Raw genomic sequence first — 57,671 nt, forward strand, 5'->3', positions numbered from 1 at the left:
TTCCCTTGTCAGAGTTTGACCCGCAACATTTTCTTGATCACTGCGCTCGCAAGCCGGGCGTCTATCGCATGCTCAATGATGAGGGTGACGTCCTCTATGTGGGTAAAGCCCGTAATCTTCAGGCCCGTCTGAGCAGTTACTTCCAGAAGAATATTACCAGCCCGAAAACCCGGGCCCTGGTGGGGCGTATCGCCAGTGTCCAGACCACAGTGACGGGCAGTGAGGCGGAGGCCTTGCTGCTAGAGCAGTCGCTGATCAAGGAACTACGGCCGCCCTACAACATTCTCCTGCGGGACGATAAATCCTACCCCTACATCCGTATCACCAGCTCTGACCGCTTCCCGCGCATCACCTTTCACCGCGGCAGTCGCCGCAGTGGCAGCCATTACTTTGGTCCCTATCCAAGTGGTGGCGCGGTTCGTGAAGCCCTGTCCCTGGTGGAAAAGGTCTTCCAGGTACGTAACTGTAGCGACAGTTATTTTCGCAACCGCACCCGACCCTGTCTACAGCACCAGATCAATCGCTGTACGGCACCCTGTGTGGGGCTGGTGAGTGAACAGGCCTATGCCCGACAGGTGAAGCTGGCCATGGATTTTCTGGATGGCCGCAGCCGGGAAGTGGTGGAACAGCTCAGCCGGGAAATGGACAGTGCGGCCCAGTCACTGGATTTTGAGCGGGCCGCCATTATTCGCGATCAGCTGGCAGCCATACAGGCTGTTCAGCAAAAGCAGTATGCGGAAACCGGCCAGGGGAATCTGGATGTGGTGGCCATCGATAGCCGCCATGGACTGGCTGTACTGGAAGTATTGATGATTCGCGGGGGCAGGATTCTCGGCCACCGGACGTTTCGCCCGGATACCCGCGGCGAGGAAGATCAGAACGATATTCTCGAGGCCTTCCTGGCGCAATACTATCTGGGGGACCGGGAGGACCCGGTGCAACCCCAGGAAATCCTGTTGGGCCTGGAGCCTGCCAGCGCTGAGGCATTACAGCAGGCATTAAGCCAGCACTGGGGCAAGAAGGTGCGTCTGGCCTGGCGGGTTCGCGGAGAGCGTGCTGCCTGGATTGCCATGGCCCAGACCAATGCCCAGCAATCCCTGGCGGCCGAGCTGGCCGCCCGCGAGCACATGGAGCAGCGCTTTCTGGCCCTCGAGGCCTTGCTCGGGGCGGATGAGCCGGTTCGCCGGATCGAGTGCTTTGATATCAGCCATACCCAGGGCGAAAAAGCCGTGGCGTCCTGCGTGGTGTTCGACCAACAGGGCGCCAGGAAAACCGATTATCGCCATTTCAATGTGTCCCCGGCCCATGCCGGTGATGATTATGAAGCGCTGGAAGAGGCGGTGCGCCGGCGCTATCAGCGGGTGCTCAAAGAGCAGGGCAGGTTGCCGGATCTGCTGCTGATTGATGGCGGCAAGGGCCAGATGCAGCGCGCCTGGAGTGTGATGCAGGCGCTTGCCTTGCACGATCGCGTTCGGGTCATGGCTATTGGCAAGGGGCCCAGCAGGCGTCCCGGCTTTGAAGTGCTGTACCTGCCCGATGGTCAGGAACTGGTGCCCGGGCCGTCCCACTCCGCGTTGCACTTGTTGCAGCAGGTTCGCGATGAGGCCCACCGCTTTGCGCTCACCGGCCATCGCGCCCGGCGTGGCAAGGCGCGCAAGCAATCCTCTCTGGACGAAATTCCCGGCATCGGTCCAAAGCGTCGCAAGGCGCTGTTGACGCACTTTGGTGGCCTGAAACAGCTACGCAATGCCTCGGCCGGGGAGTTGGCCCGTGTTCCGGGGATCAATGCCCAGATGGCACAAACCCTGTATGACTGGTTTCATGATTAGGGGCGCTAACAGGCAGAATCGCCACGTGCGCTGAGTCAGGGTGGCCTGGGCTGATGATAAATCGGCAATGAGTCACCGTGGCCTTTCCGTTATACTGACTCTTTCGGCCTGTTATTGCCTGCGTTGATCGACAGCGGCAGACATTATGGCTGGCCATGCCCTGCGTTCGTGTCTTTTTATGCTCTTTGCAACGATTTCGACGGAGCAGCGGGGTATCAACAGGCCCTTATTTTGGCGGTAGTACCTATGCAGAAAACGAGCCCGATCCTGAATTTGCCCAATATCCTCACCATGATTCGTGTATTGGCAATTCCCGTTCTGGTTCTGGTGTTCTACTTGCCCTTCAAGTGGAGCGATATGTGTGCGGCGGCCCTGTTTCTGGCTGCGGGCATTACCGACTGGCTGGACGGCTACCTGGCCCGTCGCCTTAACCAGACCAGCCCTCTGGGGGCCTTCCTCGATCCGGTGGCGGACAAGCTGATCGTCGGGGTGGCCCTGGTCATGCTGGTGCAGGTGCACGCCACGGCCTGGCTGGCGGTGCCCGCCATGGTGATTGTGTCCCGGGAGATCGCGGTATCCGCCCTGCGTGAATGGATGGCGGAGCTGGGTCAGCGGGGCAGGGTGGCGGTCAGTCAGCTGGGCAAGATCAAGACGGTGACACAGATGACAGCCATCACCCTGTTACTGGCCCAGAAGCCCGAGTTCGATGCCCTGGGCGATATCATGATGACTCCCTGGTTGTGGCTCAGCTACGGTCTCCTGTATCTGGCCACGGCATTGACCCTGTGGTCCATGGGCGCATATTTGCGCGCTGCCGCCCCGGAATTGCTGAAAAGTGGTGACTGAGCGGAGTTAAGCCGGCCCGCGCGAGTCTGGCCCTGGCAGAATCGAGGGTTTTTTAGTCAAAGTGCTGAAAAATCAGAAAAAACCAGCCGGGCCGGGTTGACAGTGAGGGGGCGATGGGTAGAATTCTCCCCGCAACGAAGCATGCTTCGCGGCGACTTTTCAAAGCAAGACAAGCGGGAATAGCTCAGCTGGTAGAGCACAACCTTGCCAAGGTTGGGGTCGCGAGTTCGAATCTCGTTTCCCGCTCCAAGTTTTCAAAAGCCTCGGTTCCGCCGAGGTTTTTTCTTGGTAAATCAGTTTAAAGGCGCGGTGGCAGAGTGGTTATGCAGCGGACTGCAACTCCGTGTACGCCGGTTCGATTCCGACCCGCGCCTCCAATTTTCGACCTGCACGGTCACCGCCCGGGTGGCGAAATTGGTAGACGCAACGGACTTAAAATCCGTTGACCTTTGGTCGTGCGGGTTCAAGTCCCGCCCCGGGCACCAGCTTCCTGTTATTGCTTTCCCCCTCCCGGTGATACCCATTCTGACTCGGCCCGAGTCTGCACCTGCCGCTAGTCAGAAAAAATCCCAGTCAAATCAACTATCTGGTTACGCAACTTCAGGCACTTTATTGCCGTATCAGCCCGCTTTCTGGTAGCCTCACACTTTAGTCTTAGCCTGGTCCGCCATCCCATCACGGATACAGGCATGGCCCTTTCGGGGGGCAATGAGAACAAAAAGCCGGAAAGGCGAGAGGGCTATCTGAATGAACTGGTTCCAGAACCTGTCAGTGCGGCTGAAGATCCTGTCTGTGGCCGGGCTGGGGATTGCGTTGTTCGTCGTTTATGCGGCCTACAGCTTTTATATCGCCGAAACCAATATTGATCACCTGAAACGTATTGAAAGCCAGGACTTTCCCGTTCTGGAGTTGGTTAATGCCAACAATGTGGATTTCATTGCCATCAGTGAATCCTTTATTGCTGCCATCACCCAGGCTGACCCGGATCTGTTGCAGGAAGCGCAAAGTCGTGCCGCCGAGTTCGAGCAGCGGCTGGCGGATATTCGTCGCACCGACCCGAGCCTGTCGGGCAGTGTGGAGGATTTGCGTCGCAGCTTCAGCGCCTATATCGGCGAAGCCACCACCCTGGCGCGCAGCTTGATTAACAGCGATGCGGCCGCCGATGATCTGTATCAACGCATCAGTCATGTTCGTGGCCTCCAGGACGCCTACGAGACGCACCAGAAAGCTTTCGAAAAGCAGCGCTACGAGGCGTTTCGAGACACACTGAACGCCAGCCGCTCGGACAATCTCAGCACCCAGAAAATCGGCCTCTTTCTCGGCCTGGTGGCCTTTACGCTGCTGGCTCTCATTGCCCTGCGGGTTACCCGTGCCATTACCTTGCCACTGGAAGGCGCGGTAAACGCTGCCGACAATATTGCCAACGGCAAGTGGGATACCAAGATCGAGAAGGGCGGTCGTGATGAGACCGGTCACTTGCTGCACGCCATTCGCAAGATGCGTGATTCGCTGATAAAGCGCCATACCGAGGATCGTCGACAGGAAACCATCAAGAACCATCTGGCCGAGCTTAACAACCGCATGCGCGGGGAGATGAGCTTCGAGCAGCTGGGCAACAATATGCTCAGTTTCCTGGTGCCGGTGCTGGAAGCCCAGGTGGGGGCCTTTTACAGCTTTGACCCGGCCACCGAGCAGCTCACGTTAAGTAGCTCCTATGCCATGCAGCGCCGCAAACATCTGGCGAATACGTTCCGTCTGGGCGAGTCCCTGGTTGGCCAGTGCGCCCTGGAGCGCAAGAGCATTCTGCTCGAGCAGGTGCCGGAGGATTACATCAGTATCGCGTCGGGAACCGGTACCGGGCAGGCCCGCAATGTGATGGTGATGCCGGTTGTCCATGATGACGAAATCAAGGGGGTTCTCGAGATCGGTGCTTTCCGGGAATTCAGTGATGAAGACCTGACATTCCTGGAACAGTGCGTTTCGGTGATTGCGGTATCCGTGCACAGCGTACAAAGCCGTATGCGGCTGGCACAGATGCTGGAACAAACCCAGGAGCAGGCTGAGGCCCTGGAGCGGCAGAAAGAGGAAATGGCACAGGTCAATGAGGATCTGGAAGAACAGGCCATGGAGTTGTCTGCCTCCGAATCCCGACTGCAGCAGCAACAGGAAGAGCTCAAGGCAATTAACGAGGAACTGGAATCCCAGACGCAGGCCTTGCGAGCCTCAGAGGAGAGTCTGCAGGCCCAGCAGGAAGAGCTCCGGGTCACCAACGAGGAGCTGGAAGCCCAGGCACGCCTGCTGACCGAACAGAAAACGGAAATGGCGCAGAAGAACGACGAACTTGAGTTGCTTCGCCATGAGCTGGAGGACAAGATCCGCGAACTGGAGATGTCGTCCAAGTACAAGTCCGAGTTCCTCTCAACCATGAGCCACGAACTGCGGACACCGCTCAACTCGATCCTGATTCTCTCCAATGCGCTGGGCCAGAACAAGAAGGGTAATCTGGATGACAAGCAGGTCGAGCATGCCCAGGTCATTCACTCCGCGGGCTCGGATCTTCTCAGTCTGATCAACGATATTCTCGATATTTCCAAGATTGAAGAAGGCAAGATGGATGTCATCATTGATGACTTGTCTGCCCAGGAAATTGGTGAACATTTCCGGCGTAACTTTGCCCACGTGGCGGAAAGCCGCAATCTGGATTTCCATGTCAATCTGGGCGACAACCTTCCTGATTATTTCTACACGGATCGTCAGCGCCTTGAGCAGATCATCAAGAACCTGCTTTCCAATGCCCTGAAATTTACCGAGCAGGGCTCAGTGACACTGACCATTGCCCGCCCGGAAGAGGGGGAGTCCCTGCCGTCCCGCCATCTTCTGCCCGAGAAAACCATCAAATTTGCGGTTACCGACACCGGTGCCGGCATACCGGCCGAAAAACAGAAACTGATCTTCGAGGCGTTCCAGCAAGCGGATGGCACCACCAGCCGCAAATACGGCGGTACGGGTCTGGGGCTGACGATTTCCCGCGAACTTGCCCGCCTGCTGGGCGGGGAGATCAGCCTTTACAGTGACGGGGAAGGCACCGGCTCCACGTTTATGCTGTATCTGCCTGAAGGTTCTGCGGAATCCATGGATGCCACCCCTGGTGATGTGTCCGGTGAGGCAGATATTGGCAGCAACGCGGAAGCCCACACCGCCGCATTGACCCCGAATGAGTCGGGTCGAGACGATTTTGTGGTGCGGGAAAAAACTGTATTGATCGTTGAGGATGACATTGAATTTGCCAATGTCCTCCTGGAGTTGGCCGCTGACTACGGGCTCGAAGGGCATATTTGTTCTGATGGTGAGGCCGGTCTGGAATACGCCAGTCACTACCGTCCCAGTGCCATCATTCTGGATATCGGTCTCCCCGGTATTGATGGATGGGAGGTCATGGAGAAGCTCAAGGCGGATCCCCGCACCAAGGATATCCCCGTTCATTTCCTGTCCGGTCGGGATGAGCGCAAGAAGGCGCTGGAGCTGGGAGCCATCGACTTTCTCACCAAACCTGCCAAGCAGGATGACATCCTTTCTGCTTTCGCCAAGATTGAAGGGGCCATTGAGACCAATGTTCGGCGCCTGCTGGTGGTGGAAGACAGTGAGATACAGCACGAGAGTATCCGCGAGCTGTTTGACCAGAAAGGGGTGGAAATTACCGCCGCCACCAGTGGTGAGGAAGCGTTGAAAGCGCTTCGCGAAACCGTTTTCGATTGCATGATCCTGGATCTGACCCTGCCGGACATGAGTGGTTTTGAATTACTGGAAACCCTGCACGCCAGCGAGAGTTATGACAGCGTTCCGGTGGTGATCTATACCGGCAAGGACATGACCCGTGAGGAAGAGGCGAAGCTGCGCAAATACGCGGATCGAATCATTCTCAAGACAGAACGCTCCCATGAACGCCTGCTGAATGAGGCCTCCCTGTTCCTGCACTGGCTGGAGTCCACATTGCCGGCCAACCGTCGTCCCGGCAATGATGCGATTGAGCATCGCGATGACATTTTCGAGGGTAAACAGCTGCTACTGGTAGATGATGACATGCGCAATATTTATGCGCTGTCGGCCCAGCTTGAAGAGCTGGGTTTCGACATCACCATTGCCAATAATGGCCGTGAAGCCCTGGATGTGCTGGAAGCGAATCCGCAAATGGATATCGTGCTGATGGATATCATGATGCCGGAAATGGATGGCTATGAGGCCATGAGTCTTATCCGTGAGCAAAGCCGTTTCCAGAAACTGCCGATCCTGGCGCTCACTGCCAAGGCCATGAAAGACGATCGGGCCAAATGTATCCAGGCCGGGGCGAATGACTACTGTTCGAAACCGATTGATATGGCAAAACTTACCTCGCTGTTGCGGGTCTGGCTCCACAAGTAGGTCTTGGAGGATCAATGAATGGCTGAGCCTTATCCCATCGATGATGACGAGGTCAATGTGGAGGATATTGAAATCCGCCTGCTGATGGAGGCCATCTATCAGATGTACGGCTACGATTTCCGTTCCTACAGCAAGGCCTCCATTCGTCGTCGTGTGATGCACAGAATGACCATGTCCGGCTTCGCTTCGATCATGGAGATGACGGATAAAGTGCTCAGGGACCGGCCGTTCTTCGTGACCTTGCTCAATGATCTGACGGTCAATGTGACAGAGATGTACCGTGACCCGGAGTTCTATCGCGCCTTCCGTGAAGAGGTGGTGCCGGTACTGAAAACCTTCCCCTTCATCAAGATCTGGCATGCTGGCTGTTCCACCGGCGAAGAAATCTATTCCATGGCCATATTGCTGGAGGAAGAGGGGCTCTACGATCGCGCCATGATTTATGCCACCGATATCGACAAGAATGTGCTGGCGTCCGCCAAAAAGGGCATTTATTCCATTGAGGCGGTGAAGCAGTATGGCGACAACTATCGCCGGGCTGGAGGCCGTCATTCCCTGTCCGACTATTTCACCGCACGCTACGACAGCGTGATCATGGAGCAGCGCCTCAAGCGCAATATCGTTTTTGCCGACCACGACCTGGCAACGGACCAGGTTTTTGGTGAAATGCATGTAATCCTGTGCCGCAATGTGCTGATCTATTTCGATCGTGCCCTGCAGGCCCGGGTGATACGGCTGTTCAGCGACAGCCTGGACATGGGGGGTTACCTTTGTCTGGGTACCAAGGAAAGCCTGCGTTTCAGTGGTCAGGAAGAGACCTTTGATGTGATCAATACACCGCTGCGGATATTTCGCAAACGGCAATTCCCTCACAACGCATGATTAGAGACAACCAATGATAGAGCAGAAGCTGCTACTCGTGGATGACCAACCCGCCAACCTGGTGTCGCTGGAGGCAGTGCTGGAAGGCGAGGGGCGAACCCTTATCAAGGCGTATTCCGGCCAGGAAGCATTGAAGATTCTGCTCAAGGAAGATATATCCCTGGTGCTGCTGGATGTGCAGATGCCCGGTATGGACGGCTTTGAAGTCGCCGAGCTGATGCGTCAGAGAAAAGATACCCAGACGATCCCTATTATCTTCGTGACGGCGATCAGTAAAGAGAAGAAGTATGTCTTCAAGGGATACCAGGCAGGCGCTGTGGACTATCTGTTCAAGCCCCTGGACCCGTTGATCCTGAAGAGCAAGGTGGATTTCTTTCTCAGCCTGGACAAGCAGAGGCGGGAACTTCAGCAAAAACTGCGTGAGGCCCAGGCACACCGCGCCGCCTATGAAGCGGGCAAGAGCCAGCGCGGGGAGGGCAGTGGTAACCCATCGTGATAAACAGGATCGGACCGGTAAAGGCGATCGTCATGGGGGCCTCCTGGGGAGGGTTGAATGCCTACACGACCATCTTGTCGGCATTGCCAGTGGGGTTTCCGGCCGCCATTTTGCTGGTTCAGCACCAGCACGCCAGTGCTGAAAACCGGCTGCCATGGCTATTGGCCCGTTATTGCCAGTTGCCCGTGATCGCGCCGGAAGACAAGGAAGACATTCAGCCGGGTTGTGTCTATGTGGCACCACCGGGTTACCACATGCTGGTGGAAGAGGACGAGACGCTGGCATTGTCTGCGGGAAGGCCCGTACACTTTTCCCGGCCGTCGGTAGACGAGCTGTTCCTTTCCGCCGGGGCGGTCTACGGAAAACAGCTTGCAGGGGTTATCCTTACCGGCGCCAATGAAGATGGAGCAAAAGGAATTGACTACATTCACCGTCGTGGCGGGTTCACCATTGCCCAGTCACCGGTAAGCGCAGAAGCACCGGCCATGCCCGAAGCGGCAATAAAAACAGGTGCAGTTTCCAGAGTGCTCGACCTTGAAGCAATCGGGCCCTTTCTGGCAGAAAAGGTTGCAGGGTAGTAGACCTATGAAGCAAAACATTTTGGTTGTGGATGATCACAGGGAAAATCTTATCGCCCTCGAGGCTATTCTTGACGGGGAAGGGCGAAATCTTGTCATGGCACAATCAGGCAATGAAGCCTTGTCATTGGCGCTGAAGTACGACTTCGCGCTGGTGTTGCTTGATGTGCAAATGCCGGAGATGGACGGTTTTGAAGTCGCGGAGTTGATGCGCAAGAACAAGAAAACCCGCCATATCCCCATTATCTTCGTGACGGCTATTTCCAAAGAGCAGAAGTATGTCTTCAAGGGCTATGAATGTGGCGCTGTGGACTATCTGTTCAAGCCCATCGACCAGAAAATTCTCGAAGCCAAGGTAAATGTGTTTCTGGAGCTGGATCGCCAGCGAAAGAAACTGCAGCAGGCAGTGGTGCAGATGAAACGCCTGAAGGACGAGAATGAGCGGCTGCTTCATGCCCTGGGTGAGGCACTGATCGGTGCCGATGCCGGCGGCAAGGTATCGTTCTGCAATGAAGCCGCCTGTGCACTGCTGCGTCGCCCCCGTGATGAGTTGATAGGCCGGGATATTGCCGCGCTGATTTTCAATGATGATACCGGCAAGCGCCGCTGGGAGTGGCAGGAATCCCCCCTGCGGCAGGCCTGCCAGCAGGGTGAAGGCTGGAAAAACGAACACAGCCTGTACACACAGGACGAGGATGGACTGGTAGCCTTGTCGGTACGGGGTAATGCCATCAATGACGATGCCGGCAATTTCACGGGTGTGGTTATTGTGCTGCGCAAGGCGGATGACGAGAATGATGTCCGCGACAGCCGCAAGGACCACCGACGCCACCCCCGCAAGAAACTGTTTAGGGAAATGGTGGTGTTTGATCGAAGCACCGGTGGTAACGTGGGCCGCCTGATGAATATCAGCCTGGACGGGTTCAAGCTGTTTACCCGCCGGGAAATCTCCCAGGGTGAGGTGTTGCAGATGGGAATGGTGCTGCCGGATCAAATTTCCGGGGTCAACACCATCAGCTTTGACGCCAGAGTAGTGTGGTCGGAAGTCCTGGACGCTCCCGGAGAGTATCAGGTGGGTTTCCAGTTTCTGGCACTGACAGAGATCACCGCCAATGTGATCGAGAATTTGATGGACAAATACTGAAATGAACGAGCACATCGAGACGCCGGAAAATCAGGACCTTCCCCCGTCATTGCTGCCCTATGGGTTCGCCCGGCGCTACGGTGTGTTGTTGCGTGAAAAGGATGGGCGCCGCGAATTATGCTATCGCAAGGACGTCCCCCTTTCCGCCCTGAGTGAAGTGCAGCGTCACATCGGCCGGTTGCCCACCCTGGTTCCCATGGATGACGCCGCATTTACCGCAGCCATGGCGATAGCCTATGAGCAGCAGCGGGGGGCTGCCGCGGAGGCCGCTGACGACCTGGAAGGTCTGGACCTTGCCAGCCTGGCGGATTCCCTGCCGGAAACCTCCGACCTGCTGGAACAGGAAGACGATGCGCCGATTATCCGGCTGATCAATGCCCTGCTGCAGGAGGCCATCCGTGAGGATGCTTCCGATATCCATATCGAAACCTTCGAGCGACGCCTGGTAGTGCGCCTGCGGGTAGATGGGGTACTGCGTGAAATCCTGACTCCCAAGCGCGAACTGGCGCCCCTGCTGGTTTCCCGGATCAAGGTAATGGCCAGGCTGGATATCGCCGAGAAGCGGATTCCGCAGGATGGCCGTATCTCCCTGCGTATTGGTGGGCGAGATGTGGATGTGCGGGTATCCACCATGCCTTCCAGCAATGGCGAGCGGGTGGTGCTGCGTCTTCTTGACAAGCAGGCAGGGCGTTTGCAGTTATCGCACCTGGGCATGGGAGATGTCTGTGACCAGCATATGCGCGAGCTGATTCACAAGCCCCACGGGATTATCCTGGTGACGGGGCCCACCGGTTCCGGTAAAACCACCACCCTGTATGCCTCTCTGGCGGACCTGAACGACAGCACCCGCAATATCCTGACGGTAGAAGATCCGATCGAATACCAGCTTGAAGGCATCGGCCAGACCCAGGTCAACAGTAAAGTGGACATGACCTTTGCCCGCGGATTGCGCGCCATCCTGCGCCAGGATCCGGATGTGGTCATGGTGGGGGAGATCCGCGATCTGGAAACCGCAGAAATCGCCGTCCAAGCATCCCTGACCGGTCACCTGGTGCTGTCTACCTTGCACACCAATACCGCCGTGGGCGCGGTAACCCGCCTTCAGGATATGGGGATTGAGCCCTTTCTGCTCTCCAGTTCCCTGCTGGGGGTTCTGGCGCAACGACTGGTGCGGGTTCTCTGCGATGACTGCAAGACCCCCTATCAGCCCAGTGCCAGCGAATTGAAAATGATGGGATTGCCGGAGGATGAATCCTGTACCCTCTATCACCCCAAGGGCTGCAATGCCTGTAATCAGCAGGGCTACCGTGGGCGAACCGGTATCTATGAGCTGGTAATGATTGATGAAACCATGCGCCAGCTGATCCATGACCGGGCCGGCGAGCTGGAACTGAACCGACATGCCCGTACCCTCACCAGTGGCATCCGTGAGGATGGCTGGCGTAAAGTACTGGCTGGACACACCAGCGTGGAAGAAGTGCTGCGTGTGACCCGCGAGGACTGACCGGACCCCTGATCCATGCCTGCATTCGAATATCGATCCCTGGATCACAGGGGCAAAATCAAGAAAGGCACTCTGGAAGCGGACAGTGCCCGTCAGGTGCGTCAGCAGCTCCGTGACAAGGGCTGGGTGCCCATTGAAGTGCATGAAGCCCATGACTCCGGCCGTTCCGGCGGTCTCGGGCAATTTTCCGCGTCTGGCAAGCTGAAAGGGGCTGAGCAGGCCCTGCTGACACGCCAGCTTGCGACTCTTCTCAAATCCGGCCTGCCTGTGGAGCAGGCATTGTCCGCGGTGGCCAAGCAGGCCGCCAATGACAGAATCGAACGCATTGTTCTGGCAGTTCGCGCCAAGGTGCGCGAGGGCTTCAGCCTGGCCAGCAGCTTTGAATCCTTTCCCCGTGCCTTCCCGGAGATGTACCGGGCCACCGTGGCTGCGGGTGAGCAGAGCGGACACCTGGAGCAGGTTCTCGAGCAACTGGCGGATTACCTGGAAACCCGTCACGACACCGGCCGCTCGGTGGCGCAGGCGATGATCTATCCGGCCTTTATCATGGTGTTCGCCACCATTGTCATCATGCTGATGATGACCTTTGTGGTCCCCAAGCTGGTGGCGGTGTTTGAAGGCCGTGACCAGACCCTGCCCCTGTTGACGCGTATCGTCATGGCGCTCAGTGATTTCGCCCGCGATTGGGGCTGGTTGCTGCTACTGGTTGTCGTTGTGGCTGTTGTGGCCTTCATGCGCGCCATGCGTGATCCCGGTTTCCGCCTGCGAGTGCACCGGAAAATGGTCACCATGCCCATGGTCGGCACCATGTTGCGGGCTGCCGACAGCGCCCGTCTCGCCAGCACACTGGGGATTCTCGGTCGTTCCGGGGTGCCGCTGGTGGATGCCCTTTTTATTGCCGCCCAGGTGGTGGGCAATCTTGAAGTCAGAAACGCGGTGAAGAATGCCGCGGCCAAGGTCCGCGAGGGCGGCAGCCTGAGCCGGGCCCTGGACGCCAGTGGCTATTTCCCGCCAATGCTGGTGCAGATGATCGCCAGTGGCGAGGCCAGCGGGGAGCTGGACCACATGCTGACCCGCGCAGCCGACTACCAGGAACGGGAATTGAGCAGCACGGTCAATACCATGGTGGGGCTGTTGGGGCCCATCATGCTTCTATTCATGGCGGGTGTGGTGGTATTGATCGTACTGTCTGTGATGCTGCCCATCATGCAGATGAACAACTTACTAGCTGGATAGGTGAAGGAATGAAAACGAAAGGCACCATGTCAGGGTTCACCCTGCTGGAAATTATGGTGGTTGTTGCCATTATCGGTCTGCTGGCCGCCGTGATTGTTCCCAATGTGATCGGGCAGGGTGAAGGCGCCAAGGTGGACCTGACCAAGGCCAACATGGGGAAAATCGTCCAGCAGCTGGACCTCTACAAATTCAACAATGGCAGCTACCCCACCAGCGAAGAAGGCCTCAATGCGCTGGTTGAGCGCCCCGCATCCGCCCGTAAATGGCCTGATGGCGGGTACCTCTCCAGTGTGCCCGAGGACGCCTGGAATAATGATTATGTCTATATCAGCCCCGGTGTAGACGGGCCCTTCGACCTGCTTTCCCTGGGCGCTGACGGTGCCGAAGGTGGCGAAGGGACCGATGCCGACATCAACTGGCGCGACATTCAGTAAGATGCGCTTGCGCCCCGTCATTCAGGCCGGATTCACCCTGCTGGAAATCATGGTTGTGGTGATGCTGATGGGGTTGCTCACCGTAGTGCTGGTGTCCCAGGGCAACTGGACCAGTGATGGTCGCCAACTGGAGCAGGAAACCGCCCGCTTGCAGGACACGCTGGCGCTCTTGAACGAGCGCAGTCTTTTCTCGGGCCAGTTGATGGCGCTGCGACTGGAAACCACCGGGTGGACACCGCTGGCCTACGACAGGGTTGAGGGGGAATTCCTGCCCGTGGATGACACCGCGCTCAAGGCACACACGTTACCGCCATCCCTGGAATTGGTCTGGCAACTGGATGAGCTCGGTGAAGATCAGGCCAGCCTCAGTGATGTGGCCGAGAGCCTGGTCAAAGACGACGTCATGGCCGGCGCAGGCAACGACCTGGTCGACCAGGAAGAGGGCGATGAAAACGGCCAGGAGGAAGCGGATTTCCCCCAGGTATTTTTCTTTCCCAGCGGTGAGGTATCCCCGATGACCCTGACCCTGCGCGCCTACGATGATGTGGATGCTGAACAACGTTTGCGCATGTCGGCACTGGGGCAATTCAGTGACCCGGATGCCGGCAATGACGAGGAGGCCGCACCGTGAGTGGTGAGCAGAAGGGGTTTACCCTGGTGGAGGTGCTGGTTGCCGTCTCCATCCTGGCGCTGGTCATGGTTACCCTGGGGCAGAGCATGGGAGCCACGGCCCGGGCCTACACCAACATCAACGAGACCCATCTGGGGTTCCTGGTTGCGTCCGACAAACTGGTGGAGATGCAGGTGTATCAGCAATGGCCTTCTACCGGCACCTCGGACAGTGAAGTGTCCCGCAATGGCCGTGACTGGTGGATCGAAACCACCGTTTCTGAAGGGCCTTATCCGGATACCCGCCGAGTGGACATTGAAGTCGGACCGCTGCGGGGCAAGGACAAAGGCGGCATGGCCTATCGCCTGGCCAGTCTGATTGGAAAGCCTGCGTCCTGATGTCACAGCGCGGCAGGACTCGCGGTTTCACGCTACTGGAGATGGTTGTCACCATCGCCATTTTTGCCTTTATCTACGTCTGGGTGGCCAGTTTTCTTGGCACGGCCCTGCAGGGCCGTGAGCAACTCAATGCCAACGCCAGCATCATGGAACGCAACCAGCGCGCCATCACCTACCTGACCCTGGATTTCGAGCAACTGATCAGCCGCCCGGTCCGCGATCCCTATGGCGACCCGCAACCCGCCATTATCGGCCGCGACAATTACGTGGAATTTACCCGGCTGGGCTGGTCCAACCCCTTCGGGTTGCGCCAGCGCAGTGAGATGCAGCGGGTTATCTATACGCTGGAAGACGGCAAACTCTATCGTCGTTACTGGCCAGTGCTGGATACCAATGTGGCCACCGAGTATCAACAAGATGTGCTGATCGACGATGTGGCCCGTTTTACGGTGCGTTATCTGGACAAGACTCCACAGGGGGAGTGGCAATGGCTGGAGCTGTGGCCGGATGTGGCCCTGGCTGCCGTTCCTGTCTGGCAGCAGCGATTACCGAAAAGCATCGAAGTGGAAATTGAGCTGGAAGATGGCGACACCATTCACCGATTCTACCGTACGGTGGTGAACCCATGGTCCTGACCCGCAACGCAAAACAGCGGGGTGTAGCCCTTATTATCGTGCTGATGCTGTTCGCGATCCTTGCCACCATCACGCTGGAAATTGTCTTCCGGCAGGATCGGTTCCTGACCCGGGCAGACAACCTGCTGCAATGGGATAAACGCTATCAATACGCCATGGCCGCGGAAGTGGTGGCCCAGCAGGGGCTGATCGACGATCTGGAGGATGACCGCAACAACAATGCCATTGTGGACGATTGCGTGGAAGAACAGTGGGCGGTCCAACTGCCGCCCACTCCCTACGAAGATGCCATGCTCAGCGCCAGCGTTCAGGATCTGCAGGGTCGCTTTAACCTGAACTGGCTGGTCACCGCTTCCGGCGACGAGTTTATCCGTAATCCCAGAGCTATCGCACAACTGACCCGCCTGATCGAGCAGACATTCCCCGGCGAAGCCAATGCCAGCCGGCTGGCCAATGAAATGGCTGATTGGCTGGACAGCAACAATATTGTCGACAGCGTGGAAGGGGCAGAAGACCCGGAATACCGTAATCGCCGCACCCCCAATTTGCCGGCCGCCCATGAATCCGAAATGCGGGCATTGCTCAGCTTTCGGGTTGCGGATCAACCTGCGGAGCCGCAAGTGTGGGGATTGTTGACGGCCCTGCCACTAGGGACCACCTTGAATGTGAATACCGCGCCTCCCCAGGTGCTTGATGCGGTGATAGGCGACATGGCAGGGACAGCCGCGGTGCAGGCGGTACTCGACGCGCGTCAGGAGAAGCCGGTCACTGAAATCAGTGAACTGATGAAACTGCCCCCACTTGATGACCTTTCCGCCGACGAAAAGAACGATCTTGCCAGTTTATTGGGTGTCAGCAGCGAGTATTTTCAGGTAATGGTAGATGTGGAAGTGGATGGTCAGCTCAGCCGGCTGGTCAGCCGGCTTCGCAGGGCCACGGGTCAAGGGGAAACAACCGCCGTGTTCAGCCGTCAGGTTAGTCCGCTGCTGACACCCCTCGAACCGGCGTGCAATCCCTTCTACAATGCCGACGGCAGCTAACAGAAAGCCAGATGCAACCCGGTGTGGCGGGTCGCATGCTCAAGAATAATGATGGAAGGACAGATAGCGTGGCAGATGCTCCCTTGATTTATCTCGCCGGTGCCGGGGAAACCCAATGGCAACCGGACAGCCCCGTGCTGTTCCAGCCCCACCGCGGTGAGGCGGTGCAATGGCTCGGCCTGGGCGAGGCGCTGGCGGCCTGCCAGGGGCGCAACGTGGCGGTGGTCATCAGTGTCTCCTGCGCCCGATTGACCCACGTTTCCCTGAGCCGCAAGCAGGCCCGTCATCTTCAGCGCGTCCTGCCATACCTGCTGGAAGAGCAGCTGCTCGACAACCCGGACGACCTTTGGTTCGTGTCCCGCAAGGGCAGTGGGGACGATTATCAGGTATCAGCGGTACGCAGGGAGCTGATTACCCGGCTCCAGCAATGGGCCAGGGAGGCAGGCGCGCAGATGGCATCCTTGCAGGTGGATGCCGACTGTCTGCAGGCGGTGCTGCCGCTGACGGCGGACCTGGGCAATCGTCAGCAGCTGCTGTTGATAGATCGCGAGCAGGGTCTGGTCATTGATGCGGACCAGCAGGAAGCGTTTGCCCCCCTGCTGGGAGACAGCCTGGATCAGGCTCGACAGGTTGATTTGCCAACCCTCTTTGACGAACTGCGTCAGTATCACGGCCAGGAGCTGTTGACCGGCCCCTATACCCCCAAACAGGACCGTCAGAAAAACGCATTGTTGGGACCCTGGCGTCCTGTTGCCTACCTGGCTGCCGCGGTGTTTCTGGTTGCGGTGGTTGCACTCTGGATACAGCAGTGGCGCTATCAGCAGGCAGCGGACCAGGCGTTGGTGCAAGCGAAACAGCGTTATGAACAGCTGTTCCCCGGCGACAAGGCGACCTCGGCCCTGAACCGTCAGTTCCAGGGCCGTCTGGCGCGCCTTGGTGGTGGCGTTGATGGCGGTGGTGCAGCGTTTTTCCCGTTGCTGGCGCCGGTTGCCCAGGTGCTCAAAGACATGAAGGTGGAGCCCAAACGGCTGCAGTATGACCAGCGTCAGAATGTGTTGCTGCTGGATGTGGGGGCCAAGGATTACGCCCAGCTTGAAGCCCTGCAGAACGCCATAAGAAAGCAGGGGGGCAATGCCTCCATCGCCAATTACCGCAACGGCGCCCAGGGCGTCAGTGCCCGCATCAAGGTGGAGCAACCGGGATGACATCTGCCGAATTGAAGAAACTGGCCGGCCAGCGCTGGTCGCAACTGCAACAGTGGTATGCCAGTCGTGAAGCCCGCGAACAGCAGGTGCTCAAGGTGCTCGCGGTGGTGGCGCTGTTTGTGGTGCTCTACTGGGTTATCTGGGCACCGTCATGGGCGGCCCGTAATCAGGCTCGCCAACAGTATGTGGCCAACATGCTGACACTGGAATGGATAGACGCCAACAGCGGTGCCGTAATGGCCGCTCGCGCTGGCACCAGCAGTGGTAGCCGGTTGTCAGACAACTGGGTCAGTGACGTGAGCCGCAGTGCGGATGATTTCGGTCTCACCTTGCGTAACTTTACGCCGGATGGGAATCGCTCCGTGCGTATCCAGCTGGAAGATCAGTCCGCTGCGCAGGCCGTGCTATGGCTGCAGTCCCTGCAGCAAAAAGGCGTGCAATTGGGCAATCTGGAAATGACGCCGGGTGGCAAGTCGGGCACTGCCACCGTTCGGGCAACCCTGCAGCAATAATATGACCCTTCGCCTTCTTCTGGCTTTTTGCACTCTGGGTTTCACCGTCACGGCGGAGGCGCAATGTCGCTTCGATCCGCTGGATCAAGGCCGCGTGGTGAAAATTTCCGGCGCGCAGCTGCCCGCCGCATCCGGCATGTCGTTATCCAGTCTTTCGGTCATGCGGGTGGAGAAAGGGCGCTTTATCCCGGTGGCCTACCAGTTCGATGAAATGGACCAGAAAGGCATGGTCTGGTTTGCGGATTCAGGCTTTGAGCTGGCAGGTTCTCCAGGCCAACTGGATGGGCAAGACCAGCTGCTCATGATGCTGACCGATGCAGGCCCGCGGGCGCCGGCAGACCTCAAGCCGGAACAGGGCGAGCTCGTTGCCAGGCTGACCGTCGCAGAGGATTGCCATTTCTATCTGGTCCAGGGGAATCCTGAGCGAAGTGACAATTATTATGTGGCTCACGATATCGACAGCGGCGAAACCCGCACGGCGCTTTATCAGCTGGATGTGGATCCGGATAATGAATTGAACTGGCGCTATCTGGGTTATCGGGGCTATCTGGGCGAGGGGTCAATCATCGATACCCTGAAAATGCGCATGAGTGCCGGTGTACTGTCCCGGTTTACCCGTATGACCCTGGATAATCACAACCTCAGACCCAAACGGGTGGGGTTTTCTGTGGGGCCGATTCGTTCGGTGATGCATTTGCGTACCAAGGTGGTACTGGCCGGTATTCCCGTGATGACCATCCAGGTACAGGCCATGCGCTACGCGGCGCATTATGAAGCGCATACCTACGCCAAAATTCCCGACCTTTATCGAGCGACCCTGAAAGAGCCGGAAGTGTCGGTGACTGTGGATGGCAACAATCAGTCAGGCGCCGCTGTGTACACAGCAAATTTTGTCGACTCTCCGGTGATTGTCGACGGCAAACCGGATGATCAGGCGTTTGCTGACCAGGCGCTCACCATGGATGCCAACTGGATCCTGTTTGACAGCCAGCGGGATTTTGCGCTGCTCACCCATCTCACCGTGCCTGACGAGCTCATGGAAACGCCGCTGGCGCTCATTTATCAGGATGATGCCTCGTTGACGGTGGAGCCGGAACAATTTCCCGGCCAGCTTCCCAACCTGGGTTACTCCCTGCATGGCTGGCCGCAGCCGGAGGAGCTGCGGTTTACCGTGAGCCTGTATTTTGAAGAGGGTTTGAAAGGTTTTGCCGCAGACCAGTTCGCCACGAGGCGGTCCGCCGAGGTCGCGGTGCAGGTAAGGGACCGTTAACAGGCGGTTAAGGCCTGCCTATTCAGTGTCTGCCGGGGTGATACAAGACAAAGACGGTTTCGCTGCTCGTTGCAGGTCGCCGTCTTTGTCGGCACGGAAATCGTGCTGTGTTGTTCAGAATGGCCGTTCCGGCGTCAGTGAAATGGCTTCTTCCCGGGTCAGAGGCAACCAGATATCCCCCTTCACTGTGGCATTTCTCGCCAGGAAAGCGGAATTGAGCGGGAACTGGGTGGTAAATCCGTAAATCACCAGCCCGACACGATCGCCTCCTTTCAGGGGCTGGCTCACCGCCGGCAACTCCATATTGTGGATGCCTTTTTCCGGCAGGGGCGTCAATTGCTCACTGGCCACGTGTACCCGGCGGCGGTTGGCGTGTTGAATGCCGACCCCGACAAAGACCGGCATGCTTTTGCCGCCTGAGGTGCCGGCCAGGCTCAGCGCAATGCGGGGCTTGCCCAACAGCACCTCATCGTCACCCCGGGCCACATACAGCGGCACGAATTTCGGACGTCCGAAGCCGCCATTGGGTTCCAGCTCGCGAAGGTCTGCACCGGGCCACATGGCCCGGAACATGTCGCCACCAATATCGAACCCGGCCATCAGCCATTCAAAGGCTCCGGCAAGGGGGATAGTGACGCGGGTGGGGGAGAGGGCATAACGGCTACCCCCGTCGAGGATGCCGTTTTCTTCCATGGCTATCCCGCGGTCGCGGGTCACGTTGATGCAGTATTGGGGAACAGTGGCGTCTTCTCCACGCAGCTTTTCGTCCCACCAGTTGATAATGGTATCAACGGTTGTTTCGCTGTAGTCGCCACAGTGCACCATGTCATCGGTTTGGTAGAAGGGCACCCAGCCGCGCCATTTCTGAATTGGCCAGGGCATGACATGGCCGCTTTCCATACCGATAATGCGCGCGTCACGTCCTTGTGCCTGCCAGCAGTCATAATTTTTTTCTGCCTGCTGGAAAGGGAACAGGCTGTCGCTGAAACCCTGGATAAAGAGGGCGTCCGCATGGGGAGCTTTGCCCTGATCGCAGTAACTGGCGGCGCTGCGCTCATACATCAGTGCCTGCATGTCACGGCTTACCGTGCCATCAAAGGCGCTGCGCCAGGGATCCGCAAACATCTCTCCAATATCAAAACCACTATTGATCCCTCCGAATCCGAGCAATACTGCCCCCCAGGCTGTACGGAATTCGCCATTGGGAGCGATGCTGTTCATGTCATACCAGCCGGTAAGCGGCACCAGGGCTTTTAAACGGGGTTCGGTGAAAGCCGCCAGGGTTTGCAGGCCGGCTCCGTAGGATTCGCCTATCATGCCGATGGCGGGGCTGCCGTCTTCCAGCCGCTTGACTCCGGGCAGGTGGGCCAGGGACCAGTCAATGACCTGGCTCAGGTCAGCCACTTCGTAGTCCGGGTCCATCATGTGAACCCGGCCCTGGGACTGGCCCCAGCCTCGCTGGTCATAGAAGACCACCCAATAACCGGCTTTCCAGGCGGCAATGGCGGCCTCCCCGGTGAGAATTGCCTTGCCGTAGACGGACAGCGGGCGTTTCGCACGGAAACCGCCAAAACCGTGGGTGGCAATAACCAGCGGCGCACTTTGGCCGCTCTGCAACGCCGGTTGATAGACCGTGGCGGCCAGTTTCTTGCCATCCCGTGTGGGGATGCGAACCTGGTAGTAATCCGCTTCGAGGGCCTGGGTGGTAAGGCGATCATTGGTTTTGGGAAGGCTGGTGGTGGCACAGCCGGTAATGGCGAAGGCGCCCAGAAAAAGGGCTATCGACATGAAGAGCGGTCGCATGGCGCTACGTCCTCTGTTTATTATTCTGGTTTATGCTTGGGGATATTATGAAAAAAACAGTACAAAAAAGCCGGGTCGCTGCCACTTTAGTGTGGTTCTTCTACGCTGTCACGGTTGTATTGCTTTCCGTTCTTATCAGTTGGGCATTATACAGCCAGGCCAATTACGGGTACGGGTTCTGGTACCAGCAATTAGACATTGATACGCATATACAGGAATACGGCCCCAAGAATCGCTTTCGATACGGTTTTGAGCAATTGCCGAGCGAACAGCATATCCAGGCGTTTGAGCAAATACGGGATGCCGTGCATCAGCAGGGCGAAGGCCTGGCAGATATTCATTACACCTTGCCCGGCCGGAAACCGGTGCCGTTACTGCATGAGGCAGAGATTCGTCATCTGCAGGACGTGGCCGATCTGATCGATGTCGGCCGCTGGCTGATGGTTGCCCTGGCACCACTCTGGGTGTTGCTGTCCCTGTTGTGTATCCGCCTGGCCATACCGCCCATGCGCCAGCGAATTCTGATAACTGTTTTCGCACTGGGGGCTATGATAGCGTGGTTGGCCATTGTCGGGCCGACGCAGATTTTTTATCAGTTTCACGTCTGGCTGTTTCCTGCGGAGAACCAATGGTTTTTCTACTGGCAGGATTCGCTGATGAGCACTCTGATGAAAGCGCCGGTACTGTTCGGGGGAATTGCCGCGGCAATCGCTCTGGGGGCACTGCTGCTGACGCCGGTGTTGTACGGGTTGGGGCTGCGGCTGTCGAAAAACATCGTCAAACAAGAATCAGGTCATGGGCATTGAAGTACTGACTGCTGACGCGCAGGGCAGCGAAAACCTGCAGCGCTGGGCGGCCATGGGGCTGCCTGTGCCGCCGAGCTGGCGAGTGGGCCGGGAAGTGGTACAAGACAATTCGCCGGAATCCCTGGCACAACAACTGCGTGCGTTGCCACGCATGTTCAGCGAAGACCGTTACTGGGTCCTGCAACAGGGGCCAATGAACCCGGACTCCCGCCGGGAAAGCTTGCTCAACCTGGATTCTGATGAGTCCCTGGCGGCTGCGTTGCGGAGTATTTTTAAGCGTGAGCAGGGGCCGGATCATGTGGTGATTCAGGCATTACCGCGCCAGCAGGCTGCTGGTGTTCTGTTTACCCGTCATCCGCTACGACAAGACCTGCCTCACATGGTGGTGGAAGGGGTCCTGGACGGCAGCAATGACCGCCAGCGGCTGATCTTCGATGAGGATGGGCGCCTGGTGCATGCCTCCCATGGAGACAATGCCCTGGGTGATCAGGTGGGCGAACCGTTGTTGCGCGGGCTCCATGAGCAGCTGAAGCAGAATTTCAAACGGCCCCAGGCCGGGGAATGGGTCTTTGATGGGCAGCAGCTGTGGCTGTTGCAGACCCTGCCGGTCGGCTCCCTTCCCATGCCCCGGGAGGCATGGACGCGTCGGGCCGGCAGTGGGTTATTTATCCAGGTGGAGACGCCGCTCTGGTACACCTTGCAGGGGCGGTGGCTGAAGACGGCCTTCTGGGAGCCCCTGGTGGGGCAACACGGCTGGCAATCCCTGGCCAAGGTGGAGCCCTATCGGCGGCAGCACAGCCATCTTTACACCAACTGTGCGTTTTTCCGTGAATTACAGGGTCAGCATGCCGGCGTCAGCCGTTTTCTGCCACCGGCATGGCAGCAGCTGGAGGCCGAACCGGGGCCGGTTTCAGCGGGTCGCCTGGCTGACCGGGTGGCGGTTTACCGGCACCAGTTGACACTGGCCCGTGTCAGCCGGGATCTGAAACGCTGGCAACAGCCTGCCGCGACCCAGGAAGGACTATGGCGTGGCCTCATGCAGCTTGATGGCATGGGGGAACGACTCAGTGGCGTGGAAGGCGAGGTGGGATATCTGGCCTTGCCGGACCGCAGCCAACATTACACGGCGCCGTTCCCTTTATCGTGGTTGGTCAGCGGTGCAGAAAAGGATGCCATCGACGCGCTGGTGGCGGGGCGTAGCGACGCCCTGGCAGAGACCGGCCTGCGTCCGGGGGCCGATCCGGTTCATGCGCCCCTTAGCGAGAATCCGGCCCAGGCCGGCAACCTGCATACGCTTTACGCGATCACCAGCGGGGAGCCTTCGGTGACGTGTGCCGAGCCCTCCACGGAGGATGCGCGCTGGCTGGCATTGGCCCGTCAGGCTCGTGGCTTGCGTTTTGCCATCGGTAACCGGTTGCGCAGCCTGTTGCGCGCCATGGGGGCGGTGGCGGTCAATCAGGGGCGACTGCAACACCCGGATGACATCTATTTCCTCTACTTCGATGAGTTGTGGCAGTTATGGATGGGCCAGCAACTGCCTGCCAGTGCCAGTCGCGAGGTGATCGGGGAGCGGAAACTCCGCTACCTCGATGATGGCTTACAGGGAGCGCCTGACTGGAAAATGGATCAAATCGGTTACGGCTTTGGCGGCGGCCAACGCCTGAGTCCTTTGCTGCGCGGGCTATCGCTGGTGCCGGGCAGGGCAGAGGGGCCGATACGGCGGGTGTGCAGTGCCTGGAGCCTGAACCGGATATGCCCGGGGGATATTGTGGTGGTTGATCAGGTAGAACCCGCCTGGCTGCCCTGGCTGGTCCAGGCCGGGGGCCTGGTCATTGCCGAAAAGGATCCCTGTAATGGTGCCGCCAGCCTGGCCGTCACTTACGGGATTCCTGCGATTTGGTCAGCCAGTGACGTCATGCACAGCGTCCAGGATGAGTTGCCCGGGCACCTGGATGCCACCCACGGCAGGCTTGATGTGTCCGCGGAGATTGCAGAAGATTGACCGGGTCACATCTCACCCCATGGCCCAGTGATGAATAACGATAATAACCCGCAGGAAGAGGATACCCGCCCCTTTGTGGCACCCTGTCGTACCATCGCCCCGTCTGCGCCTTTGCGCTGGTTACGCAAGGGCTGGCAGGATTTTCGTGCGGCTCCGGGGCCGAGCCTGATCTACGGATTGATGATGGTGGGCCTCAGCTACTTGATTACTGGCGCCACCTGGTGGTTTGGCAACATGGGGCTGTATCTTGGGCTGATCTCCGGCTTTGTGTTCCTGGGACCCATTCTTGCCCTGAACCTCTATAACATCAGCATTCAGCTGCAGCAGGGCCGGGTGCCCACGCTGAGGGAGAGTCTGCGCCAGGCCAGGCAGTGCATGGGCGATGCGCTGACCTACGCGGTGATCATGATTGTGGTCTTCCTGATCTGGGCTCGTGCCGCCAACCTGATTTACATTTTCTATCCGGTTAACGAATGGCACTGGAAAGATATCGTGTTGTTCTTCGGGGTGGGTAGCAGTGTCGGTGCCGTGTTCTGCGCCATTATCTTCACTGCCAGCGTGTTTTCCTTGCCGATGATCATGGATCGCCGCACGGACATGGTGACCGGCGTGATCACGAGCATCAATGCGGTGTTGCGCAACAAGCTGGCGCTGTTTGTCTGGGCCAGCCTTATTGGCGTCTGCTTGCTGTCAGGATTGCTGACGGCCTATCTGGGGCTTGCTGTGCTGCTCCCGGTGCTCGGCTATGCCACCTGGCACGGCTACCGGGAATCGATTGATGCCAGTGCATGGGAGGCCCGCTTCGAACTTCCGCAGGAGCATCACTGAAGAGACGGGTGGGGGCGTGGCACTCAAAATCTCCCGGCTCGCAGGCGCAGCCGGCAGCGTGGGGCGTCCGGTCCCGAAACCCTGCCGTTGCCATGGGGCTTGCGCCTTTGCAGTCCTGGTTCAGCCTTGCTCTTCGTCCATGTAGCCCAATAGATGCGGCACCATGCGCTCGATTTCCTTGCGAGTCATTCCCTTGCGGGCGGCATAGTCGTCCATCTGATCCTTGGCCAGCTTGCCGGTGCCGAAGTACTTGGCTTCCGGGTGAGAGAAATACCAACCGGACACCGCCGCAGCAGGCAGCATGGCGTAGCTTTCCGTCAGGGTCATGCCGGCATTCTTCTCCGGCTCCAGCAGCTCCCAGAGCAAGGCTTTTTCAGTGTGGTCCGGGCACGCCGGGTAGCCAGGGGCAGGGCGAATACCCCGGTATTTTTCACTGATCATGTCCTGGTTGCTGAGGGCTTCATCGCTGGCGTAGCCCCAGTAATCCTTACGCACCTTTTCGTGCATGCGCTCGGCCAGTGCTTCTGCCAGCCGGTCAGCCAGCGCCTTGAGCATAATGGAAGAGTAGTCATCGTGGTCCGCTTCAAAGCGTGCCACGTGTTCGTCGATGCCGATGCCGGCGGTGACGGCAAAGCCGCCCAGCCAGTCGGTGAGGCCGGTTTCCCTGGGCGCGATAAAGTCGCTGAGACAGAAGTCAGGCTTGCGCTCTTTACTTCCTTGCTGATGGCTTTTGGTCCGGTCGAGCTGCTGGCGCAAGTGATGGAGGGTCATGAAGGCCTCCTTGTCACCGGGGTTACGGTACAGCTCGATATCGTCCATGACTGAGTTTGCTGGCCAAAAACCTATTACAGCACGGGCGGTTAGCCACTTTTCTTCAACGATTTTCTCAAGCATTGCCTGGGCATCACGGTAAAGCTTGGTGGCTTCAGTACCGACCACCTCGTCTTCCAGAATGCGCGGAAATTTACCGGCAAGCTCCCAGGAGCGGAAGAAGGGGGTCCAGTCGATACGCTGCACCAGATCCTCCAGCGGGTAATCGTCGAACACCTTCAGACCTTTCACCTTTGGCTCGGGCGGGGTGTAGCTGGACCAGTCTGGCTGGAAGCGATGCTGCCGGGCCTGCTCGATGGAAATCAGGCTGCGGTCAACCTGCTGCTGTTTCCGGCGCACGCGCAGGCCTTCGTAGGTTTCCTTCAATTCGGCCACATAATCAGCCTTGGCCGTCTTGGAGAGCAATTTGGAGGCGACGCCCACCGCCCGGGAGGCATCGGCGACATGCACCACTGCCTGCTCGTAGGCCGGGTCGATCTTCACGGCGGTGTGGATGCGGCTGGTGGTGGCGCCGCCGATCATCAACGGCAGATCCATGCCCAGGCGCTGCATTTCACTGGCCACGTGAACCATTTCATCCAGAGACGGCGTGATCAGACCGGACAGGCCAATGATATCCACCTTCTCTGCCTGGGCCGTTTCCAGAATCTTCTCGCAGGGCACCATCACGCCCATATCGACCACGTCGTAGCCGTTACACTGCAGTACCACGCCGACGATATTCTTGCCGATATCGTGTACATCGCCTTTTACCGTGGCCATCAGGATCTTGCCGTTGGCCTCGTCCTGGGTGCCAAGCTCCTCCTTTTCCTTTTCCATGAAGGGAAGCAGGTAGGCCACGGCCTTTTTCATCACCCGGGCGGATTTCACCACCTGGGGCAGGAACATCTTGCCTTCACCAAACAGGTCGCCGACCACGTTCATGCCATCCATGAGCGGGCCCTCGATCACGTGCAGGGGCCGGGCGGCATTCTGGCGTGCCAGCTCGGTATCCTCGTCCACGTAATCGGCGATGCCTTTCACCAGGGCATGTTCGAGACGCTTTTCCACGTCCCATTCACGCCAGGCCAGATCCTCTTTCTTGGCTTTTTCGGCGCCGCTTCCCCGGTATTTTTCGGCCAGATCGAGCAGAATTTCGGTGCCATCCTCTCGGCGATTAAGCACCACGTCTTCTACGGCGTTGCGAAGTTCTTCGGGAATATCCGCATAAATCGCCAGCATGGCCGGGTTAACGATGCCCATGTCCATGCCATTGCGAATCGCGTAGTAGAGGAACACGGCATGAATCGCTTCACGGACAGTGTCATTGCCGCGGAAGGAAAAGCTCACATTGGAAACACCGCCGGAAATCATGGCGTGGGGCAGGGTACGCTTGATGTCCGCCACGGCTTCGATGAAGTCCACGGCGTAGTTGTTGTGCTCTTCAATGCCGGTGGCGATGGCAAAGATATTGGGGTCGAAGATAATGTCTTCCGGCGGGAAATCCACTTCTTCAGTGAGCAGCTTGTAGGCTCGGGTACAGATTTCCACTTTGCGCTCACGGGTTTCCGCCTGGCCTTCCTCATCAAAGGCCATGACGATCACTGCCGCACCGTAACGACGCAGCAGTCGCGCCTGGTGCAGGAAGGCTTCTTCACCTTCCTTCATGGAAATGGAGTTCACCACACCCTTGCCCTGGATGCATTTCAAACCGGCCTCGATCACTTCCCACTTGGAGGAATCGATCATGATCGGTACCTTGGAGATCTCCGGTTCAGATGCCACCAGGTTAAGGAACTTCACCATGCACTCGGCGGATTCCAGCATCCCCTCATCCATGTTGATGTCGATGATCTGGGCGCCGTTCTCCACCTGGTCACGGGCCACGTCCAGGGCAGCGTCGTAATCCTCTTCCTTGATCAGGCGCAGAAAGCGTTTGGAGCCGGTCACATTGGTCCGCTCGCCCACGTTAACGAACAGGGAGTCCTTGCTGATGGTGCAGGGCTCCAGGCCCGACAACCGGCAGGCGATCTCGATATCGGGAATCTGTCGTGGCGGCAATCCCTCCACGGCCTCCGCCATGGCGGCAATGTGCTCGGGGGTGGTGCCGCAGCAGCCACCGATGATGTTGAGGAACCCCTTTTCGGCCCAACCGCGGATTTCCCTGGCCATGGTGGCCGGGTCGAGATCGTATTCCCCCATTTCATTGGGCAGGCCAGCGTTGGGGTGAGCGGACACGTAGGTCTCGGAAATCCGTGACAGCTCTTCGATATAGGGGCGCAGCTCCATGGGGCCCAGCGCACAGTTGAGCCCGACGCTGATCGGACGGGCATGGCGCAGGGAGTTGTAGAACGCCTCGGTGGTCTGACCGGTGAGTGTCCGGCCGGAGGCATCCGTGATCGTCCCGGAGAGCATGACCGGCAGATCCAGGCCGTTTTCGTAGCAGTACTGATCCACGGCAAAGACAGCCGCTTTGGCGTTAAGGGTGTCGAAGATGGTTTCGATGAGGATCAGATCAATGCCGCCTTCCACCAGGCCATCCAGCGCTTCCAGGTAGGCTTCAACCAGCTTGTCGAAATTGGTGTTGCGGTAACCCGGGTCGTTCACGTCCGGGCTGATGCTGGCCGTACGGTTGGTGGGACCCAATACTCCTGCTACATAGCGGGGCTTGTCAGGCGTCGACGCCTCGTCAGCGGCTTCACGGGCCACCCGGGCGGCGGCCACATTGATTTCCCGCGCCAGGTCCTGCATGTCGTAATCGGCCATGGCGATGGAGGTGGCATTGAAGGAGTTGGTCTCGATAATGTCAGCGCCGGCGTCCAGATAGCCCTTGTGAAGGGCCTTGATCCGTTCCGGCTGCGTCATGCAGAGCAGATCATTGTTACCCTTGAGGTCGCTTGGCCAGTCGGCAAAACGGCTCCCCCGGAAGTCCTCCTCGGTGAACTTGCAGCCCTGAATCATGGTGCCCATGCCGCCATCCAGAATCAGGATGCGTTCTTGCAATTGGGCGGTCAGGGAGGCACGCACGCGCTTGGACATTGAAGACTCCGACAGGCAGAAATGTGACCGGGCATTATACCGGCCAGCCCGGCAGATACCCAGACATGTGCATGAATTGATGAGGAAATCTGCCTTATGGGGACCTTGAGACTGGTCATGGACGCGTGAAGGTTTCATTATGTGCAGCAAGCCGGCAGCGGGCAGGGGTCTGTGCTTCGTTTGCCTCAGGTGAAACCTTTGTAAAATTCTGCTTCGGGGCAACCCGCCATCTTGGGCTGGAAGCAGGAATGGGCATAATTCGCGCTCACTGGATGAGGAGTACGTTTAATGGATCAATATCTGTCTCAACTGGAAACCTTTGCCAACGAAAACCTGATGCCCTACGCATGGAATATCATTGCGGCGCTGGTCATCTTTATTGTCGGTAAATGGATCGTCGGGAAAATTGCTGGATGGCTTGGCCGGGTGATGGACAAGAAGCTGGACACGGAAGTGGCCAAGTTTCTGAGTAATATCATCCACGTACTGCTGTTTGTCTTCGTGATCATCGCCTCGCTGGACCAGCTCGGGGTAGAAACCACGTCATTGGTTGCCATTCTCGGTGCGGCGGGTCTGGCCGTAGGTCTGGCGCTGAAGGACTCCCTGGGCAATTTCGCTGCCGGCGTGATGCTGATCATGTTCAAACCCTTCCGGGTAGGCCATTACGTGGAAGCCGGTGGCACCTCGGGTACCGTCAAGGAAATCCGCATCTTTGCCACCATCATGAACAGCCCGGACAACAAGGTGATTACCGTGCCGAACGGGTCAATCATGTCCGGCAATATCACCAATTATTCTGAATTGCCCACTCGCAGGGTAGATATGGTGTTCGGTGTTGCTTACGATGCGGACCTTTCCGTGGTGAAGAAAGTGCTGGAAGAGGTTCTGGCCGCTGACGAACGCGTTCTCAAGGATCCCGCCCCGACCATTGTTGTGGGTGAGCTGGCTGACAGCTCTGTGAACTTCCTTTGTCGCCCCTGGGTGAAAAGCGCGGATTACTGGCCGGTGCTTTGGGACACCACGGAAACCGTGAAGCGCCGCTTCGATGAAGCAGGGATTGGCATTCCGTTTCCGCAGATGGATGTGCATCTGGACAAGAGTGAGTAGAGGAGAGATTCATGCGCAGTAAGTATCTCGCTGCCATGCTGATTGCCGCCGGCTTGCCGGCGGTATCAGTAGCGGCCGAGGAAGGCACCAGTGAAGCAAGCAAGTGGTCCGGGGATATTTCTGTTGGCCTGCTTTTCAAACGCGGCAATACCGATTCCGATTCGGTGAACGCCCACGCCAACGCCAGCCGTGACAGTGCCTTCTGGCGCCACCACTTCAAGGCAGACGCCAACAACGAGAAAGAGCGCGATCCGGAGACGGAAGAATACAACCGTACCGATGAAAATTACTTTGCTTCCTACAAGCTTGATCGCAAGCTCGGTGAGGAATCCCGCAATTATCTGTTCAACGTGGCCACTTACGAGAAAGACAATTTCTCCGGGTTCCACTATCAGGCCAGTTACGCCATCGGTCTGGGTCGTCGTTTTATTGAAAACGATGCCCATACCCTGGATCTGGAAGCGGGTCCCGGTTACCGCGTACAGTGCCTGGAGCCGGAAGACTCCTACAGCGATTGTGCGGACACGGAAGAAAGTGCCATTGCTCGTCTGGCGTTGAAATACCACTGGAAGATCAGTGACAGCGCTGAATTCCAGGAAGAAATCAGCAGTGAAGTCGGCGAAGACTCCACCAGTACCCGGATGGAAACCTCGCTGACCAGCAAGATCAACAGCCATTTTGCCCTGCGGTTGCGCCACTTGCTGGAGCATGAATCCAAGGTGCCGGCAGGGACCAAGGAGACGGATCATCAGGTAACGGTTGGTGTGGTGTATACCTTCAACTAGTCCTGTTGTTTCATCGCAACGAATGCAGAAAAGCCCGCGTAATGCGGGCTTTTTTGTGGAAGGTCGCCCCCGCACCCGCCGTAGCAGGGCACTTGCATTTATCGCGTCAATGCCAGGTTGGCGGTGGCCGGTGGAGGCAAGGGAAGGCGGTTTGCGTGCTTGAGGGGGGGGGCGGTAAAGTGCCCGGGGCCTGTTGTCTGCAATGACGGAAGCAGAGGAAAAACAGGCATAAAAAAGGGGAGCCGAGGCTCCCCTTTTTGCTGACCCGCAGAGGATCAGCCTTCTTTCAGGGCGGTGGTGATATCCAGCACCGCACCCTTGCCGTCGCCGAACAACATCAGGGTGTTGTCTTTGGCGAACAGGGGGTTGGGCAGGCCGGCAAAACCGGCGCTCAGGGAGCGTTTTACCACAACCACGGTCTTGGCCTTGTCCACGTTGAGGATAGGCATGCCGTAAATCGGACTGCCTTTGTCCTCACGGGCCATGGGGTTGGTCACGTCGTTGGCGCCCAGCACGATGGCCACATCGGTCTGCTCGAAGGTCGGATTGATGGCATCCATATCCTTGAGCTGATCGTAGGGCACTTCCGCTTCTGCAAGCAGTACGTTCATGTGACCGGGCATACGACCCGCAACCGGGTGAATGGCGTAGGCCACTTCGATGCCGGCAGCTTCCAGGGTATCAGCCAGATCACGCACTGCGTGCTGCGCCTGGGCCATTGCCAGACCAAAGCCCGGGACGATAACAACGCGCTGGGCGGTTTCCAGCAGCATGGCCACTTCTTCGGCGGAGGTGGATTTCACCTTGCCGGCGTAAACCTCGTCTTCGTCCATGGCTTCGCCAGCTTCCGCCATCACACCAAACAGAACGTTGGTGAGTGAGCGGTTCATGGCTTTACACATGATGCTGGTCAGGATCAGACCGGAAGCCCCCACCAGGGACCCGGTGATGATCAGGGCGCTGTTGCCCATGACAAAACCGGCCGCAGAGGCAGCCACACCGGAATAGGAGTTCAGCAGGGCGATCACAACCGGCATATCGGCGCCGCCAATCGGCAGAACCAGCAACAGGCCGAGTACCATGGCCGCCGCCACAAGACCCCAGAACACCATTTCATTACCCGGGTTGAGCACCAGGTAGCCGATGCCAACGATGGAACCTATAAACAGGACCGCATTAACCAGCTTCATGCCCGGGAAGCCCATGGGCTTGCCGTCGATGAGCTCCTGCAGCTTGGCGAATGCGACCAGGGAACCGGTCAGGGTCACAGCACCGATCAGTACGGCCGCACCGGTGGCAATGATGGATACCGTATCGGTGGCAGAACCACGGAAAAATTCCGCAGAAGCCACCGAGAAGGATGCACCACCACCGAAACCGTTCAGCAGGGCAATCATCTGCGGCATGGCGGTCATCTGGACCTTCTTGGCCATGACGGCACCAATCAGGCCACCAACGACTACGCCGGCAATAATGATTTCATAGGTGACAATATGCTCATTGAGCAGGGTGACCACGGCGGCAATACCCATGCCGGCAGCAGCCAGCAAATTCCCGCGCACGGCAGTTTTCGGCTTGGTCAGCCCCTTGATGCCCAGCACAAACAGGCAGGCGGCGATCAAGTAGGCGATATCAATCCAGTTCTGCATGAATTACTTCCTCTTGAACATCGCCAGCATTCGATTGGTGACCATAAAGCCGCCAATCACGTTGATGGTGGCCAGCACCACAGCGATAAAGCCCAGCACATTGATCAGCATGCCGGAGTCAGACCCGGCGGCAATCAGGGCGCCCACGATAGTAATACCGGAGATCGCGTTGGAACCGGACATCAGCGGGGTGTGCAGGGTGGGCGGGACCTTGGTGATAAGCTCCACACCGAGGAAGATCGCCAGCACAAACAGGGTCAGTTGGGCTACGAAATCCATTATTTCTCCTCCTCCTTGTTGGCGTCGGAGTCCGCTTCGGCGGGTTCCTCGGCCTCGGGCTCAGGCTTGGCAAGAGCAGGCAGGCCGAGCAGGTCACGCAGGCGGGCCTGGGGTACGTCGCCATCATGGCTGATCACGGTTTCCGCAACGATTTCATCTTCGAAGTCCAGTTGCAGATCGCCGTTATCGTCCAGCAGCAGGTTAAGCAGGTTTTCCATGTTCTTGCCGAACATCTGGCTGGCGTGATAGGCCACTGAGGAGGGAACGTTCTCAGGTCCGACGATGGTAACGCCGTGTTTGACAACGGTCTTTCCGGATTCGGTCAGATCACAGTTGCCGCCACGCTCTGCCGCCAGGTCCACAATGATGGAGCCGGGCTTCATGGCCTTGACCATGTCTTCGGTGACCAGGATCGGGCTCTTGGCGCCGGGAACGGCAGCCGTGGTGATTACCACGTCCATTTCCTTGATCACTTCGGTCATCAGCTCGCGCTGGCGCTTCAGGAAGTCCTCGCCCTGGGCCTTGGCATAACCGCCGCTGCCCTCGGCTTCGCCGGTATCCAGATCCAGTTCCACCGGCTTGGCGCCAACGGAGAGGATTTGTTCGCGGGCAGCAGGGCGCACGTCATAGGCTTCCACCACGGCACCCAGGCGCTTGGCGGTGGCACAGGCTTGCAGGCCTGCCACACCGGCACCCATAACGAACACGCGGGACGCATTCATGGTACCAGCAGCGGTCATGTTCATGGGGAACATGCGCTGGGACTCGTTGGCGGCAAGTAATACGCACTTGTAACCGGCAATCATGGCCATGGAAGAAAGGACATCCATGGCCTGGGCGCGAGTGATACGCGGCACCAGTTCCAGCGCCAGGCCAGTGACTTTCTTGTCGGCCAGGGTCTGGGCAAATTGCGGGTTGGCCAGCGGATCGGTCATGCCGATTACGATCTGGCCTTGCTTGAGTTTTTCCAGGTCGTCGTTGCCGTTCTGGGTGTTACTGCCAGGCGTTTGTACCTGCAGGACCACCTGAGCGGCGTTGAAAACCTCGTCGCGATCAACCAGCTTGGCACCGGCAGCTTCAAAAGCGCTGTCCGGGTAGCCGGCAATCTCACCAGCGCCACGCTCGATGATGATCTCGACACCTTGTTTTTTCAGCAGTGCGCTGACATTGGCAGGCGTTAGAGCAACGCGCTGCTCGCCAGGGCAGATTTCTTTGGGAACACCGATAATCACCTGCGTTACCCCCGTCTGTGGTTCGCAAATAATCGGCTATCAGGGCAGCAGAGTTGGCAACCCGGCACCTTGAAAGCCTCGTTAAACGGTCGCTTCATGGGAGCCGACCGACAAGAGCCTGTCTCAGGCCCTTGCGTACCGCGTGGGGTGGAAGGTAATGACCCGAAGGCCGCCACTGTCTCCATCACACTGCGAAGGTCGAATACCGCCGGTGGCCCCATTGCCGCAGTGTGGGCAATGAGACAAGCCGGAGGCTAACCCCCTCGGTAGCGCAAAGGCCTGAAACAGGCTCTCAGCAGGGTGCTAACCTTATTGTGGCGATGCCACCTTGGCAAATGACAATTCGTTATCGCACCGATAAGCGGGTGACAAAAGGGCATTTTTGTCACTATCGGAGCCATTAATCGACCGGGCTGATGGTTTTTTGATCAACCAGGATCACATCCGCGTCTTCCTGCATGTGGATAAATGGCTCCAGAATGGTGTTGCCGCGCACTTCTGCTTCGATGACGTGCAAAAAGGTGTACGCACCGAGCAACTTGCGGGCCAGGAAAATAAACTCCTTGGGCGGCACATCGAAATGAACGGACAGGGCATTGCGGCTGGCCCGATTCATGATGCGGTTCGGCAAATTGCTTTTGCCCCAGCAATACTCGCCCTTGTCGTTGAGTACCTCCGCCGGGGGCGGAAAGCGGTCCGGATCCTGAAGAACCTCAATGGCCTCGAAGCAAAGCGCGCAGAAATCATCCAGCAGCCGCCGAGGGGCTCCGCGGGCAAGAAAATCCAGGGCGTTTAGCGCGCGGATCAGGCGATCACTGTCGTGATGAAAGGAAGCGCGGATCATTTCCCGGCCGGGGCCCAGCACCTCATTGTCAAAATCCCGAATGGCACCGAAATCCAGCAGGACAATCTGGTCATTTTCAGGACTGTCACCAAATCGCAGCAGGTAATTGCCGAAATTCGGGTCGGTTTGCATCTTGTTCCATTCGAATACCTCCCGGCAGCACAACTCCATGATGGCGCGACCAATGAAATTGCGACGTTCCTGGGAAAGCTTGAGCACGGACGGATCGGTGACGCTGATACCATGCTCGAAGGTCATGCACATGATGTTATGGCTGGAGTACTCCGGCACAATCTCGGGCACCACGAAGCGGGTATCCTCGGCGAGAATCTGGCGGAAATGCCGGGTGGTGTGAGCCTCCAGGTCGTAATCCACTTCGCGCTGGAGCATTTCGCGGACTTCATCGAGCCAGAGATTGAACTGCTCGGTGATCGGCACCAGTCGGCTCAGCTTCAGCAGCCGGACCAGGGCGCGCATGTCCGAATCAATGGCATCGGCCACACCCGGATACTGGATCTTGAGAACCAGCTCCTTGCCGTCGGATTTGCGTATGGCTTTGTGGACCTGGGCCAGGGAGGCTGCGCCGAGCGGCGTTTCTTCAATATCCAGCTCCGCCATTTTCACCTCTCCAAGCTCTCGCTTGAGATGGCGTTCAATGGAGGGCCATTCCAGGGCGGTGGTCTGGTTTTCCAGGGTATGGAGCGCTTCGGTGACTTCCTCTGGCAGGAAATGTTCGCCAAACAGGGCCATCATCTGGCCAATCTTGACCACAGAGCCTTTCAGTCTGCCCAGTTCCTCTACCAGTTCCTGGGCGCGGGAGGACAGGTTTTCCTTGCGGCGCGCCTCACGCTGGTCCTTTGGGGTGAAGATGGAGCCAGCGCTTGCGGTCGCATACTTGGCGCCGGCCAGAAAGCCGGCTTTGGCCATGGAAAAGCGTCGCTCAACCGAGCCCGTCTTAACCCGTTTTACGGTTTTTCGTGTCATAGTCGTGAGGAAACTCCGTTTGCGATCCTGAGTGCCGGTGGCATTCTAGCCGGTATTAGATAGCGGGTCATTGGCTGAAGGAGCCTGTCGATACCCCCTTACAGAAAGCAACAGGTTGATTTTTCTATATCTCGGGAGGAATGCGGGCATGGGTAGAACCTGGGTGTTGTTGCGTGGCCTGGTTCGTGAGCAGAGGCACTGGGAGGATTTTCCCGAGCAGTTTCAGGCCAGTGTGCCACAAGATCAGGTGCTGACGGTGGATCTGCCTGGAAATGGCCAGTTTTATCGAGACAAAAGCCCGACACGGGTTGCAGCCATGGTTGCCCATCTCAGAGACCAGCTGGCCCGGCAGGGGCATCAGGGCCCTTATCATCTTGTGGCCTTGTCTCTGGGGGGCATGGTGGCGGTGCAGTGGTTGTGCCAGGCTCCTGGCGATGTGGCGTTTGCCGGTTTGATCAACACCAGTGCCAGTCGCTACAGCCCCTTCTGGCGACGCCTGCGCCCGGCGAATTACCGCCGTTTACTGAGTGATGCAGTGTTCAGTCGTGACCGGTTGCGCAAGGAGGTTGCCATCCTGGAAATCACGTCCAATCTGCGTGAGGCAGACTATCTTCATCAACTGGCTGACACCTGGGCCGGTTACGCGCGGGAACGCCCGGTTTCCCTGGCAAACAGCCTGCGCCAGTTACTGGCTGCCATGCGTTTTCGGGCCCCGGCGGCCTTGCCGGAAAGTGTCCCGGTGCTGATCATCAACGGGGCAGGGGACCGCCTTGTCAGCCCGGCCTGCTCGCAGACCCTTGCCCAGGCCTGGGATTTGCCGATCAAGAGTCACCCTCAGGCGGGCCATGACCTTCCCCTCGATGCCCCCCGATGGCTTATCAATACCTTGATTGAAGGGGTAACAGATTTCTCTGTTTAGTGTGTTGACCCCCTATCCTCGCTGGCCTAGCGTTATTCGAGAACTCGTGAGTTCCAGGATAACAACAACCGTGGGGTAATTATGGCAACACCGCAGGAACTGGCCCGCTTCGAATCTGGCCCACAAAACCCCCGTGAGCGGGTCTGGTGGGATCGCTATTCCCATGAGCGACTGAATGCCTGGCGGCAGGTGCAGGATCCGCTGGCGGATCGTTGCGCGGCGCAAATCAAGTTTACCCGGCCCTCGGGCTTGCTTGAGGAAGTGGAGAAACGGGCCAGGGAAGAGGGCGGCGATTTCCAGGCCTTTCTGGACCATTGTTACAGCGTTCCAGCCTGGGTGGATTTTGACGCCATGGAGCTGGGACGGCGTATGTACCGCCGCAACGGTGCATTGCAGGGCCTGGTGTTGATGTGTTCAAGCCTGGTAGAAGGCTATGCCCACAACAAACCTTCCCAGGTACTGGTGGCCACAGGGCGATTGCAGAAAGATGTTTCCCGGCGGATTTACGAAACCGGACAGATGCTCCACAACATCGTCGGTGATGACGGGATCCGCCCGGGCAGCCTGGGGCATCGCACCTTGATGGAAGTACGGTTGCTGCACGCGGCAGTGCGACAATTTCTTGCCAACAATCCCCGTTGGGACAATGCCAAATACGACCTGCCAATCAATCAGGAAGACATGGCGGGCACCATCCTGGAGTTCGATTTCATGGTGGTCCGGGGACTCAAGCGGCTTGGTCTTCAAATCAGTCGCCGTGAGCATGAGTCCATGCATTATTTCTGGCGCTATGCCGGCTATCTGCTTGGCGTCGACGAGGCATTGCTGACCACCACACTGGAGGAGCAGGAAATCCTTGCCATGCAATTGACCTCGCATCTCTATGAGCCCACCGCAGACAGCGAATCACTGGCCAAGGCCCTGCTGCGGGATATGGCCGGCAAGCCCCCCTTTAACCTGTCCTACGAGGTGTTGCTGGGCTTCAGTCGTTACCTGATCGGTGACAAGGTTGCGAATGATCTGAATATCCACAGCAGCGTCTCCGCGGCTACCGCGGTTAGGGTGGTGAAGACGGCTGTCAGTGCCGCCAGTTTTGGTGTGCGCTTCCTGCCTGATCCGGCCAAGCGCGCTCTGGAAGACCTGAATCACCGGTTGGGCAAGCGTACATTGAAAGCCGGGTTGGGGGACGACCCCGCCCGCTGGGGATTCAAGGCCTTGGCCTGAAACAAAAAAACCGGCGAAAGCCGGTTTTTTTGTTGTTGACGGCAGCCTTACTTGCGAGCCACCTGGTTGTCCCGAATCAGACTCATGTAGTCCACCAGAATTTCACCGGTTTCTCGCACATAGGGGTCTTCATCGATAGCCTCTTCATCACTTTCCGGATCCAGGGCCCGTTGTTCCTCCAGCTCACGCAGTTCCTTGATGCTGGCCAGCGGCTCTTCCCCGCGGGACTGGCGACGACGGTTTTCGATTGCCAGACGTTCGCGATCCAGCGCCTTTTGCGTGGCGGTGCGGTTATCTTCATTCAGTGACAATTCAACCCGGTTACGGTTTTCGTCCAGAAGCTTGCGCAGGGACTCCACATAAACAAACTCCGGGTCCTTATTGATGCGATGGGAATGTTTTTCACGCAGCTCGGGCAAATAGGGAACAATATCGCTCACCCGTTGGTATTTGGCCGATTCGATTTCATCCCAGGGCAGGGCATTGGGCAAGGAACTTTCGCCCACCTCGTCCTTGTCGATCAACGACGGCATATCCACATCAGGCACGATCCCCAGGTTCTGGTTGCTGGACCCGGAAACCCGGTAGAACTTGGCATTGGTCATCTTCAGTTTGCCGTGGTTCAGGTCCAGCAGTGTTTGTACCGTGCCCTTGCCGTAGGTCTGATCGCCGACAATCAGGGCGCGACCGTAATCCTGCATGGCGCCGGCGAAAATTTCCGAAGCGGAAGCGCTGAAGCGGTTGACCATCACTGCCATGGGGCCGGCGTAGAGTACCCCGGGGAACTTGTCTCCCTCGATGCTGACCCGGCCGCTGGATTCGCGCACCTGCACGGTGGGGCCACGGTTAATAAACAGGCTGACCAGTTTGTTGACTTCCAGCAGTGAGCCACCACCATTGTTGCGCAGATCGATTACCAGACCGTCAATGTTTTCCTTGCGCAGCTCAACCAGCAGCTTGGCCACATCACTGGTGGTACTCGTATAGTTGGGATCTCCCCGGTGGAAAGCGGCGAAATCAAGATAGAAGGCAGGAATTTCAATAACGCCCAGCTTCAGGGTTTCGCCATCACGGTCGATGGTTATCACGTCTTTCTTGGCAGCCTGTTCCTCCAGCACCACCTTGTTCCGTTCTATGGTGATGGTGCGGGTATCGTGCTCACTGGCGCTGCCCGCCGGGATGATTTCCAGATTGACTTTGGTGCCCTTGGGACCACGAATCTGGTCCACAACTTCGTCCAGCCGCAATCCGATCACGGGCTCCGGGGTCTCACCATCCTGGCCAACACCAACAATCCGGTCGGCGGGTTTCAACTGGCCGCTTTTCGCTGCCGGGCCGCCGGGGACCAAACGCACCACCTTGGTATAACCGTCCTCGTACTGCAGCACCGCGCCGATCCCTTCCAGTGAGCGGCTCATGCTGATGTCAAAATTTTCCGAATTATGGGGCGTGAAATAGGTGGTATGGGGATCAAAGGTTTGCGTCAAAGCATTGATGTACACCTGGAACACATCTTCCGGGGTATTCTGGGTAATGCGCTTGAGCTGGCTTTCATAGCGACGGGTGAGCCGGGTACGGATATCTTCCAGCGAGCTGTCATTGAGTCGCATGGACAAGACGGCATTTTTCAGCTGCCGATGCCAGATGGCATCCAGCTCCGCTTCATTGGCGGCCCAGGGCGCATCTTCGCGGTCCACCACCACGGTTTCCTGGTCGTCAAAAGTCAGCGAATCCAGATCATTCTTGATGGTATCGAGGAGCTTGCCCAGGCGTGTTTCCAGACGCTCTTGGAAGCGGTTGAAAATGGTGTAACCGGCTTCCAGCTGGCCTCGGCTCAGCTGGTCGTCCAGCTGATCGCGATAGCGCTCGAATTCGCGGATATCCGTGGCCAGGAAATACTGCCGATTGGGGTCCAAATCCTTGAGATAGCTGTCTAGAACCTGGCTGGAGAGGGTGTCGTCAAACTCCAGTCGCCGGTAGTGATGCTTCAGCTTGGCGGCGATTTCCTCGGCGGCATCCAGCTGATCGCTGGTGGGTTTCAGGTCACCCTGAACCTCCGGCTCGGAACGAAGGCCACTCACTCCCTGAATGGCGCCCCCCAACAGGACCAGCGCCAGCGCCAGGGGGAAGAGTTTACGGACTAATGACATGCTGTATCTCAAACGGTTTACCTGCAGTATAGACGACCGCCCGTGGGTGGTCATTCATGGGGCCCGTACTCTATTGCCGTTCTTGACGGTAAGCGCGCCGGACACACACGTTCAAAATTGCGTCTCGATCACGAACCAGCCTATAAAGACGGGCATGCAAGGAGTTATCCAGGGGTGCCCTGACCTGTAGACTATTGTGACGGTGCGAAGTTGCACTGTCAGAAAAGCCACTCCATTACGGTTTTCAGCAATCCAAACAAGACCCTAGCGTACGGGGGAAGCTTTGCACAGACTCTTCAGCCTGTTTTTCCTTGCGGGTATCGCCGGAGCGGTAATCCAGCTCATCAGTGGTGATATGGAGGCCCCGGGCCGATTAATCAATGCGCTGTGGGCCGCGGCAGACCTTGCCGTGGAGGTCAGCCTGGGGCTGATCGGGGTGCTGGCATTGTGGAGCGGGCTATTCAAGATGGCGGAGGCCAGCAACCTGGCCGCCCGGTTATCCTCCTGGGTGGAGCCGCTGCTGGCTCGACTGATGCCCGGTGTCCGGCGCACTCCGCAGGCATCCGCCCCCGTCTCCATGAACCTGGCAGCCAATATGCTGGGCCTGGATAACGCGGCCACTCCGCTGGGGCTGAAAGCCATGGAGCGCTTGCAGGAGGGTAACCCGCAGCAGACTCGGGCCACGGACAGCCAGATCATGTTTCTGGTGCTCAATACCTCCTCAGTGACCCTGGTCCCGGTGACGGTGTTGCTGTTTCGGGCGCAACAGGGCGCCGCCGACCCGGCAGCGGTCTACCTGCCTTTGCTGATGGCAACTACCGTCTCCACCCTGGCGGGGATACTGGTGACCGCCCGGGTTCAGCGTATTTCCCTAGCCGACCCGCTGTTGCTGCTGGTGGGCGGACTCTGGTTGGCCATCCTGGGGATCCTGGGCACCATTGTCTGGCTGGCTCCGGCCGAGCTGGCCAATACGCTCTCCAGTCTGTTGGGCAATGGCATCCTGCTGTTGGTATTGAGCGCCTTCTTTATCGCCGCCTGGCGTGGGGGCGTGGATAGCTATGACACCTTTGTGGAGGGAGCCAAGGAAGGGTTCACCCTTGCCGTCAGGCTGATTCCGTATCTGGTGGCCATGTTGGCGGCGATCGCCATGTTGCGAGCTGGCGGCGTGCTGGACCTGTTTCTTGATGGCATTCGCTTTGCCGCCGCCGCGATCGGTTGGGATACCCGCTTTGTGGAGGCACTGCCGGTTGCCTTTCTCAAACCACTGAGCGGCTCCGGGGCGCGGGCGGCCATGGTGGATGTGATGCAGACCCAGGGGGTGGATTCGCTGGCTGCCAGAATGGCCACGGTGATGCAGGGCTCCACGGAAACCACCTTCTATGTTCTGGCAGTGTATTTTGGCAGTGTCGGTATTCGCGATTTCCGCCATGCCCTTTGGTGTGGCCTGGCGGCAGATGCGGCGGGGCTGATTGCTGCGATTCTGCTCAGCTATGCGTTCTGGGGTTGACCGCGGGTGATTATCTGGCGAAAGGTCAGATTGAGGCGCTCTGCCTGAACCCGCTGACGGCGTGGCAACGCATGCTGAAACCTTCGCTGCACATCCGGACTCATCAGCAACAGGCTGTTGTCGGGCAAGGCAAGGCACAGGCACTGTCGGCCGCCACCACGGGGGCGAAAAACGAAATCCCGCTCAGCGCCAAGGCTGTAGGAGGCAATCCATGGCTGCGGTCCCAATTCCGGTTCATCATCGCTGTGATAGCCCATGCAGTCCCTGCCGTTCCGATAGCGATTGGCAAGCACCGAGTTGAACCGGTGTCCGCAGAGTGCACTGACCGCATCCCGCACAGGCAAAAGGGGCGCCGGCCAGCCCTCCGCCACATGCTGATGGCCTGAATAACGATAGGGAATACCCGCATCGCCATGCCAGGCGGTTAGCCGTGGTACGGTATAGCTGCGGCCGAATACCTGTACCTGAGGCTGTTGCCAGTCCAGTTGCGCGTTTAATGCCGCCTGTAGCGATCCGCACAGCGAAGCGGGCAGGGCATCGCGCCACAGCCAGAGGCGGGCGTCACCGGCCAATGTGATCAACTCCGGAGCCTTGTTTGGATTCCCGAAGTCGGGATCGTTGACAGTCATAAGTCTGGTGCATTATCAAGTTGCTGCCGGCCGCTTGCCGGCGATCATGATCAGGGAAACATCATGCTGCATATCTTCCGTATCGAGAACGGTGTTCTGCGTGAAAAGGACACAGAAAGCATTCTGCCAACCCTGGCGGACGACGCCAGCTGGATTGACCTGGTCGATTCGGAAGACAGCGAACGGGAGCTGGTACAGCAGTTTCTGGAAGCGGAGCTGCCAGCGTCCGATGATATGGAAGAAATTGAAGCCTCCGCCCGATTTTTCAGCGACGAGCAGGGCCTGCATGTCCATTCCCTGTTCCTGTTCCAGTCAGAAGGTCGTGCCCGCACCTCCACGGTCGCCTTTGTGGTACAGGAAGGGCGGTTGCTGTCATTCCGCGATTCCCGCTTGCCGGACTTTCGCCTGTTGCGTCTGCGTGTGCGTCGCGGCTGGGTGAAGACCCAACAGCCCATTGATATTCTGCTGAGCATTCTGGAACAGAAAGTGGAGAACCTGGCCGATGCCCTGGAGGATGTGCATCGGGATCTGGAGCAGGTCGGTTACAGCGTCCTGGAAGAGGAAAACGGGGAGCTGGAAGACGATATCGAAAAGCTGGCCCGGCTGGAGGATACCAACGGCAAAATTCGCCTGTGTCTCATGGATACCCAGCGCTCCATCTCCTTTATTCAGCGCTATGTAAGAACCGACAAGGTCCGCCGCCGGACCTGTGCCGAGGTGCAGCACGATCTGGACACGCTGATGTCGCATACCACTTTTCTGTTCGACAAGATCAACTTCCTGATGGATGCGGCGCAGGGGTTTATCAATATTCAGCAGAACCAGATCATCAAGATCTTTTCCATTGCCGCGGTGGTGTTCCTGCCACCGACCATGATCGCCAGCATCTATGGCATGAACTTCGAGATCATGCCGGAGCTGGATTTCCGCTTTGGTTATCCCATGGCGATCGGGCTGATGTTCCTGTCCGGCCTGACGCCATATTGGTTCTTCAAGCGCAAAGGGTGGCTGTGAAAAGCAGTTAACAGCGAAAACCTTGTATTGGTGCACCTGTAGGAGCACCGCTTGAGGTGCGAAAGAGGCGGAGCGAGAAGCGAGCAACGAGTCGCGAAAACCAGAATCGTCGCTGGTTTGCTTTTCGCCATTCGAAACTCGCTTCTCGTACCCCGTAAGCCTCCTTGCCGACTTCGCGCCTCAAGAGGCGCTCCTACCAAGATGCTGCGCAATCAGGTTCTGTGCCAGCCTTGACCGGTTTCCTGGGCCTTCCCATCTTCTGCCAGCTTGATCAGGTGGGCCTGGAGGGAGAATTGCGCCACGCCATGGAGGAACTCGGGCACATCGTCGTAGACATCCTTAACCAATATGGCCAGGGGTTGTGCGTCGCTGGAAAGCGCCTCCAGGACCTTGTCTTCCCGTTTCTGCCGGTGTGCCAGCGTCTGGCTCAGGGTGGCCTCCGGATCGCCGATCACATCCCCGTGGCCCGGTGCCATGCGGGTAATGCCGCGGTGCTGGAGTTTACGCAGAGAGGCGAAGTAGGCCTGCATGGAACCGGAGGGTGGGGCGATGACCACTGTCGAGCCCTGTATCAGGTGATCACCGGTAAACAGCAGGCCATCTTCACTGAGATAGCACAGGTGGTTGCCCACGTGCCCCGGGGTTTCGATTACCTGCAGCGATACACCGCCACAATCAACCCGGTCACCCTCGGCCAATAACCGGTCCGCCTGCCAGCTTTCATCCTGCAGCCCGTCGTCGGGCACGGCGGGGCCCAGGCAACGGGCACCGGTTGCTGCCACCAAGGCCAGCGCCCCGGGGGAGTGATCACGGTGGGTATGGGTGACGATGATCTGTTCTATGGGTTTTCCCAGGGTACGCGAGGCCTGCAGCAATGCCTGCAGATGCTCCTGATCCTCCGGACCGGGATCAATGACAGTCAGGCTTTCCTTGCCAAACAGATAACTGTTGGTGCCTGGCCCGGTCATCATGCCCGGGTTGCGCGCCAGGACCCGCCAGGCATGGTCGCCAATGGGGGTGAGCTGGCCGGCAATCAGTGATGCCATAGTGACTCCTGGGAGTTTAGCAGGCTAATGAAACGCCTCTTGCGTACTCAGCGTGGCCTGAAAGGTGCAGCTGTTGTGTTTTGTCGCGACGGAGAGGGTGGCTCCCTTTCCTGGCGACAAAGAGCAGTAGATGGGCCATTCAGGCCACGCCTTTATGCTCTGCGAGTACTCCCGGGTCATCCAGGCTGACTCGCACTAGTTGTTGCGTGTTGAAGGTGAAGAGCTGATGGATTGTCATATCTCGATTCCCCTTGAGGGGACATTTTCAACACCGTGCCTGGATTGCGAGCCAGCCTGAAAGACTGACACGCAAGCGGCTTTTCAACAGCCTGCTCGAGGCCGCATTGTGACGATTCGCTCGGCAGGATGCCAGTAGCAGCCAGGATTACCGGTTGGGGTAGGCCAGCTTGTCGATGGCTTCCAGCTCCCAGCGGTCCACCGGGGTGTCCTCGTCCGGGTGGCGGCTGACCACGGCAAAGGGATAGTCCTTGCCGGCGGGCACATACATTTGCAGATCAATCGGCTGCTGGTAGATCACCGTGCACTCGCTCCCTGTCTCCGGGCAGGACAGGGCCCGGGCAAGAAGGGTGACGGCCGCCACATTCATTTCACTGCGATTGGCCAGATTACCGGTGAGCCGTACGCCGGATTCGGAAGCGAGACTGCCTTTCAATGTCACCACGATGCCGTCCGGAGGAAGGCGAACCTGATCATCACGGCCACCGTGCCAAACGCCAATGCCGAGCACCAGCAGTCCTGCCAACACCAGGCTCAGCACCAGATAAAACGGTCGGCGTCCCCACTGCCAGCTTCCCCACAGCAGAACAGTCACAGCGATAATGACAGTCAATACCAGTAATAGGCGCATTTATTCTCCAGAATTGCAGACCTCGCACTCCCTGATTCATATAATCCCGGGAGTCATATGTAAAGGAGTAGACCATGCTGATTGTCGTATCCCCGGCAAAGACCCTGGATTACGAGAGCGAATTGCCCGCGCTGAAAACGACCCAGCCCCGTTTGCTGGACGACAGCGAAGTGCTGATCGAGCGAGCGCGCCAGCTTTCCCCGGCCGATGTCAGCAGTCTGATGAGTGTCAGTGACAAAATCGCACATTTGAACGTGGAACGGTTTGCCCAATGGCAACGACCGTTCAACAAGCGTAACGCCCGACCGGCGGCATTTGCTTTCAAGGGTGATGTCTATACCGGCCTTGAAATCGACACCTTTACCGATAACCAGCTCAAGGAAGCGCAGAATTCGTTTCGCATGCTGTCGGGACTGTATGGTGTGCTTCGTCCACTGGACCTGATGCAGCCATACCGGCTGGAAATGGGAACCCGGCTGGACAATCCTCGCGGCAAGGACCTTTACACCTTCTGGGGGGACATTATCACCGAACAGCTGAACAAGGATATGAAAACGGCAAAAACCGACGTGCTGCTGAATCTGGCGTCCAATGAGTACTTCAAATCGGTGAAAAAGCAATCCATCAACGGCCGTATCATCGAGCCGGTGTTCCAGGACGAGAAAAACGGCAAGTACAAGGTGATCAGTTTCTACGCCAAGAAGGCCCGCGGATTAATGGCGGCGTGGGTCATCAAGAAGGGCATCAAGGATCCAGCAAAGCTGAAGAATTTTGATGTGGCCGGTTATCGTTTCTGCGCGGAGGAATCCACAGCGGAAAAACCGGTATTTCGGCGGCAAGAGCAGTAGGGATTTCAGTTGCGAGTCGCGAGGTTCGAGTTACGAAAGGCAAAAAACTGCTTCTATTGTGGCTTTTGCATTTCGAACCTCGAACCTCGTAACTCGAACCTAGAAATGATTATTTCCCGTCTTCGAATTCGCTACGGGCGGCAAGAAGGCCGGTTTTCAAACCATCCCAGGCCAGCTCCACACCGGCTTTGATGTCTTGCCAGGCATCCTCGCCGTGGGATTCCAGTTTTTCCAGTTTCGCTTCCAGCGCGTCGCGGCGTTCTTCAATGTCAGCAATTCTCTGCTTGGCTTCCGCGCGCCACTCGTCTCGCTTGTCACCCAGTCGCGCGGTCAGCCGATCCAATTGATAATCCCAGTCTTCCAGCTTTTGGCGAATGCTGTCGGCAAAATCCTTCTTATCTGTCATCGTAAGGTTCTCCTGAATCAGGCTTGCCAGGGACCCTGGAAGCCTTCGGGTTTGATCACCAGCACATCGGCGCTGGCACGGGTAATTACAGATTCCGCAGTGGCACCCAGCAATACCCGCTCCGGCAGGTTGCGGTGCACGGTGCCGACCACCAGCACATCCATGTCCTGGTCGTCACAATATTTGCCCAGGGTTGCTGCGACCGGGCCGGTAAGGGTCGTCATTTGATCCGGCCCAAGCCCATGGGCGGCGCCGAATTTCAGAAAGCGCTCCCGGTAGAAGCGACGCACCTCATCCATGCCACCGGCGTAATCCGGGATTGCCTCGCCCACCAGCATAATCATGCTGTCGTCCATTTCATCCAGGACATGGCAAGCGCGCAGGCTCCCACCCAGGTGGAGGGCAATCTCATTTGCCGCATCAAGCACCCGGATGGCCAGCGGCTCGTCCTGCTGCGCCTCGTTGCCCGGGTCAAGGGCAGCCAGCACCCTCGGCGATGACGACCAGGCACGACCATGGACGCACAGCACCGGACAGGGTGCCTTGCGGATCAGCTGCCAATCCCGGGGGGTAAACAGGTGCCGGCGAAGCCCGGTTTCCGCGCTGGTGTGGACCACGACCATGCCGGGTTGCAGGGCAATAATGCTATCGCGCAGCGCCTCCATGCTGTCTTTCTGCCAGAGAATGGAAAGTTCGCCATCCTCCCGGTCCGTCAGATGGCGGATCCGTTTCTCCCAGGCGCCATGAATTTGCTGCCTGGCGGCGTTTTGCCGCTCCTGGTCGATACCGACAGCCCGAACCATGGCAGACGAATAGGCATTGACCAGCACATGCAGTGGTCGCTGACTGGCATCCGCAATTTGCTGCGCCTTGTGCAGCGCCGGTTGGGGCGCTTTCAGGTCACTATCGAGAATGGCCAGAACGGGGGCGTTCACAGACTGGCCTCCAGATTTTGCCGCTCACCGCAAAGGCTGCGGCGATCCAGGATTTCCACTTCCCGGCCTTCCACGCGCAGCCATTCGTTCTGCTGGAGACGGGTAAAAATACGGCTGACCGTTTCCACCGCCAGGCCCAGGTAGTTGGCGATGTCGTAGCGGGACATGGGCAGGCGAAAAACCCGCTCACTGAGCCCGCGCCGCTGGTGGCGCGCTGACATGGACAGTAGTAGCGATGCCACACGATCATCCGCGTTCTTCTTGCTGAGCAGCATGTGCAGCTCACGGTCGGAGCGGATTTCGTTGCTCATCAAGCTGAAGAAATGGTGTTGCAGCGTGGGAATCCGCTGGGACAACATTTCCAGTTTGGAGAAGGGGATTTCGCACACCGTGGCCGTTTCCAGGGCCTTGGCGTTGGAAACATGGTGAGCGGTGCTGATGCCGTCCATACCGAGCACTTCCCCAGGCAGATAAAACCCGGTGACTTGCTCGTCGCCTTCATCGCTGAGCACATAGGTTTTCAGCGCGCCGGAGCGGACCGCGTAGACCGCCTGGAAATCATCCGCCGCGCGAAACAGGTGCTCGCCGCGCTTCAGGGGGCGGCCCCGGTGAATGATGCGATCCAGCTCGTCAAGCTGTGCCGGCGCCACTGCCAGGGGAAGACAGATGGGGCTCAGACTGCAATCATTGCAGGAAACATGGTGGGACACGGTGCGACTCCGGTTGATGGCTGCGTAGTGCAAATTTCACCTTACAGTATAGGGCAGGGTGAACAACAAACGTACAAGGTTCAGATGATACGACTGAAGCGATGTCTGGCTTCGTTCTGGGTATAACGGTCAAACGGCATCACCAGTGCCCGGCTGACCAGTCGGCCCCGATCCGTGATCACCAGACGGTGCTGATCGACCCGGACCAGCCCCTGCGCCTCGAATTCCACCCATGCCCCCAGAGCGTCCACAAAGTAGTCGGGAAAATTGATCTGCCACTGTTCGCTGAACAGCTTCATATCCACATACAGGTCGCACAGTAGTCGCATGATCAGATCCCGTCGCATCTGGTCGTCGCGATCCAGCAGATAGCCCTGCTCAATGGGAGAATGACCCTGATCAATGGCGTCAGACCACTGACTTAATGATTTCATGTTCTGGGCATAAAGGTTGCCGATCTGACTGATCGCGCTGACCCCAAAACCCAGCAGATCCGCATCGCCATGGAGGGTGTATCCCTGGAAATTGCGATGCAGCAGGCCATTGCGTTGGGCGACGGCAATTTCATCATTTTCCAGGGCAAAGTGATCCATACCGATAAACACATAACCGGCATCCTGCAGAATCCTGCCGGCCCGAACAAACATGGCCAGCTTTTCATCCGGGCTCGGCAGAGCCATGTCGGGAATCTGACGCTGAATCTTGAATCGCGCCGGCAGATGGGCGTAATTGTAGAGCGAGATACGATCCGGTCGCAGATCGGCAATTTGCTCCAGGGTCCTGGCCAGACTGGACTCTGACTGCCAGGGCAGACCGTAAATAAGATCGGTATTGATGGATTTGAAGCCGAAGTCCCGTGCCCATTCCATGGTCTGGCGAATCATTTCATAGGGCTGGACGCGATTGACGGCCTGCTGCACGCGAAGATCCAGATCCTGGACACCCAGACTGATGCGATTGAAACCCAGACCACGCAGCAGGCCCAGGCGCGCCTGATCCACGGTTCGTGGATCAATCTCGATGGCATAGTCGCCACGGTCGTCTTCGCGCAAGGTGAAGTGCCGGGCCATGTAATAGACCAGTTCGGTGATCTGGGCATCGCTCAGAAACGTGGGTGTGCCACCGCCCCAGTGGATCTGGGTCACCGGACGCTGGCTATCCACCTGGGCAGCGCGACGGCCGATTTCCTGCTTCAGCCGGCTCAGGTATTCCGCCGCCCGGCCGCGATTGGCGGTGACGATACGGTTGCAGGCGCAGTAGTAACAGACCGTGCTGCAAAAGGGCACGTGCACATACAGGGAAAGAGGGCGACGGGCGGCATTTCCGGCGGCAATGGCCCGGGAACACTCTTCCTCACTGATCTCTTCATGGAATTGCGGCGCAGGGGGATAAGAGGTGTAACGCGGTCCCGGACCGCCATACTGGCTGATCAATGCTTTGTCCCAGGTGGCCACACTCTCTCTCCTGTTGAGTGGTTTTGCCCATTATGGCCAGCTGTCAGGGCCCAATGTTGACCTGGATCAAGGGTCGGAATGGTGGTGCTGATGGTGGTGAGACGTATCGGAGGCGGGCCCTGTGGCACCATGATGGCCAGCGTGACCGCCCTGACCCATGGACCAGGCCTGCCAGAAGAACACCAGGGCCAGCATCAGAGTCAGACACGCCGCTACCTTGGGCCATGGCCCGGAACGAAAGCGCTGCAGCTGGGAGGCGATAACGCCAGTGGTGGCCACCGGCACCACGGTGACGACGCCAAAGCAGAGCATAACAAGGGCGCCTGACAACGCGCTGCCAGAAGTGATGGACAACGCCAGCGCCGTGTACACTAGCCCGCAGGGCAGCAGCCCCCATAGCCCGCCAAGTGCCAGGGCTTTTATCGGGTGATCCACCGGCAACAGACGGCGGGTCAACGGCTGCAGGCGACGCCATAATCCGGCACCGACGCCCTCCAGTTTCTTCAGCAACACGCCGCGCCCTAACAGATACCCGCTGAGCAGCAGCATCAGGATCCCGGACAGGGCCAGACCCACCGCCATGGAGGGCCCGGGCAGCCAGTCCAGCAGGGTCTTGCCCAGCGTTCCTGCCAGGCTGCCGAGCAGCACATAGGTGGATACCCGGCCGGTGCCGAACAGTAACTGCCAGCCCCAGAGGGCTTTGCCCCGTCGTTGTGGCTCCGGAATCGAGAAAGTCAGGGCACTGCTAATGCCGCCACACATGCCGATGCAGTGAACACTGCCGGCACTGGCCAACAGCATGGCACTGGCCAGCAATGCCAGCAGGGACTGCGAGGCTTCCGGCATCATCACTCCCCGTCGCCCCTTTCATTCCTTTCGTCCCTGTCAGCCGCCGTGTCATCACGTGTCCCCGGGACGCTTTTGCGCTGCTCCCGGTCTTCGAACACCACGCGCCAGGAGGCATTCTCCAGGTCATCAAACTGATCCTTGCGCAGGGCCCAGAAGAGCGCCCAGATAGCTCCGCCCAGAAACAGCAAGGCCAGAGGTATCAACAGGAGGACAATTTCCATCGGCTAACCCGTGTTGCGTTGAGGGTGACCAGTAGCGAGCTGGCAGACATGCCCAGGGCTGCTGCCCAGGGCGGAATCCAGCCGGCGACAGCAAAGGGAACCGCCAGCAGATTGTAGAGCAGGGCCCAGGTCAGGTTCTGCCGAACGATACGTCGGCAACAGCGGGCCAGCGCGGGCAGGGCAGGAATGGCATGCAGGTTATCCTGAAGCAGATACAGGCCTGCCGCCCGCTGGGCCAGGCTGGTGGCGTTGGCTGTGGCCACCGACACGTCTGCAGCGAGCATGGCCTGGGCATCGTTGATGCCGTCACCGACCATCATCTGGGGCCTGTCGGCTTGCAGTTCCGTGAGCCAGCGGGTTTTGTCCGCGGGTTGCATGCCGGCATGCCACTGCTCGAGTAACAATGCCCGAGCCACCGGCTCGGCGGCAGCCGCAGTATCGCCGGTTGCCATGCGTACCTGCAGACCCTGAGCCCGGAGTGCCTGGGTAACCGCCGCGCTTTCCTGACGAAGACTGTCCTGTAGCCATAGATACAACTGCACTGTGTGGTCACAGGTGAGTTGCAGGCAGGTGGTGCCCGGGCGCGCCTGCTCTGGCGCACCACTGATACGCCATTGCTGTCCGTGACGCACACCACTGATACCGTTGCCGTCCGGCTGGACAGCGGTGACCTGGGGATCCCGCTCCATGTCACGGAAAGCCTGTGCCAGCGGATGCGGGTTATTCCATTCCAGGGCGGCGACAATGGCAAGCAGCTCGGGCTCCGAAACGCTGCCGAGTGTTTGGCTCTCTACCAGGGAAAAGGCGCCCTTGGTCAGGGTGCCGGTCTTGTCGAACAGCACGCCGCCAATCTGTGGCAGTCGCAACAGCTGGCGAGGGGATGCCACCAGCACGCCTTCGCGCAAGGCGGTCCCCAAAGTGGCCGAGAGCGTCAGTGGCACCGCCAGGGCCAGGGCGCAGGGGCAGGTAATCACCAGTACCGCCAGGGTATGATCAAAGGCCTCGCCAGGCCCGGCAGGCCAATGCCACACCAGGGTAAAGGTGGCCAGGAACAACACGGCAGCGGTAAAGAGCGGGGCAATACGATGCCAGTCGCGAACCACGTCCAGTCGCTCGCGGCTGGCCAACTCCACCTGCTCGGCGATACGGGCAATCTGGCTGTGATCAGCAGCGCACTCGGCCTCCAGAGTGATTGCCCCCTCTTGCAGGCGCGCGCCGGCCACCAGGCGGGCATCATGGCCCCGATTGACGGGCAGGGACTCCCCGGTGAGTGCCGCTTCATCGAAACTGCCCTGGCCATCGACAATGCGGCCATCCACTGGAATCACATCCCCCTGTATCAGCAACAACCGGTCACCGGCCGTCACCTGACGCAGGCTGACCCACTCTGGCTGATCCCCACGCAGTCGCCGAACCGCCCGGGGCAGGGTATCGCCAAGCCGAGCATAACCGGCATGGATCGCCTGGCGCTGCCGGTGCTCCAGCCAGCGGCTGATCAACAGGAAGAAAACGAACATGGCAGCGGAGTCGAAGTAAACATGGCTACCGCCGGCGAACATGGCAACCAGGCTGCCGCCCCAGGCCAGAAACAGGGCCAACGCGATGGGGGTGTCCATGGTCAGGTTGAGATTGCGCAGCCCTCGCCAGGCGCCCTGAAAGAAAGGCCAGCCGGCGTAAAACACCACCGGCGTTGCGACAAGGAAACTGGCCAGCCGGAAGACCCACTCGTAAATCGCATCGGAGCCATCAAACACGCCGATATACAGGGCCATGGAATACATCATGGCCTGCATGGCGCCCAGACCCGCCAGTATCAGCCGGCCCAGGAGCCGTTTGTGCTCCCGCCGGTTAGCGGCACTGGCAGCGGGGTCGCCGGGCAGGCTCACGCCATAACCCAGCTGTTGGATACGACGGGCGGTTTCACGGGCCTCGGGAGTGCCCTGATAGTCCACGGTCAGTGTCATGCCCGCCAGATTGACGCTGGCGCGCTTCACTCCCGGTTGTGCGGAAAGGGTTTTTTCGATCAGCCAGCTGCAGGCGGCACAGGTGAGGCCACTAAGCTGCAGTCGCAGACGCTGGCCATCCGGTAGGGGGGTAGAGTGTGGCGCGAGCAGATCGGCAATGTCGAACAGGGCCAGATCCAGTTCAGCACGGCGAGCATCCGGTGCCGGAGCATCGTCCTGCCGGATTCGGTAGTAATCATCCAGGCCCATGCCATAAATGGTTTCAATGGCGGCCGCACAGCCCGGGCAGCAGGCATCGCGCTTTCCTTCCGGGGTGCGCGCAACGAAGGCGCCAGAAGGGGCAGGTTGCCCGCAGTGCCAGCAGGGTGGGGCGAGTCGCTGGTTCATGGTGTCGTAACGTGACCCAGACTCACGGTGCCGTCTTCAATGGTGCCGTTCTGGTACAAACGCCAGTGGCCCTCCGGCGTGGATGCGGTAGCGATAAAACGCCCGGACGCAGGCAGGACACCATCGCCCCGAAATACTCCGCTGCCCTGATGATGCAGCGTCAGCAAGACATCCTTTTCCTTGAGGGTAGGGTGACGAAGTGCCACCTTGATCATCGCCGGCGCCGGGATGCCGGCGTCGCTGGTCAACCTGGCCTGCACCCCTGCACCCACCTGGGACAGTACCAGGCCAATGCCCAGGCGCGCGGCAATCTGTTCCTGCTCCATGGAGCGGTTGATGCCGCGGCCTTCCTTGTACCACTCGTCCACCACAGGAGCGTCTGCATTGATCACAGCGATATACAGGGTGGTCAGGCCGGCAACCACGGAGCTGGCGGGCAGCAGAATGGCCAGCCACAACAGCGGATACCGGTACCAGGGGCGATCATCCACGGGGGGTGATGAAACGTGATTCATGCTGCTTCTCCAGGTCCGGGTCGTCCAGTGACCTTACTGAAAACCAGATGGTGGATGAGGGCATCTCCACCTCATAGGGGTCGTAACTGACGGTGACCGGCAAGGATAAATGCTGGCCGGGCTGAATGGTAAATTCGGTACTGTTCTCCATGCGCAGCCCCTCAGGGCCTTCCAGAGTCAATGTGTAGCGGTGGGCATCCTGACCCTTGTTGAGAATTTCCAGTCGATAGACATTTTCCACGCGCCCACTGCTGGCAACCCGGAACAGCTGATTACGATCGCGCAATACATCGACCTGCAAGGGCACCCGATTATAGAGAGTGACCATGAACAGGGTGGCCATGGCCAACAACACCATCCCATAGCCGACCAGACGCGGACGAATGACCCGGGATTCCTTGCCCTCCAGGGCATTCTCGGTGGTATAGCGGATTAACCCCCGGGGCTTGTCGATATGGTCCATCACATCGTCGCAGGCGTCGATGCAGGCCGCGCAGGTAATGCATTCATATTGAAGACCATCGCGAATATCAATGCCGGTAGGGCAAACCTGGACACACAGTCCGCAGTCAATGCAGTCGCCTTTTTCTACTTCCTGTGTGCCCTGTTGCCGCTTTTTGCTGCCTCGACCACGGGGTTCGCCCCGGGCTTCATCATAGGAAACGATGAGGGTTTCGCGGTCGAACATGACGCTCTGGAAACGGGCATAGGGACACATGTACAGACACACCTGTTCGCGCATGAACCCGGCATTCATATAGGTGGCAACGGTAAAAAAGGCCACCCAGAACAGCTCCCAGCCTCCCCAGCTGAAGTTGAAGATGCGCACGGTGAGATCCGTGATGGGGGAGAAGTAACCGACAAAAGTGAGACCGGTAAGAAACGCCAGGGCCAGCCACATGACATGCTTGCTGCCACGGCGTAGCACTTTGCTCAGGGTCCAGGGAGCCTCATCCATCTTGATGCGGCTGTGCCGGTCACCTTCAAATAACTGCTCAATCCATTGAAAAAAGCGAGTCCAGGTCGTCTGCGGACACACATAGCCGCAATAGACACGTCCGGCCAGAACCGTGAAGAAGAACAGGGCAAAAGCGGCAATGATCAAGGTCCAGGAAAGGAACAGGAAATCCTGCGGCCACAGCGTCAGACCGAAAATATGGAACTGACGGTTGGGCAGGTCGAACAGTACCGCCTGCTGCCCGTCCCAGCGAACCCAGGGCAGAGCCAGGTAGAGCCCCATGGTGCTGAGGATGGTGAAATCCCGAATACGCTGGAAACGACCGCTGATGGATTTGACCTGTATCCGTTTGCGTTTGGCATAGAGACTGATGGGCCCCTGTGCTTCCGGGCTGTCATCAACGGTTTTGATGCGGTCGCGTTCACTCATTACGCACCTCGAAGGGGGCTGGCGTGATCCACCGACTGGCCTTGTCGGCGGCCCCTGTGGGGCCGCGACAATGGCCTGTCGTTACGGAGCTGGTTTGTGGGACAGGCTGTAAACGTAGGCCGCAATCACATGAATCTTTTCATCGCTGAGCAGATTTTCATGCTTGGGCATTTCCCCTTTGCGGCCTTTACGGATCGTCGTTTCGATATCCTCCAGTCGTGGACCGTAGAGCCAGGTGGTGTCAGTGAGGTTTGGCGCACCCATGGCCTGAATCCCCTTGCCGTCTTGCCCATGACATGCGGCACAGACGGCAAATTTAGGCTTCGCCCGCTCAATGGCGGCGGCTTTTTGCGCATCCCTGGCAAGATCCGGCCGGCTCAGGCTTTGCACATAAATGGCCATGTCGCGCACAGCTTGATCGGTATTGCCGATGGCCGCGGCCATCGGGGGCATCATGCCGGTACGCCCCTGGGCAATGCTGGTAATGATCTGCTTGGGTTCACCCCCATAGAGCCAGTCGTTATCTGCCAGGTTCGGATAGCCTTTGGCCCCACGGGCATCCGAGCCATGACAAATGGCGCAGTTATTGGCAAACAGCCGCCCCCCCACAGCCAAGGCTTCCGGGTACTCGATCAGTTTTTCCACCGGCACCTTGGCAAACTCTTCGAACAACGGGTCGGTTTGCCGCGCTACCAGGGTGACTTCCTTTTCATACTGGCCGGAACTGCTCCAGCCCAACAGGCCTTCAAACTTGCCCAGGCCCGGGTACAACGCCAGATAGATGCAGGCAAAGATCAGCGTTCCGATGAACAGGAACAGCCACCAGCGGGGTAGGGGCGCATTCCGCTCCTGAATCCCATCAAAGCTGTGGCCAGTGGTTTCCTTGGCCGCTTCCTCCGGAGAAATCTGATTGTTCCACAGCAATAGCCCCGCACAGCCGAGCAGATTGATGGCAACAATAATGATGATGAACCAGCTCCAGAAATCACTCATTGCTCATCCCTCTCTTTGCGGCGATCAGCCTCAAGGGCCATGTGTGCGAGTTTTTCGTAGTCTTTCTTGCGGCTGGGCCGGTACACCCAGAGGGTCATTGCAATAAACGCCACAAAGAAGACCAGCGTGAACAGGGCTTGATAGCTCATTGTGAGGCCTCCTTACGTTCCTGGCCGAGGGAAAGCAGATAGGCAACCAGGGCATCTTCTTCCGTGGCATCGGCCCACTCACCCCCGATCTTGTTCAACTGCTCGGCAATGTCCTGGTCGCTATAGGGGACGCCAAAGGTGTCCTTGAACAGTCGCAGGGTGCGTTCGGTATCACTCCAGTCCACCGGCGTTTCCTGCAACCAGGGGTAAGCGGGCATATTGGATTCCGGCACGACCTGGCGCGGATCACGCAGATGCTCACGGTGCCATTGCTCGGTGATCGGGCGCAGTCCCACCCGGGCCAGATCCGGGCCGGTACGCTTGGAGCCCCAGAGGAAGGGGTGCTCCCACACGTCTTCGCCAGCCACGGAATAGGCACCATAGCGTTCGGTTTCCGCACGCAGGGGCCGCACCATCTGCGTGTGGCAAACGTGGCAGCCTTCGCGGATATAGATATCCCGGCCTTCCATTTCCAGGGCAGTGTAAGGCTCCAGGCTTTCCAGCGGCTCGGTGGTGGCTTTCTGCCAGAACAAGGGCACGATTTCCGCCAGGCCACCAAAACTTACCGCGATCAATGTCAGCACGATCATCAGGCCGACATTCTTTTCCACTCTTTCATGGGCATTGGACATGTCGGTCTCCTCAGGCAGCCTGCAGCACGTTGTTGTCACCGCGGGTGTCACGTTCGCCAACGATGGTCTTGTAGACATTGACGGCCATCAGCACCATGCCGGCGAAGAACACCACCCCACCCAGCAGACGGATGGCGTAGAACGGTTGCCGCTCTACCAGTTCCTGCACGAAGTTGTAGGTGAGGGTGCCATCGGTATTGACTGCCCGCCACATCAGGCCCTGCATGATCCCGGACACCCACATGGAGGCGATGTACAACACGGTACCGATGGTGCTCAACCAGAAGTGGGCATTGATCCAGCCAACGGAATACATCTGTTTGCGATCGAACAGGCGGGGAATCATCACGTAGATGGCACCAATGGTGATCATGGCCACCCAGCCCAGCGCGCCGGAGTGCACATGGCCGATCGTCCAGTCGGTATTGTGACTCAGGGCGTTGACCGTCTTGATGGACATCATCGGGCCTTCGAAGGTGCTCATCCCATAGAAGGACAGGGCCACGATCATGAAGCGGATGATCGGATCCGTGCGCAACTTATGCCAGGCCCCGGACAGGGTCATCATGCCGTTGATCATGCCGCCCCAGCTGGGCGCCAACAGGACGATAGAGAACACCATGCCCACGGACTGGGCCCAGTCGGGCAGGGAGGAGTAGTGCAGGTGGTGGGGGCCGGCCCACATATACACGGCGATCAGGGCCCAGAAATGGACGATGGAAAGCCGGTAGGAATAGACCGGTCGCTGGGCTTGTACCGGCACATAGTAGTACATCATGCCCAGGAAGCCTGCGGTCAGGAAAAAGCCCACCGCATTGTGCCCGTACCACCACTGCACCATGGCATCGATGGACCCGGAGTAGACGGAGTAGGACTTCATCGCCGAGACGGGAATGGCGATGTTGTTGATCACATGGAGCAGGGCTACCGCAATGATAAAGGCGCCGTAGAACCAGTTGGCCACGTAAATATGGGGTTGTTTGCGTCGCGCAATGGTGGAGAAGAAAACGATGGCATAGGCCACCCAGACCAGGGTGATCAGGATATCAATGGGCCATTCCAGCTCGGCGTATTCCTTGCTGCTGGTATAGCCCATGGGCAAGGTGATGGCCGCGGCCACAATCACCGCCTGCCAGCCCCAGAAAGTGAAAGCAGCCAGCTTGGGAAACGCCAAGGTTGCTTGGCAGGTACGCTGCACCACATAGTAACTGGTGCCGATGAGGGCGGAGCCACCAAAGGCAAAAATCACCGCATTGGTGTGCAGCGGCCGTAACCGGCCGAAGCTGAACCAGGGTAATTCAAAATTGAGGACAGGCCAGGCAAGCTGGGCGGCGATAATGACCCCCACCAGCATACCCACAATCCCCCAGACAACCGACATGATGGTGAATTGCCGAACCACCGTGTAGTTATACGATGGTGAAACCGCGGAGTGTTCCATGTGCGTTCCCTTCCGAATGATGCGCCGGGAGACGATACCAAGCGTGTTCCCCGGCTTTCTTGATATAGATCAACTGCGCCGTTCGTAACCCTGGGACAAAATGTCTCACCCATCCTGGGATAGGCACATGACCTTTGTGGATAATTTTGGCGCTGTCGTCAACCGTCGGAAGGAAACGTTGCGGGATCAGGTCCTCTTTCTGAAAAGGGAAAGCACC

51 protein-coding genes and 3 tRNA genes (1 of these 54 only partly in view) are annotated in these 57,671 nt (G+C 58.4%); 30 read left to right on the forward strand and 24 right to left on the reverse strand.

The annotated features are described in order from the left end of the window. Positions 1-5: 5 nt before the first annotated feature. The 20 genes from uvrC to A0251_RS13145 all read left to right on the forward strand — a co-directional run bounded on the left by uvrC (position 6) and on the right by A0251_RS13145 (position 19,038). Positions 6-1,829 (forward strand): excinuclease ABC subunit UvrC, encoded by a 1,824-nt coding sequence (uvrC, locus tag A0251_RS13050; protein ID WP_062817290.1) that lies wholly within the window; start codon positions 6-8, stop codon positions 1,827-1,829. Positions 1,830-2,075: 246 nt separating this feature from the next. Next, a complete protein-coding gene (gene pgsA / locus A0251_RS13055; RefSeq protein WP_082810885.1) occupies positions 2,076-2,675 on the forward strand; it encodes a CDP-diacylglycerol--glycerol-3-phosphate 3-phosphatidyltransferase in 600 nt (199 codons plus the stop codon). Positions 2,676-2,848: 173 nt separating this feature from the next. After that, a tRNA-Gly gene (locus A0251_RS13060) sits at positions 2,849-2,924 on the forward strand. A 54-nt stretch (positions 2,925-2,978) separates the two neighbouring features. Continuing rightward, positions 2,979-3,052, forward strand: a tRNA-Cys gene (locus A0251_RS13065). A gap of 22 nt (positions 3,053-3,074) precedes the next feature. After that, positions 3,075-3,160: transfer RNA gene (locus tag A0251_RS13070), tRNA-Leu, on the forward strand. 262 nt (positions 3,161-3,422) lie between these two features. Next, complete coding sequence (locus tag A0251_RS13075; RefSeq protein ID WP_062817291.1) at positions 3,423-7,094, forward strand: response regulator; 3,672 nt, start codon at positions 3,423-3,425, stop codon at positions 7,092-7,094. Positions 7,095-7,112: 18 nt separating this feature from the next. After that, positions 7,113-7,976 carry a protein-glutamate O-methyltransferase CheR gene (locus A0251_RS13080; RefSeq protein WP_062817292.1) on the forward strand — a complete coding sequence of 288 codons (864 nt, stop codon included), beginning with the start codon at positions 7,113-7,115 and terminating at the stop codon, positions 7,974-7,976. Positions 7,977-7,989: 13 nt separating this feature from the next. Next, on the forward strand, positions 7,990-8,472 hold the full coding sequence (locus A0251_RS13085) for a two-component system response regulator (RefSeq protein WP_062817293.1): 483 nt from the start codon (positions 7,990-7,992) through the stop codon (positions 8,470-8,472). 32 nt (positions 8,473-8,504) lie between these two features. After that, on the forward strand, positions 8,505-9,050 hold the full coding sequence (locus tag A0251_RS13090) for a chemotaxis protein CheB (RefSeq protein ID WP_062817294.1): 546 nt from the start codon (positions 8,505-8,507) through the stop codon (positions 9,048-9,050). A gap of 7 nt (positions 9,051-9,057) precedes the next feature. Continuing rightward, a complete protein-coding gene (locus tag A0251_RS13095; protein ID WP_062817295.1) occupies positions 9,058-10,194 on the forward strand; it encodes a response regulator in 1,137 nt (378 codons plus the stop codon). Position 10,195: 1 nt separating this feature from the next. After that, the gene (gene gspE / locus A0251_RS13100) at positions 10,196-11,698 is read left to right on the forward strand and encodes a type II secretion system ATPase GspE (protein ID WP_062817296.1); all 1,503 of its coding nucleotides are present in this window, start codon (positions 10,196-10,198) and stop codon (positions 11,696-11,698) included. Positions 11,699-11,713: 15 nt separating this feature from the next. After that, the gene (gene gspF / locus A0251_RS13105) at positions 11,714-12,934 is read left to right on the forward strand and encodes a type II secretion system inner membrane protein GspF (protein ID WP_062817297.1); all 1,221 of its coding nucleotides are present in this window, start codon (positions 11,714-11,716) and stop codon (positions 12,932-12,934) included. Positions 12,935-12,942: 8 nt separating this feature from the next. Then, entirely contained in the window at positions 12,943-13,368 is a 426-nt protein-coding gene (gspG, locus tag A0251_RS13110; protein ID WP_062817298.1) for a type II secretion system major pseudopilin GspG, read from the forward strand. A gap of 1 nt (position 13,369) precedes the next feature. Beyond that, positions 13,370-13,999 carry a type II secretion system minor pseudopilin GspH gene (gene gspH, locus A0251_RS13115; protein WP_062817299.1) on the forward strand — a complete coding sequence of 210 codons (630 nt, stop codon included), beginning with the start codon at positions 13,370-13,372 and terminating at the stop codon, positions 13,997-13,999. Beyond that, positions 13,996-14,376 (forward strand): type II secretion system minor pseudopilin GspI, encoded by a 381-nt coding sequence (gene gspI / locus A0251_RS13120; protein ID WP_062817300.1) that lies wholly within the window; start codon positions 13,996-13,998, stop codon positions 14,374-14,376. The genes gspH and gspI overlap by 4 nt, the downstream gene beginning before the upstream one ends. Next, on the forward strand, positions 14,376-15,011 hold the full coding sequence (gene gspJ / locus A0251_RS13125; protein WP_062817301.1) for a type II secretion system minor pseudopilin GspJ: 636 nt from the start codon (positions 14,376-14,378) through the stop codon (positions 15,009-15,011). The genes gspI and gspJ overlap by 1 nt, the downstream gene beginning before the upstream one ends. Next, the gene (gene gspK, locus A0251_RS13130; RefSeq protein ID WP_062817302.1) at positions 15,002-16,051 is read left to right on the forward strand and encodes a type II secretion system minor pseudopilin GspK; all 1,050 of its coding nucleotides are present in this window, start codon (positions 15,002-15,004) and stop codon (positions 16,049-16,051) included. The genes gspJ and gspK overlap by 10 nt, the downstream gene beginning before the upstream one ends. A gap of 35 nt (positions 16,052-16,086) precedes the next feature. Then, positions 16,087-17,256, forward strand: a complete 1,170-nt coding sequence (gspL, locus tag A0251_RS13135; RefSeq protein ID WP_231874236.1) for a type II secretion system protein GspL — start codon at positions 16,087-16,089, stop codon at positions 17,254-17,256. Continuing rightward, positions 17,253-17,768 carry a type II secretion system protein GspM gene (gspM, locus tag A0251_RS13140; protein ID WP_062817304.1) on the forward strand — a complete coding sequence of 172 codons (516 nt, stop codon included), beginning with the start codon at positions 17,253-17,255 and terminating at the stop codon, positions 17,766-17,768. The genes gspL and gspM overlap by 4 nt, the downstream gene beginning before the upstream one ends. A gap of 1 nt (position 17,769) precedes the next feature. Beyond that, positions 17,770-19,038, forward strand: coding sequence for a hypothetical protein (locus tag A0251_RS13145; RefSeq protein WP_062817305.1), 1,269 nt, complete (start codon positions 17,770-17,772; stop codon positions 19,036-19,038). A 114-nt stretch (positions 19,039-19,152) separates the two neighbouring features. Here A0251_RS13145 and A0251_RS13150 read toward each other — a convergent pair whose 3' ends face one another. Continuing rightward, a complete protein-coding gene (locus A0251_RS13150; RefSeq protein ID WP_231866067.1) occupies positions 19,153-20,841 on the reverse strand; it encodes an alpha/beta hydrolase in 1,689 nt (562 codons plus the stop codon). Positions 20,842-20,873: 32 nt separating this feature from the next. On the opposite strand from A0251_RS13150, the gene A0251_RS13155 reads away from it, so the two are divergent. The 3 genes from A0251_RS13155 to A0251_RS13165 are packed head-to-tail and all read left to right on the forward strand — an operon-like array spanning position 20,874 to position 24,477. Then, positions 20,874-21,647, forward strand: a complete 774-nt coding sequence (locus A0251_RS13155) for a DUF1461 domain-containing protein (protein ID WP_063508671.1) — start codon at positions 20,874-20,876, stop codon at positions 21,645-21,647. Then, positions 21,637-23,649: a PEP-utilizing enzyme gene (locus A0251_RS13160; protein WP_062817307.1), complete on the forward strand. Its 2,013-nt coding sequence runs from the start codon at positions 21,637-21,639 to the stop codon at positions 23,647-23,649. Before A0251_RS13155 ends, A0251_RS13160 begins: the two co-directional genes overlap by 11 nt. A 30-nt stretch (positions 23,650-23,679) precedes the next feature. After that, positions 23,680-24,477 (forward strand): DUF2189 domain-containing protein, encoded by a 798-nt coding sequence (locus A0251_RS13165; protein WP_062817308.1) that lies wholly within the window; start codon positions 23,680-23,682, stop codon positions 24,475-24,477. 120 nt (positions 24,478-24,597) lie between these two features. Here the strand turns inward: A0251_RS13165 and metH are convergent, their stop codons facing one another. Further along, positions 24,598-28,326, reverse strand: a complete 3,729-nt coding sequence (metH, locus tag A0251_RS13170; RefSeq protein WP_062817309.1) for a methionine synthase — start codon at positions 28,324-28,326, stop codon at positions 24,598-24,600. A gap of 288 nt (positions 28,327-28,614) precedes the next feature. On the opposite strand from metH, the gene A0251_RS13175 reads away from it, so the two are divergent. Together A0251_RS13175 and A0251_RS13180 are read left to right on the forward strand one after the other, a co-directional pair. Next, positions 28,615-29,433, forward strand: a complete 819-nt coding sequence (locus A0251_RS13175) for a mechanosensitive ion channel family protein (RefSeq protein WP_062817310.1) — start codon at positions 28,615-28,617, stop codon at positions 29,431-29,433. Positions 29,434-29,444: 11 nt separating this feature from the next. Then, complete coding sequence (locus tag A0251_RS13180) at positions 29,445-30,218, forward strand: YdiY family protein (RefSeq protein ID WP_062817311.1); 774 nt, start codon at positions 29,445-29,447, stop codon at positions 30,216-30,218. Positions 30,219-30,493: 275 nt separating this feature from the next. On the opposite strand, the gene A0251_RS13185 is transcribed toward A0251_RS13180, so the two are convergent. From A0251_RS13185 to A0251_RS13200, 4 genes are all read right to left on the reverse strand, one after another. Continuing rightward, positions 30,494-31,867 (reverse strand): NAD(P)(+) transhydrogenase (Re/Si-specific) subunit beta, encoded by a 1,374-nt coding sequence (locus A0251_RS13185; RefSeq protein WP_062817312.1) that lies wholly within the window; start codon positions 31,865-31,867, stop codon positions 30,494-30,496. 3 nt (positions 31,868-31,870) lie between these two features. After that, positions 31,871-32,146: an NAD(P) transhydrogenase subunit alpha gene (locus A0251_RS13190; RefSeq protein WP_062817313.1), complete on the reverse strand. Its 276-nt coding sequence runs from the start codon at positions 32,144-32,146 to the stop codon at positions 31,871-31,873. Then, positions 32,146-33,378: a Re/Si-specific NAD(P)(+) transhydrogenase subunit alpha gene (locus A0251_RS13195; RefSeq protein WP_062817314.1), complete on the reverse strand. Its 1,233-nt coding sequence runs from the start codon at positions 33,376-33,378 to the stop codon at positions 32,146-32,148. The genes A0251_RS13190 and A0251_RS13195 overlap by 1 nt, the downstream gene beginning before the upstream one ends. A gap of 400 nt (positions 33,379-33,778) precedes the next feature. Beyond that, positions 33,779-35,206 carry an AarF/ABC1/UbiB kinase family protein gene (locus tag A0251_RS13200; RefSeq protein WP_062817315.1) on the reverse strand — a complete coding sequence of 476 codons (1,428 nt, stop codon included), beginning with the start codon at positions 35,204-35,206 and terminating at the stop codon, positions 33,779-33,781. 148 nt (positions 35,207-35,354) lie between these two features. On the opposite strand from A0251_RS13200, the gene A0251_RS13205 reads away from it, so the two are divergent. Then, entirely contained in the window at positions 35,355-36,125 is a 771-nt protein-coding gene (locus A0251_RS13205) for an alpha/beta fold hydrolase (protein ID WP_062817316.1), read from the forward strand. 81 nt (positions 36,126-36,206) lie between these two features. Continuing rightward, the gene (locus A0251_RS13210; protein ID WP_062817317.1) at positions 36,207-37,349 is read left to right on the forward strand and encodes an oxygenase MpaB family protein; all 1,143 of its coding nucleotides are present in this window, start codon (positions 36,207-36,209) and stop codon (positions 37,347-37,349) included. 47 nt (positions 37,350-37,396) lie between these two features. Here A0251_RS13210 and A0251_RS13215 read toward each other — a convergent pair whose 3' ends face one another. Then, positions 37,397-39,499: a carboxy terminal-processing peptidase gene (locus A0251_RS13215; protein WP_062817318.1), complete on the reverse strand. Its 2,103-nt coding sequence runs from the start codon at positions 39,497-39,499 to the stop codon at positions 37,397-37,399. A 283-nt stretch (positions 39,500-39,782) separates the two neighbouring features. Between A0251_RS13215 and A0251_RS13220 the strand changes: the two genes are divergently transcribed. Next, a complete protein-coding gene (locus tag A0251_RS13220) occupies positions 39,783-41,006 on the forward strand; it encodes a nucleoside recognition domain-containing protein (protein WP_062817319.1) in 1,224 nt (407 codons plus the stop codon). On the opposite strand, the gene A0251_RS13225 is transcribed toward A0251_RS13220, so the two are convergent. Next, the gene (locus tag A0251_RS13225) at positions 40,988-41,635 is read right to left on the reverse strand and encodes an alpha-ketoglutarate-dependent dioxygenase AlkB (RefSeq protein WP_082810886.1); all 648 of its coding nucleotides are present in this window, start codon (positions 41,633-41,635) and stop codon (positions 40,988-40,990) included. The genes A0251_RS13220 and A0251_RS13225 overlap by 19 nt on opposite strands. A 63-nt stretch (positions 41,636-41,698) precedes the next feature. Between A0251_RS13225 and corA the strand changes: the two genes are divergently transcribed. Then, positions 41,699-42,649: a magnesium/cobalt transporter CorA gene (corA, locus tag A0251_RS13230; RefSeq protein WP_062817320.1), complete on the forward strand. Its 951-nt coding sequence runs from the start codon at positions 41,699-41,701 to the stop codon at positions 42,647-42,649. A gap of 212 nt (positions 42,650-42,861) precedes the next feature. Here corA and A0251_RS13235 read toward each other — a convergent pair whose 3' ends face one another. Continuing rightward, a complete protein-coding gene (locus A0251_RS13235) occupies positions 42,862-43,695 on the reverse strand; it encodes an MBL fold metallo-hydrolase (RefSeq protein ID WP_062817321.1) in 834 nt (277 codons plus the stop codon). Positions 43,696-44,080: 385 nt separating this feature from the next. Continuing rightward, on the reverse strand, positions 44,081-44,563 hold the full coding sequence (locus A0251_RS13240; RefSeq protein WP_062817322.1) for a hypothetical protein: 483 nt from the start codon (positions 44,561-44,563) through the stop codon (positions 44,081-44,083). Between the two features lie 74 nt (positions 44,564-44,637). Between A0251_RS13240 and yaaA the strand changes: the two genes are divergently transcribed. Beyond that, positions 44,638-45,411 (forward strand): peroxide stress protein YaaA, encoded by a 774-nt coding sequence (gene yaaA / locus A0251_RS13245; RefSeq protein WP_062817323.1) that lies wholly within the window; start codon positions 44,638-44,640, stop codon positions 45,409-45,411. Positions 45,412-45,520: 109 nt separating this feature from the next. On the opposite strand, the gene A0251_RS13250 is transcribed toward yaaA, so the two are convergent. The 14 genes from A0251_RS13250 to A0251_RS13315 form a co-directional block, all read right to left on the reverse strand. Beyond that, positions 45,521-45,817, reverse strand: coding sequence for a hypothetical protein (locus A0251_RS13250; protein ID WP_062817324.1), 297 nt, complete (start codon positions 45,815-45,817; stop codon positions 45,521-45,523). 17 nt (positions 45,818-45,834) lie between these two features. Then, the gene (locus tag A0251_RS13255; RefSeq protein ID WP_062817325.1) at positions 45,835-46,752 is read right to left on the reverse strand and encodes a universal stress protein; all 918 of its coding nucleotides are present in this window, start codon (positions 46,750-46,752) and stop codon (positions 45,835-45,837) included. Next, entirely contained in the window at positions 46,749-47,495 is a 747-nt protein-coding gene (gene fnr / locus A0251_RS13260; protein WP_082810887.1) for a fumarate/nitrate reduction transcriptional regulator Fnr, read from the reverse strand. Before fnr ends, A0251_RS13255 begins: the two co-directional genes overlap by 4 nt. A gap of 47 nt (positions 47,496-47,542) precedes the next feature. Next, a complete protein-coding gene (hemN, locus tag A0251_RS13265; RefSeq protein ID WP_062817326.1) occupies positions 47,543-48,916 on the reverse strand; it encodes an oxygen-independent coproporphyrinogen III oxidase in 1,374 nt (457 codons plus the stop codon). A 66-nt stretch (positions 48,917-48,982) separates the two neighbouring features. Then, entirely contained in the window at positions 48,983-49,762 is a 780-nt protein-coding gene (locus A0251_RS13270; protein ID WP_063509654.1) for a sulfite exporter TauE/SafE family protein, read from the reverse strand. 2 nt (positions 49,763-49,764) lie between these two features. Further along, positions 49,765-49,986, reverse strand: coding sequence for a cbb3-type cytochrome oxidase assembly protein CcoS (ccoS, locus tag A0251_RS13275; RefSeq protein ID WP_082810888.1), 222 nt, complete (start codon positions 49,984-49,986; stop codon positions 49,765-49,767). After that, a complete protein-coding gene (locus tag A0251_RS13280) occupies positions 49,965-52,337 on the reverse strand; it encodes a heavy metal translocating P-type ATPase (protein WP_062817328.1) in 2,373 nt (790 codons plus the stop codon). Before A0251_RS13280 ends, ccoS begins: the two co-directional genes overlap by 22 nt. Further along, positions 52,334-52,852: a FixH family protein gene (locus tag A0251_RS13285; RefSeq protein ID WP_062817329.1), complete on the reverse strand. Its 519-nt coding sequence runs from the start codon at positions 52,850-52,852 to the stop codon at positions 52,334-52,336. Before A0251_RS13285 ends, A0251_RS13280 begins: the two co-directional genes overlap by 4 nt. After that, positions 52,821-54,239 (reverse strand): cytochrome c oxidase accessory protein CcoG, encoded by a 1,419-nt coding sequence (gene ccoG / locus A0251_RS13290; protein WP_062817330.1) that lies wholly within the window; start codon positions 54,237-54,239, stop codon positions 52,821-52,823. The genes A0251_RS13285 and ccoG overlap by 32 nt, the downstream gene beginning before the upstream one ends. A gap of 81 nt (positions 54,240-54,320) precedes the next feature. Then, positions 54,321-55,232 carry a cytochrome-c oxidase, cbb3-type subunit III gene (gene ccoP, locus A0251_RS13295; RefSeq protein ID WP_062817331.1) on the reverse strand — a complete coding sequence of 304 codons (912 nt, stop codon included), beginning with the start codon at positions 55,230-55,232 and terminating at the stop codon, positions 54,321-54,323. After that, positions 55,229-55,381, reverse strand: coding sequence for a cbb3-type cytochrome c oxidase subunit 3 (locus A0251_RS13300; protein WP_062817332.1), 153 nt, complete (start codon positions 55,379-55,381; stop codon positions 55,229-55,231). The genes ccoP and A0251_RS13300 overlap by 4 nt, the downstream gene beginning before the upstream one ends. Then, positions 55,378-56,013 carry a cytochrome-c oxidase, cbb3-type subunit II gene (ccoO, locus tag A0251_RS13305; RefSeq protein WP_062817333.1) on the reverse strand — a complete coding sequence of 212 codons (636 nt, stop codon included), beginning with the start codon at positions 56,011-56,013 and terminating at the stop codon, positions 55,378-55,380. Before ccoO ends, A0251_RS13300 begins: the two co-directional genes overlap by 4 nt. A 10-nt stretch (positions 56,014-56,023) precedes the next feature. After that, the gene (gene ccoN / locus A0251_RS13310) at positions 56,024-57,454 is read right to left on the reverse strand and encodes a cytochrome-c oxidase, cbb3-type subunit I (protein WP_062817334.1); all 1,431 of its coding nucleotides are present in this window, start codon (positions 57,452-57,454) and stop codon (positions 56,024-56,026) included. Positions 57,455-57,640: 186 nt separating this feature from the next. Further along, on the reverse strand, positions 57,641-57,671 hold the end of the coding sequence (locus A0251_RS13315; protein WP_062817335.1) for an efflux RND transporter permease subunit. Its footprint extends 3,104 nt past the window's final position; 31 of the gene's 3,135 nt are visible here — the last part of the coding sequence; the start codon falls outside the window, past its right edge; its stop codon occupies positions 57,641-57,643.

Origin of the sequence: Alcanivorax sp. NBRC 102024 (genome assembly GCF_001602235.1) — a bacterium.
Taxonomy (GTDB): domain Bacteria; phylum Pseudomonadota; class Gammaproteobacteria; order Pseudomonadales; family Alcanivoracaceae; genus Alcanivorax.

Bases quoted from the DNA above. Each gene is read 5' to 3' on its own strand.
- gspH (WP_062817299.1), top strand. From the start codon at position 13,370: ATGCGCTTGCGCCCCGTCATTCAGGCCGGATTCACCCTGCTGGAAATC.
- A0251_RS13160 (WP_062817307.1), top strand. From the start codon at position 21,637: ATGGGCATTGAAGTACTGACTGCTGACGCGCAGGGCAGCGAAAACCTG.
- gspK (WP_062817302.1), top strand. From the start codon at position 15,002: ATGGTCCTGACCCGCAACGCAAAACAGCGGGGTGTAGCCCTTATTATC.
- A0251_RS13215 (WP_062817318.1), bottom strand. From the start codon at position 39,499: ATGTCATTAGTCCGTAAACTCTTCCCCCTGGCGCTGGCGCTGGTCCTG.
- A0251_RS13075 (WP_062817291.1), top strand. From the start codon at position 3,423: ATGAACTGGTTCCAGAACCTGTCAGTGCGGCTGAAGATCCTGTCTGTG.
- A0251_RS13145 (WP_062817305.1), top strand. From the start codon at position 17,770: ATGACCCTTCGCCTTCTTCTGGCTTTTTGCACTCTGGGTTTCACCGTC.
- A0251_RS13150 (WP_231866067.1), bottom strand. From the start codon at position 20,841: ATGCGACCGCTCTTCATGTCGATAGCCCTTTTTCTGGGCGCCTTCGCC.
- gspJ (WP_062817301.1), top strand. From the start codon at position 14,376: ATGTCACAGCGCGGCAGGACTCGCGGTTTCACGCTACTGGAGATGGTT.
- ccoO (WP_062817333.1), bottom strand. From the start codon at position 56,013: ATGTCCAATGCCCATGAAAGAGTGGAAAAGAATGTCGGCCTGATGATC.
- metH (WP_062817309.1), bottom strand. From the start codon at position 28,326: ATGTCCAAGCGCGTGCGTGCCTCCCTGACCGCCCAATTGCAAGAACGC.
- gspE (WP_062817296.1), top strand. From the start codon at position 10,196: ATGAACGAGCACATCGAGACGCCGGAAAATCAGGACCTTCCCCCGTCA.
- corA (WP_062817320.1), top strand. From the start codon at position 41,699: ATGCTGCATATCTTCCGTATCGAGAACGGTGTTCTGCGTGAAAAGGAC.
- ccoN (WP_062817334.1), bottom strand. From the start codon at position 57,454: ATGGAACACTCCGCGGTTTCACCATCGTATAACTACACGGTGGTTCGG.
- A0251_RS13080 (WP_062817292.1), top strand. From the start codon at position 7,113: ATGGCTGAGCCTTATCCCATCGATGATGACGAGGTCAATGTGGAGGAT.
- ccoP (WP_062817331.1), bottom strand. From the start codon at position 55,232: ATGAGTGATTTCTGGAGCTGGTTCATCATCATTATTGTTGCCATCAAT.
- A0251_RS13240 (WP_062817322.1), bottom strand. From the start codon at position 44,563: ATGCGCCTATTACTGGTATTGACTGTCATTATCGCTGTGACTGTTCTG.
- A0251_RS13175 (WP_062817310.1), top strand. From the start codon at position 28,615: ATGGATCAATATCTGTCTCAACTGGAAACCTTTGCCAACGAAAACCTG.
- A0251_RS13285 (WP_062817329.1), bottom strand. From the start codon at position 52,852: ATGAATCACGTTTCATCACCCCCCGTGGATGATCGCCCCTGGTACCGG.
- A0251_RS13225 (WP_082810886.1), bottom strand. From the start codon at position 41,635: ATGACTGTCAACGATCCCGACTTCGGGAATCCAAACAAGGCTCCGGAG.
- gspL (WP_231874236.1), top strand. From the start codon at position 16,087: ATGCTCAAGAATAATGATGGAAGGACAGATAGCGTGGCAGATGCTCCC.
- ccoS (WP_082810888.1), bottom strand. From the start codon at position 49,986: ATGGAAATTGTCCTCCTGTTGATACCTCTGGCCTTGCTGTTTCTGGGC.
- A0251_RS13235 (WP_062817321.1), bottom strand. From the start codon at position 43,695: ATGGCATCACTGATTGCCGGCCAGCTCACCCCCATTGGCGACCATGCC.
- A0251_RS13155 (WP_063508671.1), top strand. From the start codon at position 20,874: ATGCTTGGGGATATTATGAAAAAAACAGTACAAAAAAGCCGGGTCGCT.
- pgsA (WP_082810885.1), top strand. From the start codon at position 2,076: ATGCAGAAAACGAGCCCGATCCTGAATTTGCCCAATATCCTCACCATG.
- A0251_RS13165 (WP_062817308.1), top strand. From the start codon at position 23,680: ATGAATAACGATAATAACCCGCAGGAAGAGGATACCCGCCCCTTTGTG.
- A0251_RS13205 (WP_062817316.1), top strand. From the start codon at position 35,355: ATGGGTAGAACCTGGGTGTTGTTGCGTGGCCTGGTTCGTGAGCAGAGG.
- A0251_RS13300 (WP_062817332.1), bottom strand. From the start codon at position 55,381: ATGAGCTATCAAGCCCTGTTCACGCTGGTCTTCTTTGTGGCGTTTATT.
- gspF (WP_062817297.1), top strand. From the start codon at position 11,714: ATGCCTGCATTCGAATATCGATCCCTGGATCACAGGGGCAAAATCAAG.
- A0251_RS13090 (WP_062817294.1), top strand. From the start codon at position 8,505: ATGGGGGCCTCCTGGGGAGGGTTGAATGCCTACACGACCATCTTGTCG.
- gspM (WP_062817304.1), top strand. From the start codon at position 17,253: ATGACATCTGCCGAATTGAAGAAACTGGCCGGCCAGCGCTGGTCGCAA.
- A0251_RS13210 (WP_062817317.1), top strand. From the start codon at position 36,207: ATGGCAACACCGCAGGAACTGGCCCGCTTCGAATCTGGCCCACAAAAC.
- ccoG (WP_062817330.1), bottom strand. From the start codon at position 54,239: ATGAGTGAACGCGACCGCATCAAAACCGTTGATGACAGCCCGGAAGCA.
- A0251_RS13095 (WP_062817295.1), top strand. From the start codon at position 9,058: ATGAAGCAAAACATTTTGGTTGTGGATGATCACAGGGAAAATCTTATC.
- A0251_RS13085 (WP_062817293.1), top strand. From the start codon at position 7,990: ATGATAGAGCAGAAGCTGCTACTCGTGGATGACCAACCCGCCAACCTG.
- gspG (WP_062817298.1), top strand. From the start codon at position 12,943: ATGAAAACGAAAGGCACCATGTCAGGGTTCACCCTGCTGGAAATTATG.
- A0251_RS13190 (WP_062817313.1), bottom strand. From the start codon at position 32,146: ATGGATTTCGTAGCCCAACTGACCCTGTTTGTGCTGGCGATCTTCCTC.
- A0251_RS13180 (WP_062817311.1), top strand. From the start codon at position 29,445: ATGCGCAGTAAGTATCTCGCTGCCATGCTGATTGCCGCCGGCTTGCCG.
- yaaA (WP_062817323.1), top strand. From the start codon at position 44,638: ATGCTGATTGTCGTATCCCCGGCAAAGACCCTGGATTACGAGAGCGAA.
- A0251_RS13250 (WP_062817324.1), bottom strand. From the start codon at position 45,817: ATGACAGATAAGAAGGATTTTGCCGACAGCATTCGCCAAAAGCTGGAA.
- A0251_RS13280 (WP_062817328.1), bottom strand. From the start codon at position 52,337: ATGAACCAGCGACTCGCCCCACCCTGCTGGCACTGCGGGCAACCTGCC.
- A0251_RS13270 (WP_063509654.1), bottom strand. From the start codon at position 49,762: ATGCCGGAAGCCTCGCAGTCCCTGCTGGCATTGCTGGCCAGTGCCATG.
- A0251_RS13185 (WP_062817312.1), bottom strand. From the start codon at position 31,867: ATGCAGAACTGGATTGATATCGCCTACTTGATCGCCGCCTGCCTGTTT.
- A0251_RS13200 (WP_062817315.1), bottom strand. From the start codon at position 35,206: ATGACACGAAAAACCGTAAAACGGGTTAAGACGGGCTCGGTTGAGCGA.